This is a genomic window from Noviherbaspirillum agri (assembly GCF_054780595.1).
Map to the genome: position 1 here is coordinate 1 of NZ_BAAGWA010000021.1, position 55,307 is coordinate 55,307.

The 55,307-nt window shown below is 61.4% G+C and carries 57 protein-coding genes and 1 pseudogene (1 of these 58 running past the window's edge); 30 read left to right on the plus strand and 28 right to left on the minus strand.

The features are described 5' to 3' along the window. Positions 1-122: 122 nt before the first annotated feature. The 6 genes from ACYVIA_RS21115 to ACYVIA_RS21140 form a co-directional block, all read right to left on the minus strand. Complete coding sequence (locus tag ACYVIA_RS21115; protein ID WP_460844159.1) at positions 123-419, minus strand: 3'-5' exonuclease; 297 nt, start codon at positions 417-419, stop codon at positions 123-125. Between the two features lie 72 nt (positions 420-491). Beyond that, positions 492-710: an RNA-binding S4 domain-containing protein gene (locus ACYVIA_RS21120; RefSeq protein WP_460844160.1), complete on the minus strand. Its 219-nt coding sequence runs from the start codon at positions 708-710 to the stop codon at positions 492-494. A 5-nt stretch (positions 711-715) separates the two neighbouring features. After that, complete coding sequence (locus ACYVIA_RS21125; protein ID WP_460844161.1) at positions 716-997, minus strand: hypothetical protein; 282 nt, start codon at positions 995-997, stop codon at positions 716-718. A 33-nt stretch (positions 998-1,030) separates the two neighbouring features. Further along, entirely contained in the window at positions 1,031-1,891 is an 861-nt protein-coding gene (ypfJ, locus tag ACYVIA_RS21130) for a KPN_02809 family neutral zinc metallopeptidase (protein WP_460844162.1), read from the minus strand. Between the two features lie 88 nt (positions 1,892-1,979). Beyond that, the gene (trhP, locus tag ACYVIA_RS21135) at positions 1,980-3,344 is read right to left on the minus strand and encodes a prephenate-dependent tRNA uridine(34) hydroxylase TrhP (protein ID WP_460844163.1); all 1,365 of its coding nucleotides are present in this window, start codon (positions 3,342-3,344) and stop codon (positions 1,980-1,982) included. Between the two features lie 248 nt (positions 3,345-3,592). After that, positions 3,593-3,964 (minus strand): SirB2 family protein, encoded by a 372-nt coding sequence (locus ACYVIA_RS21140; RefSeq protein ID WP_460844164.1) that lies wholly within the window; start codon positions 3,962-3,964, stop codon positions 3,593-3,595. Between the two features lie 597 nt (positions 3,965-4,561). Between ACYVIA_RS21140 and ACYVIA_RS21145 the strand changes: the two genes are divergently transcribed. Next, positions 4,562-4,837 carry a hypothetical protein gene (locus ACYVIA_RS21145; protein WP_460844165.1) on the plus strand — a complete coding sequence of 92 codons (276 nt, stop codon included), beginning with the start codon at positions 4,562-4,564 and terminating at the stop codon, positions 4,835-4,837. Positions 4,838-4,955: 118 nt separating this feature from the next. On the opposite strand, the gene ACYVIA_RS21150 is transcribed toward ACYVIA_RS21145, so the two are convergent. Beyond that, positions 4,956-5,597: an alpha-ketoglutarate-dependent dioxygenase AlkB family protein gene (locus ACYVIA_RS21150; protein WP_460844166.1), complete on the minus strand. Its 642-nt coding sequence runs from the start codon at positions 5,595-5,597 to the stop codon at positions 4,956-4,958. Then, complete coding sequence (locus ACYVIA_RS21155) at positions 5,594-6,013, minus strand: PaaI family thioesterase (RefSeq protein ID WP_460844167.1); 420 nt, start codon at positions 6,011-6,013, stop codon at positions 5,594-5,596. The genes ACYVIA_RS21150 and ACYVIA_RS21155 overlap by 4 nt, the downstream gene beginning before the upstream one ends. Positions 6,014-6,453: 440 nt before the next feature. On the opposite strand from ACYVIA_RS21155, the gene ACYVIA_RS21160 reads away from it, so the two are divergent. Continuing rightward, on the plus strand, positions 6,454-7,548 hold the full coding sequence (locus tag ACYVIA_RS21160) for an alpha/beta fold hydrolase (RefSeq protein ID WP_460844168.1): 1,095 nt from the start codon (positions 6,454-6,456) through the stop codon (positions 7,546-7,548). Here the strand turns inward: ACYVIA_RS21160 and ACYVIA_RS21165 are convergent. Beyond that, positions 7,538-8,461, minus strand: a complete 924-nt coding sequence (locus ACYVIA_RS21165) for a helix-turn-helix domain-containing protein (protein WP_460844169.1) — start codon at positions 8,459-8,461, stop codon at positions 7,538-7,540. The two genes, ACYVIA_RS21160 and ACYVIA_RS21165, sit on opposite strands and share 11 nt — an antisense overlap. 209 nt (positions 8,462-8,670) lie before the next feature. Here ACYVIA_RS21165 and ACYVIA_RS21170 point away from each other — a divergent pair, with 209 nt between their 5' ends. After that, positions 8,671-9,564, plus strand: a complete 894-nt coding sequence (locus ACYVIA_RS21170) for a DMT family transporter (RefSeq protein WP_460844170.1) — start codon at positions 8,671-8,673, stop codon at positions 9,562-9,564. 36 nt (positions 9,565-9,600) lie between these two features. Here ACYVIA_RS21170 and ACYVIA_RS21175 read toward each other — a convergent pair whose 3' ends face one another. Both ACYVIA_RS21175 and ACYVIA_RS21180 read right to left on the minus strand, forming a co-directional pair. After that, positions 9,601-10,320 carry a general secretion pathway protein GspB gene (locus ACYVIA_RS21175; protein ID WP_460844171.1) on the minus strand — a complete coding sequence of 240 codons (720 nt, stop codon included), beginning with the start codon at positions 10,318-10,320 and terminating at the stop codon, positions 9,601-9,603. Positions 10,321-10,322: 2 nt separating this feature from the next. Beyond that, on the minus strand, positions 10,323-12,050 hold the full coding sequence (locus ACYVIA_RS21180) for an AAA family ATPase (protein ID WP_460844172.1): 1,728 nt from the start codon (positions 12,048-12,050) through the stop codon (positions 10,323-10,325). Positions 12,051-12,241: 191 nt separating this feature from the next. Between ACYVIA_RS21180 and ACYVIA_RS21185 the strand changes: the two genes are divergently transcribed. After that, positions 12,242-12,775: a DUF3617 domain-containing protein gene (locus tag ACYVIA_RS21185; protein WP_460844173.1), complete on the plus strand. Its 534-nt coding sequence runs from the start codon at positions 12,242-12,244 to the stop codon at positions 12,773-12,775. A 58-nt stretch (positions 12,776-12,833) separates the two neighbouring features. Here the strand turns inward: ACYVIA_RS21185 and ACYVIA_RS21190 are convergent, their stop codons facing one another. Continuing rightward, complete coding sequence (locus ACYVIA_RS21190; protein WP_460844174.1) at positions 12,834-14,054, minus strand: CHRD domain-containing protein; 1,221 nt, start codon at positions 14,052-14,054, stop codon at positions 12,834-12,836. 141 nt (positions 14,055-14,195) lie between these two features. After that, positions 14,196-15,209, minus strand: a complete 1,014-nt coding sequence (locus tag ACYVIA_RS21195) for a LysR family transcriptional regulator (RefSeq protein WP_460844175.1) — start codon at positions 15,207-15,209, stop codon at positions 14,196-14,198. An 85-nt stretch (positions 15,210-15,294) separates the two neighbouring features. On the opposite strand from ACYVIA_RS21195, the gene ACYVIA_RS21200 reads away from it, so the two are divergent. The 3 genes and pseudogenes from ACYVIA_RS21200 to ACYVIA_RS21210 all read left to right on the plus strand — a co-directional run. Next, positions 15,295-16,467 (plus strand): YbfB/YjiJ family MFS transporter, encoded by a 1,173-nt coding sequence (locus tag ACYVIA_RS21200; RefSeq protein ID WP_460844176.1) that lies wholly within the window; start codon positions 15,295-15,297, stop codon positions 16,465-16,467. A gap of 31 nt (positions 16,468-16,498) precedes the next feature. After that, positions 16,499-17,107 carry a carboxymuconolactone decarboxylase family protein gene (locus ACYVIA_RS21205; protein WP_460844177.1) on the plus strand — a complete coding sequence of 203 codons (609 nt, stop codon included), beginning with the start codon at positions 16,499-16,501 and terminating at the stop codon, positions 17,105-17,107. 618 nt (positions 17,108-17,725) lie between these two features. Then, positions 17,726-18,934 (plus strand): annotated as a pseudogene (locus ACYVIA_RS21210) (malic enzyme-like NAD(P)-binding protein); the annotation flags it as partial. 125 nt (positions 18,935-19,059) lie between these two features. Here ACYVIA_RS21210 and ACYVIA_RS21215 read toward each other — a convergent pair. From ACYVIA_RS21215 to ACYVIA_RS21235, 5 genes are all read right to left on the minus strand, one after another. Then, positions 19,060-20,247 (minus strand): GGDEF domain-containing protein, encoded by a 1,188-nt coding sequence (locus tag ACYVIA_RS21215; RefSeq protein ID WP_460844178.1) that lies wholly within the window; start codon positions 20,245-20,247, stop codon positions 19,060-19,062. A gap of 142 nt (positions 20,248-20,389) precedes the next feature. After that, the gene (gene fghA, locus ACYVIA_RS21220) at positions 20,390-21,235 is read right to left on the minus strand and encodes an S-formylglutathione hydrolase (RefSeq protein ID WP_460844179.1); all 846 of its coding nucleotides are present in this window, start codon (positions 21,233-21,235) and stop codon (positions 20,390-20,392) included. A 45-nt stretch (positions 21,236-21,280) separates the two neighbouring features. Beyond that, a complete protein-coding gene (locus ACYVIA_RS21225) occupies positions 21,281-22,387 on the minus strand; it encodes an S-(hydroxymethyl)glutathione dehydrogenase/class III alcohol dehydrogenase (RefSeq protein ID WP_460844180.1) in 1,107 nt (368 codons plus the stop codon). A gap of 75 nt (positions 22,388-22,462) precedes the next feature. Then, positions 22,463-23,086, minus strand: coding sequence for a class I SAM-dependent methyltransferase (locus ACYVIA_RS21230; RefSeq protein WP_460844181.1), 624 nt, complete (start codon positions 23,084-23,086; stop codon positions 22,463-22,465). Between the two features lie 391 nt (positions 23,087-23,477). Further along, positions 23,478-24,125, minus strand: a complete 648-nt coding sequence (locus ACYVIA_RS21235) for a LysE family transporter (RefSeq protein ID WP_460844182.1) — start codon at positions 24,123-24,125, stop codon at positions 23,478-23,480. Between the two features lie 250 nt (positions 24,126-24,375). On the opposite strand from ACYVIA_RS21235, the gene ACYVIA_RS21240 reads away from it, so the two are divergent. After that, positions 24,376-25,191 carry a DUF2189 domain-containing protein gene (locus tag ACYVIA_RS21240; protein ID WP_460844183.1) on the plus strand — a complete coding sequence of 272 codons (816 nt, stop codon included), beginning with the start codon at positions 24,376-24,378 and terminating at the stop codon, positions 25,189-25,191. A 155-nt stretch (positions 25,192-25,346) separates the two neighbouring features. Here ACYVIA_RS21240 and ACYVIA_RS21245 read toward each other — a convergent pair whose 3' ends face one another. The 3 genes from ACYVIA_RS21245 to ACYVIA_RS21255 form a co-directional block, all read right to left on the minus strand. Further along, on the minus strand, positions 25,347-25,733 hold the full coding sequence (locus ACYVIA_RS21245; RefSeq protein WP_460844184.1) for a hypothetical protein: 387 nt from the start codon (positions 25,731-25,733) through the stop codon (positions 25,347-25,349). A 314-nt stretch (positions 25,734-26,047) separates the two neighbouring features. Beyond that, entirely contained in the window at positions 26,048-27,055 is a 1,008-nt protein-coding gene (locus tag ACYVIA_RS21250; RefSeq protein ID WP_460844185.1) for a fasciclin domain-containing protein, read from the minus strand. Between the two features lie 244 nt (positions 27,056-27,299). Next, the gene (locus tag ACYVIA_RS21255; protein ID WP_460844186.1) at positions 27,300-27,584 is read right to left on the minus strand and encodes a DUF378 domain-containing protein; all 285 of its coding nucleotides are present in this window, start codon (positions 27,582-27,584) and stop codon (positions 27,300-27,302) included. Positions 27,585-28,409: 825 nt separating this feature from the next. Between ACYVIA_RS21255 and katG the strand changes: the two genes are divergently transcribed. The 9 genes from katG (at position 28,410) to ACYVIA_RS21300 (ending at position 38,904) form a co-directional block, all read left to right on the plus strand. After that, positions 28,410-30,662: a catalase/peroxidase HPI gene (katG, locus tag ACYVIA_RS21260; RefSeq protein ID WP_460844187.1), complete on the plus strand. Its 2,253-nt coding sequence runs from the start codon at positions 28,410-28,412 to the stop codon at positions 30,660-30,662. Positions 30,663-31,423: 761 nt separating this feature from the next. Then, positions 31,424-31,570: a hypothetical protein gene (locus ACYVIA_RS21265; protein ID WP_460844188.1), complete on the plus strand. Its 147-nt coding sequence runs from the start codon at positions 31,424-31,426 to the stop codon at positions 31,568-31,570. A 54-nt stretch (positions 31,571-31,624) separates the two neighbouring features. Next, entirely contained in the window at positions 31,625-32,461 is an 837-nt protein-coding gene (locus tag ACYVIA_RS21270) for a c-type cytochrome (protein WP_460844189.1), read from the plus strand. A gap of 10 nt (positions 32,462-32,471) precedes the next feature. Then, positions 32,472-33,854 carry a cbb3-type cytochrome c oxidase subunit I gene (locus tag ACYVIA_RS21275; protein WP_460844190.1) on the plus strand — a complete coding sequence of 461 codons (1,383 nt, stop codon included), beginning with the start codon at positions 32,472-32,474 and terminating at the stop codon, positions 33,852-33,854. 9 nt (positions 33,855-33,863) lie between these two features. Beyond that, entirely contained in the window at positions 33,864-34,676 is an 813-nt protein-coding gene (locus tag ACYVIA_RS21280; RefSeq protein ID WP_460844191.1) for an AAA family ATPase, read from the plus strand. A gap of 19 nt (positions 34,677-34,695) precedes the next feature. After that, the gene (locus ACYVIA_RS21285) at positions 34,696-36,720 is read left to right on the plus strand and encodes a nitric oxide reductase activation protein NorD (RefSeq protein ID WP_460844192.1); all 2,025 of its coding nucleotides are present in this window, start codon (positions 34,696-34,698) and stop codon (positions 36,718-36,720) included. A gap of 121 nt (positions 36,721-36,841) precedes the next feature. Then, the gene (locus ACYVIA_RS21290) at positions 36,842-37,228 is read left to right on the plus strand and encodes a group III truncated hemoglobin (protein WP_460844193.1); all 387 of its coding nucleotides are present in this window, start codon (positions 36,842-36,844) and stop codon (positions 37,226-37,228) included. Positions 37,229-37,377: 149 nt separating this feature from the next. After that, positions 37,378-38,592: an ATP-grasp domain-containing protein gene (locus ACYVIA_RS21295; RefSeq protein ID WP_460844194.1), complete on the plus strand. Its 1,215-nt coding sequence runs from the start codon at positions 37,378-37,380 to the stop codon at positions 38,590-38,592. A 141-nt stretch (positions 38,593-38,733) separates the two neighbouring features. Beyond that, positions 38,734-38,904, plus strand: coding sequence for a hypothetical protein (locus ACYVIA_RS21300; RefSeq protein ID WP_460844195.1), 171 nt, complete (start codon positions 38,734-38,736; stop codon positions 38,902-38,904). Between the two features lie 143 nt (positions 38,905-39,047). Here the strand turns inward: ACYVIA_RS21300 and ACYVIA_RS21305 are convergent, their stop codons facing one another. Both ACYVIA_RS21305 and ACYVIA_RS21310 read right to left on the minus strand, forming a co-directional pair. Then, the gene (locus ACYVIA_RS21305; RefSeq protein ID WP_460844196.1) at positions 39,048-39,299 is read right to left on the minus strand and encodes a hypothetical protein; all 252 of its coding nucleotides are present in this window, start codon (positions 39,297-39,299) and stop codon (positions 39,048-39,050) included. A gap of 111 nt (positions 39,300-39,410) precedes the next feature. Next, complete coding sequence (locus tag ACYVIA_RS21310) at positions 39,411-40,169, minus strand: YdcF family protein (protein WP_460844197.1); 759 nt, start codon at positions 40,167-40,169, stop codon at positions 39,411-39,413. 431 nt (positions 40,170-40,600) lie between these two features. On the opposite strand from ACYVIA_RS21310, the gene ACYVIA_RS21315 reads away from it, so the two are divergent. Beyond that, the gene (locus ACYVIA_RS21315) at positions 40,601-41,059 is read left to right on the plus strand and encodes a cache domain-containing protein (RefSeq protein ID WP_460844198.1); all 459 of its coding nucleotides are present in this window, start codon (positions 40,601-40,603) and stop codon (positions 41,057-41,059) included. Between the two features lie 57 nt (positions 41,060-41,116). On the opposite strand, the gene ACYVIA_RS21320 is transcribed toward ACYVIA_RS21315, so the two are convergent. Next, the gene (locus tag ACYVIA_RS21320; protein WP_460844199.1) at positions 41,117-41,326 is read right to left on the minus strand and encodes a hypothetical protein; all 210 of its coding nucleotides are present in this window, start codon (positions 41,324-41,326) and stop codon (positions 41,117-41,119) included. 307 nt (positions 41,327-41,633) lie between these two features. On the opposite strand from ACYVIA_RS21320, the gene ACYVIA_RS21325 reads away from it, so the two are divergent. From ACYVIA_RS21325 to ACYVIA_RS21355, 7 genes are all read left to right on the plus strand, one after another. After that, on the plus strand, positions 41,634-42,326 hold the full coding sequence (locus tag ACYVIA_RS21325) for a hypothetical protein (RefSeq protein ID WP_460844200.1): 693 nt from the start codon (positions 41,634-41,636) through the stop codon (positions 42,324-42,326). Positions 42,327-42,388: 62 nt separating this feature from the next. Continuing rightward, positions 42,389-42,910, plus strand: a complete 522-nt coding sequence (locus ACYVIA_RS21330; RefSeq protein WP_460844201.1) for a hypothetical protein — start codon at positions 42,389-42,391, stop codon at positions 42,908-42,910. A 139-nt stretch (positions 42,911-43,049) separates the two neighbouring features. Continuing rightward, positions 43,050-43,310 (plus strand): hypothetical protein, encoded by a 261-nt coding sequence (locus ACYVIA_RS21335; protein WP_460844202.1) that lies wholly within the window; start codon positions 43,050-43,052, stop codon positions 43,308-43,310. Between the two features lie 251 nt (positions 43,311-43,561). Next, complete coding sequence (locus ACYVIA_RS21340) at positions 43,562-44,113, plus strand: M15 family metallopeptidase (protein ID WP_460844203.1); 552 nt, start codon at positions 43,562-43,564, stop codon at positions 44,111-44,113. Next, positions 44,110-44,691, plus strand: coding sequence for a restriction endonuclease (locus tag ACYVIA_RS21345; RefSeq protein WP_460844204.1), 582 nt, complete (start codon positions 44,110-44,112; stop codon positions 44,689-44,691). The genes ACYVIA_RS21340 and ACYVIA_RS21345 overlap by 4 nt, the downstream gene beginning before the upstream one ends. Positions 44,692-44,854: 163 nt before the next feature. Then, positions 44,855-45,160: a hypothetical protein gene (locus ACYVIA_RS21350; RefSeq protein ID WP_460844205.1), complete on the plus strand. Its 306-nt coding sequence runs from the start codon at positions 44,855-44,857 to the stop codon at positions 45,158-45,160. 20 nt (positions 45,161-45,180) lie between these two features. Then, positions 45,181-45,843, plus strand: coding sequence for a DsbA family oxidoreductase (locus tag ACYVIA_RS21355; RefSeq protein WP_460844206.1), 663 nt, complete (start codon positions 45,181-45,183; stop codon positions 45,841-45,843). 79 nt (positions 45,844-45,922) lie between these two features. Here the strand turns inward: ACYVIA_RS21355 and ACYVIA_RS21360 are convergent, their stop codons facing one another. Then, entirely contained in the window at positions 45,923-46,684 is a 762-nt protein-coding gene (locus ACYVIA_RS21360) for an ABC transporter permease (protein ID WP_460844207.1), read from the minus strand. Then, entirely contained in the window at positions 46,681-47,655 is a 975-nt protein-coding gene (locus ACYVIA_RS21365; RefSeq protein ID WP_460844208.1) for an ABC transporter ATP-binding protein, read from the minus strand. The genes ACYVIA_RS21360 and ACYVIA_RS21365 overlap by 4 nt, the downstream gene beginning before the upstream one ends. 330 nt (positions 47,656-47,985) lie before the next feature. Between ACYVIA_RS21365 and ACYVIA_RS21370 the strand changes: the two genes are divergently transcribed. Beyond that, complete coding sequence (locus ACYVIA_RS21370) at positions 47,986-49,095, plus strand: HDOD domain-containing protein (protein WP_460844209.1); 1,110 nt, start codon at positions 47,986-47,988, stop codon at positions 49,093-49,095. A gap of 24 nt (positions 49,096-49,119) precedes the next feature. Here ACYVIA_RS21370 and ACYVIA_RS21375 read toward each other — a convergent pair whose 3' ends face one another. Further along, on the minus strand, positions 49,120-49,686 hold the full coding sequence (locus ACYVIA_RS21375) for a DUF4124 domain-containing protein (protein ID WP_460844210.1): 567 nt from the start codon (positions 49,684-49,686) through the stop codon (positions 49,120-49,122). 307 nt (positions 49,687-49,993) lie between these two features. After that, the gene (locus ACYVIA_RS21380; protein ID WP_460844211.1) at positions 49,994-50,335 is read right to left on the minus strand and encodes a zinc ribbon domain-containing protein YjdM; all 342 of its coding nucleotides are present in this window, start codon (positions 50,333-50,335) and stop codon (positions 49,994-49,996) included. A gap of 294 nt (positions 50,336-50,629) precedes the next feature. Between ACYVIA_RS21380 and ACYVIA_RS21385 the strand changes: the two genes are divergently transcribed. The 4 genes from ACYVIA_RS21385 to ACYVIA_RS21400 form a co-directional block, all read left to right on the plus strand. After that, entirely contained in the window at positions 50,630-51,643 is a 1,014-nt protein-coding gene (locus tag ACYVIA_RS21385; protein ID WP_460844212.1) for an HDOD domain-containing protein, read from the plus strand. Positions 51,644-51,842: 199 nt separating this feature from the next. Continuing rightward, a complete protein-coding gene (gene glgP / locus ACYVIA_RS21390; RefSeq protein WP_460844214.1) occupies positions 51,843-53,552 on the plus strand; it encodes an alpha-glucan family phosphorylase in 1,710 nt (569 codons plus the stop codon). A 307-nt stretch (positions 53,553-53,859) separates the two neighbouring features. Further along, positions 53,860-55,098: a cardiolipin synthase ClsB gene (gene clsB / locus ACYVIA_RS21395; RefSeq protein ID WP_460844216.1), complete on the plus strand. Its 1,239-nt coding sequence runs from the start codon at positions 53,860-53,862 to the stop codon at positions 55,096-55,098. After that, on the plus strand, positions 55,095-55,307 hold the start of the coding sequence (locus tag ACYVIA_RS21400; RefSeq protein ID WP_460844218.1) for a lysylphosphatidylglycerol synthase domain-containing protein. The gene runs 783 nt beyond the window's last position; the window shows 213 of its 996 coding nt (coding positions 1-213); the start codon lies at positions 55,095-55,097; its stop codon lies beyond the right edge, outside the window. Before clsB ends, ACYVIA_RS21400 begins: the two co-directional genes overlap by 4 nt.

Consider the following 55,307-nt stretch of genomic DNA (forward strand, 5'->3'; position numbering starts at 1 on the left):
AGCTTTGCGATATCCAAACCGACTCGTACGATTGCCATATTCGCTCTCCCGATCAGATGCGGTGCGCTTGCCCGCTCGATCCTCAGTCTACCGAGCTTCTGAGGTGGAGGGAGTCCATGGCATTAGCCGTAGTCGAAGCGCGCATTGTGCGCAATGAATAAGCCGCCTTCCAGCCGATGCAGCAGCTCGTCCTTGATCAGGTCGAAGGTCGGCGCTGTGCTGACCATTTCATCAGTGATGCCGGTCAGGTTCTGGATGTAAGGTGGAATCGTTCGTTCTGGATTGACCAGTGTCGACCATCGTTGCACGCCAGCGGGCGTGACCTCGACGATGCCGATCTCGGTCACCCGGTCCACTGCAGGGTTCGGGCCGGTCGCTTCCAGGTCGATGAAGATCAGCTTGCTGTAATGGTTCAGCATGGCAGGAATAATTTGAAACACTCCGGCCCAGTGGACTGCAGGTACAGCGAGAGGTTCGAAGGGTTTGCAGGCTCAGGCAGCGCTGACCTTGATCCGTACGTCGCCGAGCGTGACGACCTGGCCTGCGCGGATCTTTGCCGTCTTGCGCAATTCCTGATGGCCGTCGACCGATACTTCGCCGCTGGCAACGATGGCCTTGCCCGCGCCGCCGCTGTCGCAGATGCCGGCGACCTTCAGCAACTGGTTCAGTTCGATGTATTCGCCTTGCAGCGGGAATTCTATGGATTGCATGTGATTTATCCTTGTGCGGCGAGCGTCTGCGCCGCCTTGTCCAGCCATACGCCAAGATTTGCCTGCAAATCTTCCTGGCTGAATGAACAGCTTTCTTCGGTAAACAGGCTGCCGGCTTCCATCCGTCCCAGCAGGTCTTCCATCACGTGTGCATAGCGCGGCGGCAATGCGGCCAGCAAGGCCGTCTGCGCGCGCCATGTCTGGCAGAACGTGTTCAGTGCGATGCGCTTGTGCCGCAGGTCGTCGAGCGCCTGGCGCAACGACTGTAGGGCGTGATCGTGTGACATGAGGGAGGGGGAGAAGGTCAACGGTCCCGCATTTTACAGCTGCCGCGCTTCGAAAGTGTTGCAGGCGTTGACGTCGCCGCTTTCGATGCCGCGCGTAAACCAGCGCACCCGTTGTTCCGATGTGCCATGCGTAAAGGAATCCGGCACAACCTGTCCTTGCGACTGGCGCTGCAGCGCATCGTCGCCGATGGCGCTGGCCGCATTGAGCGCCGCTTCCACATCACCCGCCTCAAGAATGCTGCGCGCACGGTTCGCATGGTGCCCCCATACGCCGGCAAAACAGTCTGCCTGCAATTCCAGCCTGACTGACATGGCGTTGCCCTGTGCTTCCGACATGCGGCGCCGGGCGCGGTCGACCTGGTCGGTGATGCCCATCAGGTGCTGCACATGATGGCCAACCTCGTGTGCGATCACGTACGCCTGCGCAAACTCGCCGGAGACGCGAAAGCGTTCCTGCATCAGGCGATAGAAGCTGAGGTCGATATAGATTTTCTGGTCGCCCGGGCAATAGAAGGGGCCGGCGGCCGACTGTCCGGTGCCGCACGCGGTGGGCGTCATGCCGGAAAACAGGACGAGACGGGGCTCGACGTAATCGGCACCCTGCGCGCGGAACAACTCGTTCCAGGTGTCCTCGGTATCGGCGAGCACCGTAGATACAAAGCGCGCCATCTGGTCATCCGCAGGCGGGTGCTGCGCCGGTTGTTGAACTGCTGAAATGTCGGCCGGGCCGCCGGTCAGCAGGCTCAGTACTGTTGTCGGACTGACGCCCAGTACCCAGGATAGAAGCAGCGCAACCGCAATCGTGCCCAGTCCCACCGAACGGCCGCCGAGCCCGAAGCTGCTGCCGCGGCGGTCTTCTACATTGTCACTTTCGCGATTGCCTTCCCATCTCATGTCTTTTCTCCGTGGTATGCGATCTTTCCAGCATAGACGGTTTGCAAAAAACGAGAAGGAATCCGGCACGCATGTACCAGGGAAACAGTTACAGCAGGCGCGCCAGCAATGCCTTGTCGTAACGTGCTTCGAGCGGAATGCGCACGCGGTGCCCGCTGCCGGCAGCGACGTTGAGCGGCTCACCTTCGGCATTCAGCATGCGTTCCAGCGTCACGACGGTGTTGCCGCCGGGGTGGATGACCTCGAGGCGATCGCCGACCGAGAAGCGGTTCTTCACATCGACTTCCGCCCAGCCATCGCTGACCGATTGCACATCGCCGACATAATGGCTGCGATTGACTTCCGAGACGCCGCTCAGGTAGTTCTGGTATTCCTGCGTATGGTGGCGCTGGTAGAAGCCGTCGGTGTAGCCGCGGTTGGCCAGGCCCTGCAGCTCGCCGAGCAGGTTGATGTCGAACGGACGGCCGGCGACTGCGTCGTCGATCGCGCGGCGGTAGACCTGTGCGGTGCGCGCGACGTAATACAGCGACTTGGTGCGGCCTTCGATCTTCAGCGAATCGACACCGATCTTTACCAGGCGTTCGACATGCTCAACCGCGCGCAAGTCTTTCGAATTCATGATGTAGGTGCCGTGCTCGTCCTCGAGGATCGGCATCAGCTGGCCGGGGCGGCCCGCTTCCTCGATCAGGTAGGGCTGGTCGGCCAGCGGATGGCGCGGCACGTCGCCCAGCGCGGCGAAGGACTGGTTCGCTTCTTCCAGCGCCTGCTGGTAATTGAACTTGATGGTCTCCACCGGCACGCGTGCAATGTCGCCGCTGGCGTCTTCCGAGGCATTCATCACCTTGTAATCCCAGCGGCATGAGTTCGTACAGGTACCCTGGTTGGGATCGCGATGGTTGAAGTAGCCCGACAGCAGGCATCGGCCGGAGTATGCGATGCACAGCGCGCCGTGCACGAAGACTTCGAGTTCCATCTCCGGGCATTGCTGGCGGATTTCCTCGACCTCGTCGAGCGACAATTCGCGCGACAGGATCACGCGCGTCAGCCCCATGCGCTGCCAGAACTTCACGTCGGCCCAGTTCACTGCATTCGCCTGTACCGACAGGTGGACCGGCACTTCCGGCCATTTGTCGCGCACCATCATGATCAGGCCCGGATCGGCCATGATCAGCGCATCCGGCTTCATCGCAATCACTGGCTCCATGTCGCGCAGATAGGTCTTCAGCTTGGCATTGTGCGCAAAGATATTGCTGGCGACGAAAAACAGCTTGCCGCGTGCATGAGCCTGGCTGATGCCGGCTTCCAGCGATTCGAGCGTGGAGAATTCATTGTTGCGCGCGCGCAGGCTGTAGCGCGGCTGGCCGGCGTAGACGGCATCAGCACCGTAATCGAAGGCGGCGTGCATCTTGGCCAGCGAGCCGGCAGGAAGGAGTAATTCGGGAGCGCGAAGCATGGGATCAGTCAAACGAGAGGCGCCGTTGCGGCGAAAGGCGACATTATACGGCGCGCCCCCGTCAGGCCAATGCCTTGCCTGTTTGCTAATCGTCTGCGGCGCAATGCGTTCGTGACTGCTGTCCTGGCAGGCTGCTTAAAAACGGGGCGAGCGGGGCGAGATTATGGCCGAGAACCGCACGCGTACGCGTGGTACGCAGAGCACCGCAGGCCGCAGGATCGGTCCGCGCAGTAGTTTTTAACAGCTTGCTAGATCCACTGCCTGGTCAGTGCGATCTTTACGATATACGCAAACAGCGCGATGGCAACGATGAAGGCCGTGGTGCGGATCTGCTTTGTCTTGCCGCGCTTGAGCGCGACGGCACCGGCGAGAATGTAGGCGACAACCGCCAGTACTTTCACGGTGAGCCAATCGAGCACAAATGGATACTGCGCACTCCAGAACACCATCGTCAGCGCAGTGCCGAGCAGCACCGTATCGATGACATAGGAGCTCCTGTTGATCCAGCGTTTCTGCAACAGTGGCGACTCGCGCATCATCCAGAGGCCGCGGACGAAAAACAGCGTGCCGCTCAGTGCGGCGCAAGTGACGTGGAGGTGCTTGATTGCCAGGTAGCTCATGGGTTGGAGTGTCCGGTACTGCAGTCAGTGCAGTCTGTTTTCGGGTAGTGACATTTAACACGGCAGCTTACACGCTGCCCTCTGCCTGCGGCAAGCTGTCCTCGATCCAGCGTAGATATGCTCGCAGAGAGGCTTCTGGCGCGGCAGCACGAGCGACGTGTCCGGCGTGGCGACGGCCACCTGCAGCGATTCGGGATAGGTGGCCCAGCTCGACACGGCAGCATCGAGTCGCAGCGCCACCTTGCAAGCGGTCTTGAACGCATCCGCAACAGCCTCTGGTGTCGGCTCCTGTCACTACTGCGAGCGGCAGTGTCACTTGCAAACGCGCTCTGTTCGCTTCTGCAGCGAGATGCCTATCGATGAGTGCGACATGAGCGAGCCAAGGCATCTAATCAGCACTCATGCAGATACCGCAGCAGCCAGCGGCACGCCGCATGAAGCGATGCATTCCGTTGCACTTATTGAAGCAAAGAATTTCAACTGTCCGCTGGTATACGACGAGCGAATGTCTGTTATCCCCAATATCAATTGGATCCATAACTTTTCAGTGCCTACACTACTCTCAAGCAACCTAGCTTTACTTGAGAGGAATTAATCATGGCTACCCTGACCGTTCAAATCCCGGCCCATGCTGGCAACGGTGCTGATTATGTGCACAACATTGGCAGCGCCGTGCGCGCTCTGTTTGCAGCGATTCTTGCAGTGCCTCGCAGCGCACCGGCGACAACCGAAGTCGACGCACTGCCTGTTGCAAAGGCAGACCGCGAAGACTTGTCGCTGTATCGTCTGTATTGCCTGTCAAGCCCGTATGACTCCGTCATGCCGAACCTGGCGCAGGAACTGCGCATGATCGCGGGCCGCGATCAGGACTGATCACATCAGTCACTGTTGTAGTAACAGGCAGCGCACTGCCTGACAATTGTGTGAGTGCGGCGGGCGGATTTTTCAGGCATTCTCCTGATACCGTTTGCCGCAAGGATTTGCCCGGCAGTCAACGCTGCCTCTGCTCTGGCATCAGGATTGTCCTGAATGTCAGGTTGATTCTCCTGCTGCATGCCGACCGCTCCTTGGGCACGGCATGTTGCCAGAAACGCTGCGTCGTTCCCGCCATCAGCAGCAGGCTCCCGTCATTCAATTCGATCGACACCGGCTTCAGGTCCTTGCGCGTCCTGTGCCGCAGCCTGAACACGCGCGTGGCGCCGAGGCTCAGTGACGCGATCACTGGCATTTTGCCAAGCTCCGGTTCGGCATCGCTGTGCCAGCCGACACTGTCGTGCTCGTCGCGGTACAGGTTCAGCAACACGCTGTTGAAACGATGGCCGGTTGCGTGTTCGATATCCTCCTTGATGCGGAGCAGGGTGTCGGTCCACGGCAGTGGCGTGAGCGCCACACCGGAATAGGAATAACGGCTGTGCGCATCGCCGTACCAAGCTGACAAGCGTGGTTGCAGATGTCCCTTGCCCCACAGGACGATCTTCTCCTGCCGCCAGGCGATCTCGTCAAGCAGTTGATGCAAATACTGCTCCGATAGCGGCTTGCAATAGAACGCCGGCATCAGCCGTACATCCGCGTCCGGCATCGCGATTTCTTCAAAGGCCCCGGTCCGCTCGAACAGGGGCAGCGTCTCGTTCATTTCGGCCAGAGGATCATCTGCGTGCAGCGGAAGGTCGCCATCAGCTTCCCGGTATCGCGGTGCCGCACCAGCGCATCCCACACCTGCGTGTTGCGGCCGGTATGGACGGCTTTCGCTTCGCATTCGATGATGCCTTCGCGTGCGGTGCCTAGGAAATTGCTCTTGAGTTCGATGGTGGTGAAGCTTGCCGCGCCTTCCGGCAGGTTGGCGATGCACGCGTAGCCGCAGGCAGTATCGGCAAGGGTGACGACCGTGCCTGCGTGCAGGTAGCCGTTCGGCGCAAGGTGCGATTCCTTCACTGCCAGTTCCGCCGTCAGTGCGTTCTTGTCGACGCCGGTGACGACGATGCCGAGCAGTCCCGGCAGGTATTTCTTTCCGCGTTCAGTGAATGCTTCAGGATTGAGTGCTTGTTGCATGTTGGACCTTGTTCAGATAGTTAGGGAGGGCGCTTTATTGCGGGCAGGTTGGCTCTCTCGGTTGGCACGGCACCATCTTCGATCCGGTTGGCGTCCTGCTTGCGCTGGTCTGGGGTGCGTTGCCTTCCGCGTGGAACCGCCTTTGTCACGCAGGGGGAAGATACAGCGCGTCATGCTTGCAATGCGGATGATAGAACGGCACGCTTTTCCGTGCAGGCAGCCTGTGCATGGAGATGTTCATGCCGGTCCTGATGGGTGGCGGCACCTTGAGCAACGATTTTCCGCAAAGCCGAGTCTTCGCCCGCGTGATCTTTCGTGCACGACGCAATTATCTCGCGTCAAGAAAGTCAGCGCATTGGCGCCTGGAATAGACAAAACAACATTGAACTTCAGGAGTGGCGCTCCTTCCAACTCCTTCGCCAACACTCTGGGAGCACAAGATGAACTATTCCATCGAGCATGATGCTGTGCGGAACGTCGCGCAGAAGCCGGCGCTACGACGGGGCAAAACCGGCCGCAGCGCACTTCTCCTCGCAGCGGGCGCAGCGCTGGTCGCGTCTGCGCTGGCAGTCCGGCGAAAAACACAACAGGCCGAGCGCGACAACCCGCCGCTCGGCGAATTCATCGAGATCGACGGCATCCGCCTGCACTACGTGGAGCGTGGCACGGGCCAGCCACTGGTGTTGTTCCACGGCGACGGAAGCATGATCCAGGATTACGACACCAGCGGCCTGATCGACCTCGCATCAAAGAACCATCGCGTGATCGTGTTTGATCGGCCAGGCTACGGCTACAGTGAACGCCCACGTGACACCATCTGGACGCCGCAGGCGCAGGCACGCCTGCTGCATCGTGCTTTGCTTTTCCTCGATGTCGAGCAGCCGATCGTCGTCGGCCATTCCTGGGGAACACTGGTCGCCGTGTCAATGGGGCTGGAATTTCCCGATTATGTGAAGAGCCTGGTGCTGCTGTCGGGTTATTACTATCCGACGCCGCGCGCCGATGTGCCGCTGCTGTCACCGCCGGCGATCCCGGTGATCGGCGACCTGATGCGCTATACGATTTCGCCACTCATCGGCCGCGCGATGTGGCCGGCAATGCTGCGCCGGATATTCGGACCCGCGCCGGTGCCCGCGCGCTTCGCTTCCGGCTTCCCGGTGTGGATGGCGTTGCGACCGTCGCAACTGCGGGCGAGCGCAGCGGAAGCCGCGCTAATGATTCCCGCTGCGTTTTCCCTGCGCAAGCGGTATCACGAACTGATGATGCCGGTGATTATCATGTCCGGCGACAGGGACCGCTATGTGGACATGCATACGCAGTCGGAACAGCTGCATCATGCGCTTCCGCACAGTACCCTGCACGTGACCCATGGCGCCGGGCACATGCTGCATCATCTCGCGGTGGAAGAAGTCATGCAGGCCATTGAACAGGCCAGTCAGGCAGCGGGCGCCGTGCAGCAGGCGGCCAGCCGGCAGCATGCCGATGCCGGGCCGCCGATGAGCGGAAACACCCGGACGCTGCCGCTCAGGCCTTGACGACGAGCCGGTACCGGCTGGGTGCCGCGCCGGTGCCGGCACGAAAGCGATGGCTGAAATGACTCAGGTCGGCGTAGCCGCAGGCGTCCGCAACCTGCTGCAGCGGCAGGTTGCTTGCCTTGAGCAAGTGCCGTGCGCGGTCGAGCCGCCGTGCGGCGATCCACGCATGCGGCGGCATGCCGAACGATACGCGAAACATGCGGGCGAGATGGTATTCAGACAGGCTGGCGATATCGGCCAGCATTCCGAGCGTGATTCCCTGTTCCAGATGCGCATCGATGTACTCGGCAAGGCGGCGCCGTACGGCAGGCGCCAGTCCGCCTTTCAACTTCAAGTTGCGGCGAACGGCAGCCTGTGACTGCAACAGGTGGCTGAGCAGCGCGTGCACAGTTTCGTTGGTGCGCAGCTGCGCATCAGGCCCCTGCCAGGAAGTGCGTTCCAGCACATCGCACAGGTTTGCGATATGCGCATGCTCGAAATAGGTTCGGTCCGCCAGCGTCAGTTCGCGCGGCTCGCGGTCGAGCTCGATGACGGCGCGCCGCGTGAAATGCTGCGGCAGGAAATAGACATGCAAAAACCGCAGCTGGTCGCGCACGACCCAGCGCGACTCATGCTCATCGGGCAGCGTGCACAGCCGGCCCGGGCTGCCGAACAGGCCCGGTGCTTCATTGCGCTGGGTGCGATAACCGCCGCCGAGGTAGTACGACAGCGTATGGTGGCCGGGGCGGATATACGAAGTCTCTTCCTCGTCCGTTTCACGCCGCCAGATGGCGATCGCCAAGTCGTCCCCCAGCCATGCGAACCGTTCCAGCTCGGCATTCGTGGCGCGCAGCGTGTTGAACACGGCGTGTGAAATGCTGTCAGGAGCAGCATGCTGCGCAGCGGGCAGGTTGAACGGGGAGGGGCGGTGCATGCTGAAACGGAATCCGGAAAAGCGTGGCTGCCAATGTATCACGGCGCCCGGGGCGCTGCGCAGGCCGCAATTTTCCAGCTTAAAAAAGCGCAAGATGCGACAAGGGGCTGTGGCTGATTCGCAATCCCCGATCAAGGCAGCAATTCCAGACAAGCGACGGGCGACTGGCTGGGCCATGATCGGACAATGTCGGATTCGAATATCTTGCGATGAATGCTTCTCTTTACCTCCTGACCGTCCTGATCTGGGGATCGACCTGGATCGCCATCAAATGGCAGCTTGGCGTCGTGCCGGCGCCGGTGTCGATTGCCTATCGTTTCTGGATTGCCGCAGCGGTGCTGCTGCTCGTGCTGGTCGCGCTGCGCAAACCGGTGCGCCCGCCGCGGCAGGCATGGCGCTATCTGTTCGCGCAGGGATTTGCGCTCTTCTGCTGCAACTTCCTCTGCTTCTATTACGCCAGCCAATGGGTGCCGAGCGGGCTTGTTGCGGTCGTGTTTTCCACCGCGCCGTTATGGAATGCCATCAATGGGCGCCTCTTCCTCGGCCGCGCGCTGCAGCCGCAGGTGATTCTCGGCGCCTTGCTCGGATTGGGCGGCATTGCGATGCTGTTCCTGCCGCAAATGCAGGGGCATTGGGACGACGCCGGCATGGTGAGAGGGCTTGGACTGGCCGTGCTGGGAACGCTCTTTTTTTCAACAGGCAACCTGCTGTCGAGCCGCATGCAGTCGCTCGGCCTGACGCCATGGCTGACCAACACCTGGGCCATGTTCCTTGGCGCGGGCATATTGACTGTGATCGCGTTGTTACTCGGCATGCCGTTCGACATTGAACCCACCGCCCGCTATGTCGGCTCGCTGCTCTATCTTGCGATTCCGGGTTCGGTGATCGGCTTCACTGCCTATCTGTTGCTGGTTGGCCGCATGGGGCCGGACCGCGCCGCCTACTGCACCGTGCTGTTCCCGGTCGTGGCCCTGACGATCTCCACGATCTTCGAAGGGTATCGCTGGAGCGCGCTGGCGTTCGGCGGGCTGGCCTGCGTGCTGGCGGGGAACCTGCTTGCCTTCCTGCCGATGCGGCGGCTTCTAAAGACGGCGGCGAGTTAAGGCTGCGCGTGAACTTGTTCAGCGGAGCGTTAAGGTTCAATACGAAACGCGGAAACGATGCCCGCGATAGCTGAGCACCATGCCCTTGGCCATCATCTGTTCCAGCACCAGGCCGGGTTCGATCTCTTCGCCTTCACGCAGCAGGCGGTTGTTGACCAGGATGGATCGGTCAGCGCGGTTGCCGGAGTAGATGTAGCCGCCGAGCTTGAAGGATGGAACCTCACGCTGGATCTGTTCCGGCAACTCGCGTAGCGTGGGAACTGGTGGCTGTGGCGCCTGTGCCGGCATCGCCGCCGCTTTGGCGGTCCGGGTGTCGACGGTTTCGGGCGGTCGCTTTTTCTCGACGGGCTTTCTGACAGGCTTCGACTTCGGCTTTTCTTCGGGTTCGACGATTGTCTTTGCCGGTTCCACGACTTCGGCGTCACGCCTGGCTATCGCGACAGGCGTTGTCGCTTCAGGGGGCGCTTCCTCGGCAGTCGGGGCAGGCGCCTGGGTCTTGTCGGTCGACGGTGCGGAAGGCGCTGGCGCCACGGAAGCCGTCGCTACACGCTCGGACTCGTTATCGCGGGTGCCAATCCAGGCCGCGGCAAGCAAACCGGCTGCGGCCACCACAAGACCTGTCCATAACCAGGGTGCGCGGGATCTGCGGCCGGCCGCAGTCGACGTACTGAAACCCGGCATCATCTGCGCCGCTTGCGGCACGCCGGTATGGCGTTCGGCTTCGGCTTTCTTGAGCGCTTCCAGAATATAAGACATCCTTACTCCCTTGCCGCGGTGGCCACGATCAGGCGCGGCTCATCCACGCCCGCTACGCGATTGATCTGCATCGCGGTGGCCGGTCCGACAACGCCATCCACGAACAAGCCGTGCGCCTGTTGCAACTGGCGCACCTGCCGCAGCGTCGTCTGGCCGAACGGCTGACCGGCCGGCGGCACAGGGCTGTCGTTCATGCGCGCCATCTGCTCCGCGATCCAGTCCACCGCCGCGCCCTGGTCCCCGAGCTGTGCGGTGTCGGCAAAGGCGGGCGGTGCACGCCACAGGGTGACGAACTCGCCGCGAAAATGACGGGTCAACGCCGCGATGCTGATTGTCTGCGTGGTGCTGCCGTTGCGCAGCGTGGCTTCGGTATCGTTCAGGCCGGCCAGCACCGCGTAATGCAGCCTTCCCGTGGGGCCGTACAGCGTAATGGCCGCAGGCCGGTCGAGCCGCCGCAGCTCCGCAAGGCCGCCGGCGCTCTTGTGGCAGCGCACACCTGCGTTCATCAACGCGGCGCATGGATTATTGCCCTCGGCCTGCACATTCCACATGTCCGCGAGATGCCGTATGGCGTCGTTCTCGTCGCGCGTCCCGGTAAACGCGCCTGCATTCTGTTGCGCGTCCGAGCCGGATGCGACGGCGGCCACTGTTGCCACGACAGGGACAGCTTCCGGCGCCGATGATGCTACCGGAGCTTGCGCAACGGTCGGTGCAGGCGGCGTCGTGGCCGTTCCCTGGTTCAGTCGATCAGCCACCGCCACCCGCAGCGTCGACCAGCGCGCAGCGAGGCTATTCATCAGCGCACTGTCATTCATCGCCCACGCGACTGCACCCGCGACGATACCGCCGAGCGCAACTCCCGCTACCGCATATCGCCATCCCTTGCGTGGCGCTGCCGGAGTGGCGCGGCGCTTCACGAAGAGCTCCCCCGCGGCCTGCTCGATCATGTTGCGATCGATGTCATGCGTCCCCTTGGCGTAGGCGCCGAGCAGCGCTCGGTCGCACAGCAGGTTAATGCGGCGCGGCACGCCTTGGGTCAGGCGATGGATCGACTTCATCACTGAAGGCTGGAACGGCGATGCACTCGTCAGGCCCGCAGTCGCAAGCCGGTGCTGGATATAGCTCGCGGTTTCCTGTTCCGACAAGGCGGTCAGGTGGTAGTGTGCAATCACGCGCTGTGCCAGTTGCTCGAGTTCCGGCCGGGACAGCATGGCCCGCAATTCAGGCTGGCCGATCAGGATGATCTGCAGCAGTTTGCGATCGTTGGTCTCAAGATTGGTCAGCAGGCGCAATTGTTCCAGCACATCGGCGGACAGGTTCTGCGCCTCGTCGATCACCAGGACGTTGTTGCGTCCCTCGGCATGGGACGCGAGCAGGTAGCGGTTGAGCGCGTCGACATAGTCCTTCACGCCGGCAGCGTGCCTGTCTTGCGCAGGCAATTCGATATGGAATTCTTCGCAGATCGTCTGCAGCAGTTCGCCCACCGACAGCTTGGGATTGAAGATGTAGGCGAGGTTGCAGGTGGCCGGCAATTGTTCGAGGAAGCAGCGGCATACCGTGGTCTTGCCGGTGCCGATTTCGCCGGTCAGCAGCACCAGCCCGCCGCCGCTGTTGATGCCATACAGCAAATGCGCAAGCGCCTCGCGATGGCGTTCGCTCATGAACAGGTAGCGCGGGTCGGGCGAGATCGAAAACGGGGCCTGTGTCAGCCGAAAGAATTGGATGTACATGGCGGCGATCTGTCTGTCGGTGCGCAAGGATAGCATGTGTGCACTTATGGCAAGCTGCGCAAGGACAAGCTTCGCCGGCGTGATACGCAACCCCCTTTGCTAGAATGCGGCGAGCGGTACCGATCCGCCATCGCAAGACTGCCTTTAACGCTTTCAGAGTTGGTTCGTCCTTCACCCTTTCAGGAGATGCCATGCGCAAATTGACTGTCCCCCTGCTGCTCTGTTCAATGCTTTCCATGTCCGCCACTGCCTGGGCCGCCACCCAGATGAAGCCCGGCCTGTGGGAAATGACGATGAAGTCCGACGCGATGAAGAACATGCCGAAGATCCCCCCGGAGCAGATGGAGCAGATGCGCAAGATGGGCATGAACGTGCCGGAGATGAAGGACGGCGCCATGGTGACGAAAGTCTGCATCACCAAGCAGATGGCGGAGGCCGACCAGACACCCGGCATGGAAAAGAACGAGATGGGATGCCAGTCGAAGAACTACCAGCGCAGTGGCAACAGCTACAGCGTCGACATCGTCTGCGACGGGCCGCAAATGAAGGGCACCGGCAAGGCGAAAGGCACGATGGCGAGCGACACCAGCTTTACGTCAACCTACGACTTCAAGGGCACGATGCATGGCCAGCCGGTCAACCAGCATCATGAGAACAGCGGCAAGTGGCTGGGTGCCGACTGCGGCAGCGTGAAGCCGGTCGGCGAGATGATGCCGAGGAAATAAGACCCCGGCGGCGGAACACTCCCGCCACAAGCCTGGCCTCGCCACGCCGGCGAGGCTGTCAGATACCTATACCGAACGTCGTATCGCCGGTCGGCACCGGGGTGATCACTCCGGGATTGGTCATTGCGCCGGTTGTGGTGCCGGTCGTGGTTGCCCCCGGTACTGGCGTGAGGCTGGTGCCGGTAGTATCCGTGCCGGTGCCCCCAAGCGTGCCCGTTGGTGGCCCTGTGGTCGTGTCGGTTCCCGTACCGGCGCTGCCGCTGCCAGTTTCACTTCCTGTGCCAGTCCCAGTACTCGTTCCCGTTCCGGTCGTGTCTGTCGACGATCCGATCGAATTGGCGATGGTCTGCCGCTGAATCACGATCTGCCCGCGGATCTCGCCTGCAGGGTAGCTGGCGCTGCGGACGTTGAAATACAGGTTGCCGGCAAAGAGTGCGTTGTACTGTGCGTCGGTAAGTGTGGCGCGGCCGGTCCACACGCCGCTTCCCGGACTGACTTCGCCCAGCGGCACAAGAATGGGGCCATTTATTCCCAGTGCGCCTTGGTGAATGTGCGCGGTAGTGCCGGCGACGCCGCTGGTGGCCACGGCGGCGATTATTTCACGCGTAAAGGGGGAGGTCAGTATGGCGCCGGCACCCAGACCGGTACTCGGCGTCGCCGGGACAACCTGCGTACCGCGCAGCGCGCTGAGATAAGTTGTCAGCGGCGTGACCTGGGTATTCGTTCCGGTTCCGGTGGGTGCCGTACCGCCAGTCAGTTCCTGCGGGGTGATCTGGCCGCGGATTTCTCCGTCGGGAAAGCGCGCGCTCTGCACATTGAAGTAGAGGCCGCTGGCGCGCAGCGTCGTGAACTGCGCTTCCGTCAGCGTGGCGCGGGCGGTCCAGGTGCCGCTGCCGGTACTGGTTTCGGTCAGCGGGATGACGATGGGGCCGTTAGCTCCGGTTGCTGCCTGGTGGATATTGGCGGCGGTGCCGGTGATGCCGGTCGTGGTCAGGGTGGCGACCATTTCAAGCGTTGTCGGATTGACGACGATGACGCCGGAGCCCAAGGCACTCGTCACGCGGACCGGCACTTCCTGCGCACCGGAAAGCGTTGCCGCGAAAGCGTTCGCCAGTTGCTGTACAGATGCCGGCGTGGTCGAGGGCGTGTTGCCTTCCTGGAAGGTCACCGCGCCGCCGGCCGTGTCGCTGCCGCGGCCACCGCCGCAACTGGCCAATGCAATTGCCGCTGCAGCAATAAGCCAGCGCAGCGCAACAAAGCGTGTTCCGAGAATTCTCATGGTAGTGCCTCCTGATCGTTCCTGAATGGGCGAAACAGACGCGAGACTTTCTGGATCGGAGGCGGGCGATAAATGGAGCGACAAACATGCAGCGACAAACGACGGGCGATGCCGGCCTCGGTCTTTATTCGATGCAGTCTTTTACCGGGAGTTCATACGCAGCGCGCGGGATACCTGCACGGCCTGTTGCTGAATGACGAGATGTCCCGCGGGGATGGGGAGGAGGGTGTGGTGTCCGTCCGGCACCGCACGGTGTGATGCCGGACGAAAACGATCAGCGCGGTGTCGGCGCTTCTTTTGCAGTTCGTCGCGCAATGCGTGCAGCGCGACGGATTCATGGCCGCTGCGCCAGACGAGGCGGGTCCTTGCTTGCGCCACGCGATCCGGCAGCGGATACACCGTGACTTCACTTTCCGCACGGACTACGCGTAACACCGATCGCGGCACGATGGCAATGCCTGAGCCTGCCGCCACACAGGCGACGATCGCGTGGTAAGAACCGAGCTCCAGCACGCGGTCCGGCACGACGGACGACATGCCGAGCCAGTCTTCGAGAATGCGGCGATAGGAGCAACCGGTCGCAAACGCGATCACGGTGCGTTGCTGCAAGTCCTTTGGCTTGCGTATCTGCGGCGCATCCTTTGGCGCAATCAGCACCAGTTCCTCCTCGAAGGCTTCCAGCGATTCCAGCTCGTTGGAAGTGAAGGGCTCGGCGACAAAGGCCGCTTCCACCTCGAAACGATGCACCTTGCCGATCAGCGCGCCCGACGTGCCGGTAACAAGCTCGATCTGGACATCCGGATAATTGCGGTGAAAGCGCGCCAGCAATGCCGGCAGGCGCGCCGCTGCCGTGCTTTCCATTGTGCCGATGCGCAAGGTGCCGCGCGGCGTGCGGCTGCGGATCGCCGCCTCTGCTTCCGAGGACAGGCGCAGCAGGCGCTCGGCATAGGCCAGCAGCAGCTTGCCTTCCGACGACAGGATCAGCTTTCCGCCCTGGCGCTGGAACAGTTTTACGCCCAGCCGCTCTTCCAGGTTCTTGACGCGGGTCGTGATGTTGGACTGGACGCGGTTCAGGTGGCTGGCGGCACGGGTAATGCCGCCGTGGTCGACGACTGCCTTGAAGATATGGAGCGAGTCCAGGTCAATGTTTCTCATTTTGAGAACCTCCTTTCTTCATTATTCATTTTTATAAATGGGCTGGTCAAGCTAGACTGCGTGCATGTCCACTCAAGAGATCCTCGTGTCCCGAAGAGAAAATCCCGCCGCGCCGATGCTCAAGGCGCTTGCCGGCCTTGCCGCGCTGGCTGTTGCCATGGGCATCGGCCGTTTCGCCTTTACGCCGGTGCTGCCGATGATGCTGCAGGACGCCGGCCTGTCCATTGTGTCCGGAGGCCTGCTCGCATCGGGGAACTATCTTGGTTACCTGATCGGCGGCTTGAGTGCGATGGTGGTGCGCATCCAGCCGGAGCGCGCAATCCGTGGCAGCCTTCTGGTCATCGGCATTGTGACGCTGGCCATGGGCGCGACCCTGCCGTTTGGCGCGTGGCTGGCATTGCGGCTGGTCGCCGGCATTGCCAGCGCCTGGGTGCTGATCTCGGTTTCTGCATGGTGCCTGGGCGCGCTCGCGGTCTACCAGCGTCCCTTTCTCAATAGCCTGGTGTTTGCCGGTGTTGGCACGGGCATCGCAACAGCCGGCCTGTTGTGCATCTTGCTGATCGATATGGCGGCCAGCTCTTCGGCCGCATGGACGGCGCTCGGCGTGCTGTCGCTTGCCGTGTGCGCCGTGGTGTGGCGGATGTTCACGCCGCACGCAGCGCAGGGCGGGCCGGGGGCGCCGGCCAAAGGAGAACGCCATCGCTGGAATGTGCAGTCCGTGCGGCTTGTGTTCTGCTACGGCGTATTTGGATTCGGCTACATCATCCCGGCGACTTTCCTTCCCGTCATGGCAAAGGCCGCACTGCAAGGCTCGTCGCTGTTTGCCTGGTCTTGGCCGGTTTTCGGGCTGGCGGCAGCCCTGTCCACACTGGCTGTTGCCATGCTGGTGCAGCGCATGGGAAACCGACGGCTGTGGGTCATCTGCCACTTCATCATGGCCGCCGGCATCATCTTGCCCGTGGTCGCGCCGGGACTGCCGGCGATCTTCGCTGCTGCAGTCGGCGTGGGCGGGACCTTTATGGTGATCACGCTGGCGGCACTGCAGGAAGCAAAACGCGTCGCCGGCCGTGATGCCACCGTGATGATGGCGGCAATGACGTCGTCATTCGCCACCGGGCAGATCATCGGGCCGCTGACGGTCAGTGGCGCCGGCAGCGGTTTTTCTTCGGGGCTGATCGTTGCGGCAGTGCTTCTCGCCGCCAGCGCATTGCTGCTGATGAAGGGCGATGGGAAAGTCGATGCTCAGCAGCATTCCTGAATGTATTCGATGTTCAATAAGGAGGTGAGATATGAGCAATAACACGCCGCTCAATGCAGAGAACTGCATGCCGGGGCCGGAACGCATGCCGGCATTGCCGATGGAAGCAATGGACGAGGCACAGAAGGCGGCTGCGCAGGAACTGATCAACGGGCCGCGCGGCGCCGTGTTCGGCCCGTTCATTCCGCTCATGCGCAGCCCGGAACTGCTGAACCGCCTGCAGAAGGTGGGGGAATACCTGCGCTACCAGAGCTCGCTGGAAACCCGCATCAATGAATTCGTGATGCTGATCGTGTCGCGCCAATGGACGCAGCAGTTCGAATGGTGCATGCATTACCCGCTCGCGCTCAAGGCCGGCATGAAACAGGAAGTGCTGGATGCGCTGGCCGAGGGTCGTCGCCCGCCGGGCATGGCGCAGGATGAAGAGATCGCCTATGAGGTATGTGACGAACTGGAGCGCACCCGTGGCGTATCGGACGCGACCTACCGCCGCGCGGTCGAGTGCTATGGCGAGCGTGGCGTGCTCGACATGCTGGGCCTGGTCGGCTACTTCACGACCGTATCGATGATCATGAACGTGGCGCACACGCCGCCGTTGAAGGACGCGACTGCCACCCCGCTGGCGTCCTTTCCCCGATAAGCATCCGGTAGGCGCGGGCGCCGCTTGCTTATGTAACCGGCCCTCGTTGCCTGCGGTGTCGCAAAACCGCGCCAAACCATGCCACTTCGTCCATAGTGTGCTAGGCTTACGCCTCCCTGTAACCGGGCGCGGACACCGCCGCACCGGCCGCCGGGAGATGCTGTTTGCCTCCTCTCCTGTATCCACGGGGGAGACCGGGAGGTGCCGCGGCGAGAATCGCGGCATGTTACCTGCCCACGGAACGCCAAAGACTTAACCAGCCTTTGCGCTCACCGCCAACGATGGCGAGAACGTTTGCACGAGAGACCCCTGTGTTGCGTCCCTGATCCGTTTTTTCACGACGGCGCCGGGATGTTCTTTGCCACTGTTCCTGACGATTTGCGATGCAATCTGCATTTCGGTCCGGAGCAGGAATGATGCATCCGTAGCCCCGCTGCCGGCACGACGGCAGCCTCCAAGAGTTCGTTCGAGAGCCTTCCACACCCGCAAACCGGTTGCGGTGCGCTGCATTTTTTGCCAGCGGCTTTCGAACGGACTCTGACGACAACAAGAGAAATACATCGCCCATTGACACAATTCGACGCAATTTGACGCATAACACTTTGCCAAACAGACACCATGACTAAGCTGGAACAACAAGCCCTCGAGTACCACGCCGGCGGACAGCGCGGCAAGATCGCCATCCAGGTCACCAAGCCGGTGGCCAGCCAGAACGACCTCGCATTGGCCTATTCGCCGGGCGTCGCCGTGCCCTGCATCGAAATCAACAAGAACCCGGCGAAAGCCTACGACTACACCGCCAAGGGCAACCTGGTCGGCGTCATCACCAACGGCACGGCCGTGCTCGGCCTTGGCGACATCGGTGCGCTGGCCGGCAAGCCAGTGATGGAGGGCAAGGCGGTGCTGTTCAAGAAATTTGCCGGTATCGATGCCTTCGACATCGAGATCGACGAAACCGACCCCGACAAGCTGGTCGAGATCATCGCCGCGCTGCAGCCGACCTTTGGCGGCATCAACCTGGAAGACATCAAGGCGCCGGAATGCTTCGCCGTCGAGCGACGTCTGCGGGACCGCCTGTCGATCCCCGTATTCCATGACGACCAGCACGGCACCGCGATCGTCGTCGGCGCCGGCTTCATGAACGCGCTGCACCTGACCGGGCGCGACATCTCGCTGGCCAAGGTGGTGTGTTCCGGTGCCGGCGCGGCAGCACTGGCTTGCCTCGACATGCTGCTGGACCTGGGCGTCAAGCGCGAGAACGTCTACGTGTGCGACAGCCGTGGCCTGATCACCACTTCCCGCGAGCTGACCGAGGAAAAGCGCGTGTGGGCACAGGACACGGATGCGAAGACACTGTCCGACGTCATCGGCATGGCTGATGTGTTCCTCGGCCTGTCCGGCCCCGGCCTGCTAAAGCAGGACGACGTGAAGAAGATGGCGGCGCGTCCGATCGTGTTTGCGCTGGCGAATCCGGAACCGGAACTGCGTCCGGAACTGGTGCGCGAGGTGGCGCCGGACGCGATCGTCGCGACCGGCCGCTCGGACTACCCGAACCAGATTAACAACGCATTGTGCTTCCCGTATCTGTTCCGCGCAGCGCTCGACTCCGCCGCCACCACCATCAACCAGGCCATGAAGCGTGCCTGCGTGCTGGCATTGGCGGAAATGGCGCGCAGCGATGCACAGTTCGGCCGCGAGTACATCGTGCCGACGCTGCTCGACAAGCGCCTGCTGACCGGCGTGACGACGAAGATTGCCGCGGCTGCGTGCGAAAGCGGTGTTGCGCGCAAGGAGCTTGACCCGGCTGCGTATCGCGCACGCCTCGAAGCGCTGGCGCAGGAACTGCTGTAAGACTGGTTGCAGAAAGCAAAACGCCCGTCCATTGCCGGACGGGTGTTTTTTATGGTGCAGCGGTTTGGAGCCTTGATCTGCTACCGTCAGCGAGATGCGCTTTAGCGGATCGCCCGGATGACGCCCGGCTCCGGGATGTCGGTGCTGACGACGCGGTTGCGTCCCCCTTGTTTGGCGCGATACATGCGCTGGTCGGCCATGTCGACCAGCATCTTCCAGTCCACCGCATGGTCTGCGGTCCGCTCGGCGATGCCGATGCTTGCGGTGATCGGCGTGTTGTCCGGCCGTACGCCAAAGCCGATGCTGCGCAGGCGTGCCATCGCGGCCTCGGCCTGCTCCAGTTCGGTGTTGGGCATGATCAGCACGAATTCCTCGCCGCCCCAGCGCGCCAGGGTATCGCCGCGGCGCAGATTGTCCGCCAGCATCTCTGTGACTTCTTTCAGCACCTTGTCGCCCGCCTCATGGCCGAACTTGTCGTTGACGCTCTTGAAGTGGTCGATGTCGAAAAACGCGATGGAAAGCGCGGTGCTGTTGCGGGTCGCGATCGTGAACTGCAGCTCGACGACCTCCTCGCCGCTGCTGCGGGAAAACACGCCGGTCAGTGGGTCGCGGATCGCCTGGCGCACCAGCGCGATCATGAATGCCAGCTGGCTCATGCCGGCCATGGTGGCGACACTGGTGATCAGCACCAGCAACCAGAACGCACCGGCGAACGACGGCCAGTCCAGCACCGGCCAGCGCAGATAGCCGGAGATGCCTTGCGCGAGCAGGATGGGGCTGGCAATCAGCACGCTTTCGATCAAGGTCAGCGGGAAGATTGCCAGGCCAGCAAGAAGTACGAACGGCAGGAAAGCGTAGCCGGCGCCGATTGCCGCCGACAGCCCGCTCAGTTCATGGCTCGCCAGCAGCGTGTGGGACGACACGTAGAACACCGTCGGAATCAGGAACAGCAGGGCCATTGCGCGATACGCATCGAACAGGTCGCCGTTGGGACGGTAGTAGACCAGCAACGAGGCAAAGGCAGCCGCAGCGGCGAAGCGCATCAATGCCAGGGTCAGCCACAAGGGGTAGGGGAACACGACCAGGTCGACCACGCTCCACAATGGCGTGAGGACGGCGAACAGGAATGAAAACAAGCGTACCCGGTTGACGATCAGCGTGGCGCGCCTGCGGGTCGCCAGTGCCATGTGTCGGCTCGGTCCCAGCAGCATGCTGATTTCGGATTCGGTCAATTCTCCCGGCATCAGGCCGGTCAGGCGCTGCCATACAACATCGCTAATGCGGTTCATGTGTGCGTTTTTGTGCGGTTCAGGACGCAAGAAAGTTGTTGCGGATTATCCCACACGGACCGTGAGGATGTATGCCCCATTTTGGTGAGGCAATGCCTGAACAACGGCTTGGTTGGAGAATCGTTGCCCCAGGATAAGCAATCTAGGCGCCGAGGATCCGGTAGTGAAAATCGAGGTGGTCTTCGATGAAGCTGGAGATGAAATAATAGCCGTGGTCGTAGCCCTCATGCAGGCGCAACGTCAGCGGTTGTTTCGCGTCGATGCAGGCTTGCTGGAAGGCGAGCGGGAAGAGCTGGTCCTTCAGGAATTTGTCGTCCAGACCCTGGTCGATCAGGATGCCCTGCGGGAAAGGCGTGGTGCGGCGTGCCATCAGCGCGCTGGCATCGTACTCCTGCCATGCATTCCGGTCATCGCCGAGATAATGGCTGAATGCTTTCTGGCCCCACGGGCAGTGTGACGGAGCGGCGATCGGCGCAAAGGCCGACACGGACTGGAAGCGGTCGGGGTGGCGCAATGCCAGCACCAGCGCACCATGTCCGCCCATCGAATGACCGAATATACCGACGCGCTGGTCGTCCGTATTGAACTCGTTCAGGATCAGGCTGTACAGCTCTTGCACGATGTAGGACTCCATCCGGAAGTGCCTGCTCCACGGCGCCTGTGTCGCATCCACATAAAATCCCGCACCGCTGCCCAGGTCCCAGTCCACGTCCGCGCCTTCGATGCCGGTGTTGCGCGGACTGGTGTCGGGGGTGACGAGCATGATGCCGTACTCGGCGGCGAGGCGTTGTGCGCCGGCCTTGATCATGAACGTCTCTTCGGTGCAGGTCAGGCCCGCCAGATAGAACAACACCGGAACCAGCTGCTGCTCCTCCACCGGTGGATGGAAAACGGAAAATCCCATCGGCAGGCCGATCTGTTCCGAGTCATGCCGGTAGAACGCCTGGATGCCGCCGAAGCAGCGGTGTTCGGAAATGATTTCGAGCATGTTTCGCTTCTCCCTGCCGCGTACTCGTTAGCGTTTGGCACCGCATCAGTACAGCACCACCGACCGGATCGACTCCCCGCGCTTCATCAGGTCAAAGCCGTCGTTGATCTGGTCCAGCGACAGCCGGTGCGTGATCAGGTCGTCGATATTGAGCCGGCCTTCCATGTACCAGTCGACGATCTTCGGCACATCGGTGCGGCCACGCGCGCCGCCGAAGGCCGAGCCCTTCCAGACGCGTCCCGTCACCAGCTGGAAGGGGCGGGTGCAGATTTCCTGCCCCGCTGCCGCGACGCCGATGATCACCGACTGGCCCCAGCCCTTGTGGCAGCACTCCAGCGCCTGGCGCATCGTCGTCGTGTTGCCGATGCATTCGAAGCTGTAGTCCGCACCGCCGTCGGTCAGCTGCACGATGGCGTCAACTACGTTCTCCACTTGCGGTGCATTGATGAAGTCGGTCATGCCGAACTTGCGGGCGATGCCTTCGCGAGCCGGGTTGAGGTCGATGCCGATAATCCGGCGTGCGCCCACCATGCGCGCGGCCTGGATGACGTTCAGGCCAATGCCGCCCAACCCGAATATCACGACATTGCTCCCGGCTTCGACCTTGGCGGTGAACAGCACGGCGCCAACGCCGGTGGTCACGCCGCAGCCGATGTAGCACACCTTGTCGAACGGCGCGTCGGGCCGGATCTTCGCGGCGGCGATTTCGGGGATGACGATATGGTTGGCGAAGGTCGAGGTGCCCATGTAATGGAACAGGGGTTTGCCTTCAAAGGAAAAGCGGCTGGTGCCGTCCGGCATCAGTCCCTTCCCCTGCGTCGCGCGGATCGCCTGGCACAGGTTGGTCTTTTGCGACAGGCAGAACTTGCACTGCCGGCATTCCGGGGTGTAGAGCGGGATTACGTGGTCGCCCGGTTTCAGCGAGCGCACGTCGGGGCCGACATCCACCACGACACCTGCACCTTCATGGCCGAGGATCGCGGGAAAGATGCCTTCCGGATCGGCGCCGGATAGCGTGTAGTAATCGGTATGGCAGATGCCGGTTGCCTTCACTTCGACCAGCACCTCGCCGGCGCGCGGTCCGTCGAGGTCCACCTCGGCAACAGTCAGTGGTGCACCGGCTTGCCAGGCAATCGCAGCTTGGGTTTTCATCAGGCGGCTCCTTGCGGTGGAAGCGCCGGGCTTGATGGACTACCGGCGCCGGATTGCGGGCATCGCTGGCGGAGATCAGGTATTGCGGATGGTGACCAGACGGGACAGACCGAACAGATTCACTTTCTTTACCGACAGGATTTCCCAGTCGTACTTCAGGATCTGCTCGTCAAAGCAGAAGTCGGACCGGAACCCGATGCGGTCGGCCAGCGCGCGCACCGCCCGTTCGAGGAACCACCAGAAGCGGCTGCCGCTGAAGTGGTTGAGGATCAGGATCGTGCCGCCCGGGCGGCATACCCGGCGGATCTCGGCGACCAGTCGCTCGGGGTGCGGCGTCACCGACAGCACATACGGAATCGCCACGCAGTCGAAGCTGGCATCGGGAAAATCCATTGCTTCCGCGTTCATGGCCGCGAGATGGATGTTGCGGCCGCCGAGCTGCTTCTCCACGCGCTCGCGGGCGATATTAAGCATCTCGTTGGAGATGTCGATGCCGACCACAGAGGATGACGCCGGATAGCGGGCCAGCGTCAGGCCGGTGCCGACGCCCACTTCGAGGATGGATGCTGGCCGCATCGCGCAGACAGCGTCGGTCAATGCTCGCCGACCGGGTTCAAGGACCGCACCGAAAATACTGTCGTAAAGCGGTGCGTAAAAACGGTAGGTGTTGACGACGTTGTCGACGGAAATCGGGCGCATACGGTTCCTGTGATGTGAGATTGTCAACACGTAATAAGACATTGAGAAAGCAGAAAGTTCATCGCTCCCGGCAAGCCTTTGATGGGCGGCACGGACGACTTGGACAACGGGTCCATGCCTGTCGGCATGGCAAGAGAAGAGGCGGGGAAAGGAGGTAACACTGCTGCGGCCCGGGATGCAGACCTCAGCAGTGTTGAAAGAGGAGAGGGTTCAGGTACGCGCCGGGTGCCCGGTCAGTCGGACGTTTGGGTGCCGAATACTGATCCGGCATGAATTTTCTGCACTTTGGCTCTCCTCTCCCGCCCGTGGGAGAGGGGCCGGGAGAGGGAGCAGTTCGACAAACCACGGCCGGATCACTCAATGTTCGATGAAGCGGTCGATCATGGTTCGATCAAGCGCTCGGGCTGCGCTTGACGAAGAACAAGGTGGCGCCGACTGCCATCAACACGCCGCCAAAAAACATGTTCTGCTTTTTGATGGCACTTGCGTCGCGGAAAAAACGCTGCATCGACGACGCAGCGAAGGCATAGCCATGCATGACCACGAGATCCACTGCACACATCGTTGCCGCAAGAATCAGCAGTTGCGGCAGCAGCGGCGCGTCACCGGAAATGAACTGCGGCAGGACAGCCACCATGAAAATGATGCCTTTCGGATTCGTCGCATTGGTGAGAAAACCAATCATGAAGCGTTTGCGCGTGCTCGGAATCACCGTCTGCGCCGGGTCGCGCGTCGGCTTGCCCGGATTGGCCTCGATCTTTGCGCGCCACTGGCTGAAGCCAAGGTAGATCAGGTACAGCGCGCCGACCGTCTTCACCACATTGAACGCAACTTCGGATGCGATCAGCAGCGAACCGACGCCGGCGCCGGCGATGAACAGCACCAGCAGCAGGCCCGCCTGCAGGCCGAGGATGGTGCCGGTGGTTTTCTTTACGCCATAGGCAAGTCCATGCGACATCGACAATACGGCGCCCGACCCGGGAGAAATGGCAATGATGCAGGCAGCAATGAAAAAGGCGAGCCAGGTGGCGAAACTCATAGTCGGTCCTTCAAACACAATCCTTGATGAAGGCGACATTATCCGACTTTGGCGGCACCATTGCATGCGTCTGCACGATTCTTCGCAGGTCGGCAGCGCAATTGCGCGTGGCGCCCCAGCACAAAGTTCTGCGCCGCACATTGACATTTTTCAGGGTGGGACACAGAGTTTGCTTTACGCTCAGGAACGAGCGTAACAAGAGCCTGACCCCACCAGGCCAAACCAGTCCAATCCAACCAGGAGACATCCCATGCCAAACACCGTCGATCTGCCACCCACTTCACCTCCGGCCGCCGCCAGCGACGGCGAGGGCGGCATACCGGAAATACATACCATCGGTTATGACGCGCCTTTCCGCTGGCTTGCGCGCGGCGCCGAAGATCTGTTCGCCACGCGCTTCAAGGGTTCGTTTTACGGGTTCTTGTTTGCAGTAATGGGCCTGCTCATTGCGACGGTATACGAGACGCAATGGCAACTGACGATGGGCATGGCCGCCGGTTTCTTCCTCGTCGGGCCGTTTGTCTGTTGCGGCCTTTACTGGTTGTCCCGCCAACGTGCACGCGGCGAGACAACCAGCCTCACCGAGTCGCTGACGTGCTGGAAAGCCAGCCCGGCATCGATCGCGTTCTTCGCAGCGATCCTCACTTTCCTGATGGTGATCTGGGCCCGGGTATCGGTCGTGATCTTCGCGCTGTTTTCCACGGCGAGTTTCCCGACATTGCAGGGCATGCTGCAGCAAAGTTTTTCCTTCGATAACCTGCCGTTTGTCATTGCATGGTTCGGCGCCGGCTTCGTGTTTGCCTCGCTGGCCTTCGCCATCTCCGTCGTGTCGGTGCCGCTGATGCTGGACCGCAAGACGGACACCATGATGGCGCTGTTCGGCAGCGCGCGCGCCTTGTGGATGAATGCCGGCCCGCTGTATGTCTGGGCTGCACTGATCGTCGTGCTGATCGGCAGCAGTTTGGCGTTGTGGTTCGTGCCGCTGGTCGTGACCGCACCGCTGGTCGGACATGCGACATGGCATGCGTATCGAGAGCTGGTCAAGGACGCGGCCGTAGAGCGTTAAAAATGCCGCCTGCGGCAAGCCGGGTGATACGCACCTGTTGATGAGTGACCGGTGTCGGATTGACACCGGTCGTGCTTCTTATTCTGGGTGAGCGCGCCTTTCGCGTATGAGCGCTCACCCACCATTCCATCAAATGTTCAGTAAAGCTTCACAGCTTATTTCGAAGACTTCCCCGCAATGGTGCGGCGGTACTCCTTCATCTTTTGCTCGTCCTGCAATCTGTTGAACTCCTTCTTCCCCTGGTACATCAGCCATGCAACAAAGATGATGGGGCCAACAAGAAATGCGAGAACTGCTCCCCACAAGACGCCTGCTTTTAGCGCGAGAAACTCGCTTCCCGGAGCAATGAATGCGCTTGGCCCGCCAGTAAGGAACGCATCGCCGAGTGCGACCGCCAGCGCACTGCGTGGAGCGCTTTGCACCATCAAGCCCAGTAAAAGCCCGATCAGCAGCATTGGCACGGCGATGAACACTGCAGCACGTAGCATCCGTTGCCTCGATGGCATCAACGTCGAGTAATCAATTTGATCTTCAGTTTTCATGGCGGTCTGGTCGACGCTCCCAAGAAGGGAGGGAAATTTGCAGGAAGAATTTTCTGCGCGTCGCCTTAGCTTACGTAAGGGCCGAGACCTTGTCTATTGAAAAGAGAGACAAGGAACGGCAATGAAGAGGACTGCCCGCTGCAACGGCATGAAGAATTGCGGCGCCGGGTTTGAACGCGCCCAAGCTGAGCCTCGCTATCCGGGATTTGTCGGGATCACCCTTTGCGGCTGACGCATCACGCTGTGCGTATCAGCCGCAAACATACCGGTCGGCATGCTGTCTCGCTCGTTCAGCATGACGCCGCGTGCTTTGTTTACAAGGCGGGGATGAGAACCTTGTCGATCACATGAATGACGCCGTTGCTTGCTCTTACATCGGTGGCGATGATTCGCGCGGGAGCTGCACTTGTATCGCTGATCGTCGGCGGCGTTCCGGCGTTGATCGAAATTGTTTGCGACGCAAGCGTGTCGATCGGCGTGCCGAACGGTATCTGTGATGCAAGCACTTGCGTGCCAAGCGCATGATAGGTCAATACCGTCGCCAACTGCTGGCTCGTGAGGCCGGTAGGCGCTGCGGAGAATGCGTCGTTGGTGGGAGCAAACACCGTGAACGGGCCGGGGCCGGCCAAGGTCCCTTGCAGGTTTGCCCCAACGACTGCGCTCACCAGTGACGACAGTTGTGGATTGACCTGCGCCATCTGCACGATATTCAGCACGCCCGGCGGAATCAGCACTTTATCGATTGCGTGGATGACGCCGTTGCTCGCCGCAACATCCGGCGCGGTGACGTCTGCCGTAGTCAGTGCTGCATCAGTGATTGTCAAGGATGACTGACCACTATTGAGCGTCAATGCGGCGGGCTCTCCTTCGAAGGCATACAGCGTGGTCTGGGCAGACTCGGGGGCTGTCAGCAGCTCGGACGCTTGCTTGGTGGTCGGCAGGACGTGGTAGGTCAGGATGCTCTTCAAGGTTGCAGACGGCAAAGCCTCGACCATGGCGGTCGCGTTTGCAAAACCCAGGTTTGTCGCGAGCGCGTTGAACGCAGCGTCAGTCGGTGCGAACACCGTCAAACGGGCATTGGTATCCGCCAGTGCAGCACCCAGCTCCGCTTTGGTGGCAGCGGCCAGCAAGGCACTGAATCCGCTCGTGCCGGCGACTTTGTCGATTGTGGACGGCGTGCCGGTGGGAGGCGTAGATGTGTCTGACGCTGTCGGCGCCGCGCCAGACGAGGCAGCTGGATCGGAATCGTCATTGTCGCTGCCGCCGCAGGCGGAAAGCAGAACTGCGGATAACAGCGGGATGGCAAATTTCATCAATTTCATGGCGGTCTCCGGCTAAGTCGTGATGAGTAACAGGTCAGGGTTGAGAGCGTCGAATGCGCTCACCCGGCATCGAAAGCATAGGAGTCCGCACCAAAGGCGGTTTGAGATTTGTCAAGCTCTCCGGTGAAATGTCTAGGACAAAAAAGGATTGCATCCCTGCCGCCAGCTTGATGAGAAAAATAAAAAAGGAAACGCCCGGTGCGGAAGACACCAGGCGCTTACTGTTGCCTGATCGTTGCGCCGATCAGGAGCGCGACATCTTGCTGCTGGTGTAGATCGTGTAAAGAGCGGACAGCCCGACAACTGCATACACGATCCGTGAGAGAAGGCTCATTTCACCGAACAATGTCGCCACCAGGTCGACGTTGAACAATCCGACGAGCCCCCAGTTGATGCCGCCGACAATGAGCAGAGTCATCGAAAGCCAGTCGACAGCGTTGAGCCGGTTTGCCCGGGCGCCGTGCGCTCCGGTGCGTCGTTCGGGAATATGGCGCCTTTCATGGATGTGACCTTCAACAGTAGTTGCCATGACTTATCTCCTTGTGTCTTTACGAAAGCTGCGTACGCGTGACTTGCTGTTCAGCCGAAAAGCCGATTGACGGCACTCGTGCAGGTAACTCAAATGGACTGTGATGCCTTGGGAAAGTTCGATGGAAACACCTATTTGTCCACGACAAAGAGAGGATTGCAATCCCCAAGCAAGGGATGCAAATCTTCAAAGCCGTTGATTCATCAAGGAAACGTTTCGCAGCCACGGTCTATGCATTCTTGCGCTCGATTGAGAGGGCATCGCCGGGCTTCTTGCGTTTGGGAGCGCGGGTTGACCTCCGCTCTACAGGAATGGGCACAGAGCCTCTTAGAGCCTGTTTGAAAACTTACTGCGCAGCCCGATTTTGGCTCTGCGATGCTCGTCGTACCTCACGTACGACTGCGCTTCTCAAGCCAAACTCGGACCGCTCGCTACAGTTTTCAAACAGGCTCTTAAGGAACGGAGCAATCATCTTGTGATTACATTGCTGCGCCGCGCGGCACAACGATGGTGCATTGGGTGAACCGCCATCCGCTTCGGAAAGTCGTAATGCCGTAATGCCGTAATGCCGGTGGACGCATGGGGCCACCAACCGTAGGTCGCTGCGGGCAACAGGAACGTCATGCAGTGTCAGATATGGCATCCACTACACCCGATCCCTTGTCCCGGTCCTATCGAATCAATCAACACAATTTCATTGCGGGCCTATCCGCAATAGCCTACGTTGAACGAGAGGAAGCCAGCCTTTGGCCTTCTGCCTTTTCTTCGTTTCTTTCCTTCAGCAGTTACTTCAAAGAAGCACCACTTAACCGATGGAGGCGCGACATGAGCGACAAACCGGATACACAGAGTGTCAGCGAAAGCGAGAACCCGGCGATCCCTGCCCCAAAGCCGAAGGTCAGGCGACCGCGGACGAACAAGGACTGGTGGCCGAACCAGCTCGACCTGTCGGTGCTGCACACGCACTCGCATCTGTCCTGTCCGCTGGAAGAGGAATTCGACTATGCCGGGCAGTTCAAAAGCCTGGATGTCGAAGCGCTGAAGCAGGACATCATCGAGGTCATGACCACCTCGCAGGATTGGTGGCCGGCTGACTACGGTCACTACGGGCCCCTGTTCATTCGCATGTCGTGGCATGCCGCCGGAACGTATCGCGTCAGCGATGGCCGCGGCGGCGGCGGTGAGGGCCAGCAGCGCTTTGCGCCGCTCAACAGCTGGCCGGACAACGCCAATCTCGACAAGGCGCGCCGGCTGCTGTGGCCGATCAAGAAGAAGTACGGCCAGAAGATTTCATGGGCGGACCTGGTGGTATTTGCCGGCAACGTTGCGTACGAGTCGATGGGCTTCAAGACCTTCGGCTTCGGTTTCGGCCGTCCGGACGTCTGGGAGCCGGAAGACATCTTCTGGGGCCCCGAGGACAGCTGGCTGGGAGACGAGCGCTACAGCGGCGACCGGGCACTGGCCAAACCGCTTGCCAATGTGCAGATGGGACTGATCTACGTGAATCCCGAGGGCCCCGGCGGCAACCCCGACCCGCTGGCCGCCGCGCGCGATATCCGCGAAACCTTCAGCCGCATGGCCATGGACGACGAGGAGACCGTGGCGCTCATCGTCGGCGGCCACACGATCGGCAAGACCCACGGCGCGGCGCCGGCGGGCGGCAACATCGGCCCGGAGCCGGAAGGCGCCCCGATCGAGGAGCAGGGCCTGGGCTGGAAGAACCGGCACGGCAGCGGCAAGGGACCGGACACGATCACCAGCGGCCTCGAAGGCGCATGGACCAATAACCCGACGCGGTGGGACAACGGGTTCCTGGAAAACCTGTTCAGGTACGAGTGGGAACTGACGGAGAGCCCCGCCGGCGCAAAGCAGTGGAAGCCCAAAAATCCGGAGGCGCGGGATACCGTGCCGGATGCGCACGACCCCGGCAAGCGGCATGCGCCAACGATGCTGACGACGGACCTGTCGATGCGCATGGATCCGATCTACGGGCCGATTGCCAAGCGCTTCCACGACCACCCGGATCAGCTCGACGAGGCGTTCGCGAGAGCCTGGTTCAAGCTGCTTCATCGCGACATGGGGCCGCTGTCACGCTATCTCGGCCCCTGGGTTCCGCAAGCACAGGTCTGGCAGGACCCGGTGCCGCCTGTCGACCATGAACTGGTCAACGCGCAGGACATCGCTGCGCTCAAGCGCACCATCCTCGGCTCGGGCCTGACCATTCCCGAGCTGGTGTCCACGGCCTGGGGCGCCGCGTCCTGCTTCCGGCGCACCGACAAGCGCGGCGGCGCCAACGGTGCGCGGATCCGCCTCGCACCGCAAAAGGACTGGGAATCCAACGAGCCGGTGCGGCTGGCAAAGGTGCTGGCCGGCCTCGAACAGATCCAGAAGGAATTCAACGATGCGCAGTCCGGCGGCAACAAAATCTCGCTTGCCGACCTGATCGTGCTTGGCGGCAGCGCTGCCGTCGAGGAAGCGGCAAGAAAGGCGGGACACGACATGACCGTCCCGTTCGCGCCCGGCCGCACCGATGCGTCGCAGGAGCAGACGGACGCGAATATCTTCGATGTGCTCGAACCCCTCGGCGATGGGTTCCGCAACTATTTCAGGGAGGACGACCCGCTGTCGCCGGAAACGCGCCTGCTGGACCGCGCCAATCTCCTGAAGTTGACCGCACCGCAGATGACGGTGCTCGTGGCCGGCATGCGCATGCTCGATGCGAACCATGGGCAATCGAAGCACGGCGTGTTCACCGACCGGCCGGGGACGCTGAGCAACGACTTCTTCGTGAACCTGCTCGACATCGGCACCGCATGGCGGCCATCCGCCTCTGAGAAAAACGTGTACGAGGGCCGCGACCGTGCCACGGGCAAGCCGAAGTGGACCGCGACTGCTGCCGATCTCGTCTTTGGCGCGCATTCCCAGTTGCGCGCGCTGGCCGAGGTTTATGCGAGCGACGACGGACAGGAGCGGTTCGTGCGCGACTTTGTGACCGCATGGAACAAGGTCATGAACCTGGATCGCTTTGACTTGCTCGCCAACGGCAGCAATCGACACGTGATGGCAACCGCGCTTTAAGCGCGTACGACGCTACCTTTGCGGCAAGTGCAGGCAATCCTCGCAAGGACTGTCTGCTCCGTGTTGCTTGGGCACGTCAGCCAACATCACAGACGTACGCCCATGGTTCAAGACATTGCGGAGCTGCTTGCCAGGACTTAGGCACTGATTTTTTGTACGACTTGATTCTCCCGAGCAAAGAAGCCTGAACCTTAGAACCTGATCGGTATCTTTTTGACAGGTGCGTTCCAACGGGAAGGGATGCAGTGCAAGGCGCGGCACGCCGCTCAGGCTGGGCGCCTGCGCAAGCGCCGCAATGCCGCAATGCGCCCTTCCCGCTGGAACCCGGAGGGCAGCCGCGAGAACCGACCGCCTGCGGTGTTGCGGCTCCTTGCCGTGGTACCACCACGGCGCGTCGCCACGCCTGGCATTCAGCCGGTTCTCGCGGCTGCGCGCCTGTCAAAAAGATGCCGATCAGGTTCTTACACCTGAAGTGCTTCCTCTTCACGCAACACACCTCGGGAACAGTCAGACTGAGACAGCGCCAGATTCAACACGCGCTGTCTTCATCGTTTCAAACGCATGCGGCGGCATGGCATGTTGCATATGCCCAGCCACAGGCCCGGTTTTCATCCGCGCCGCTTCAATCCGCTCCCTCATCAACTTCACAGTCGCGCTGGCAGGTCAGGGCGACCCACGCACCTTTTTTGAATTTCCTTCTGGAAGATGGAGCGCTTCTTGCTCTCAATCCGGTATCAACAAGAAGATTGAAAGGGTTAGTCATGCCGAATTCTGCTCAACCGCCCGCCGCCAATGCCGTCTATCTTGCGCTGAAGGGCCTTGCCTATATCGCCGAACTGGGGATGGTCGGCGGCATCCTGTATGCCGCGTGGACCGCAACGCGCTACTGGTCAAGCATCGGCGTTTGATGCGCCAGCCTGCTTCTCCGCCCGTATTCCCAACTCCATCAGGGAGGAACCGCCATGAACCGACGGCAAGCACGGCTGTTTGCAATTATTTCAACCGCATTGGTAACTCTTGCCTTCATTGGCATGACGATAGACAGCCATCGCCAGTTTCCGAAGCTGACCAATGAAGACCAGATGACGCCGCAGGTCTTGGCGGGCAAGGACGTCTGGCACAAGTTCAACTGCACCAACTGCCATACCCTGCTCGGCGAAGGCGCCTACTATGCGCCGGACCTGACCAAGATCGCGGTGCAGCGCGGGCCGGACTACCTGAAGGCATTCATACGCGACCCGTCCCAGTTCTATGACGAGCAGAAGGTGCGCCGCGTGATGCCCAAGCAGAACCTCACCGACAAGGAGATCGAGGATGTGATCGCCTTCCTGGGCTGGATCGCGAAAATCGATACGCAGGGCTGGCCACCGCGTCCCATCCTGGTATCGGGCGCGGCGATCCCGGGGACCAACATGGCCAGTACCGCGCAACCTTCGCAAGCCGTGCAGACCGGCGCACCGTCGTCGGAGCCGGTGGCGCTAGGGCAAAACCTATTCAACGCCACGCCGCCGGCCTGCTTCGCCTGCCACTCGATCGCTCCGGGCGTCAACCTCGCCGGGCCGACATTGGCCGGCATCGGCGCCAAGGCGGAGAAGGCAGTGTCCGATCCGAACTACAAGGGCAAGGCCAAGGATGCGGCCGGGTATATCCGTGAAGCGATCGTCGAGCCGAGCGCGCACCTGGTCGAAGGGCCGACGTATTCCGCCGGCGGCCGCTCGTTCATGCCCGACACCTTCGGCAAGGACCTGAAGCAGGAGCAGATCGACCAGTTGGTCGCCTATTTGATGACACTCAAGTAAGGAGCCGAGCATGAGATACCGTTCCCAATCCGTGGCCTACTGGTACTTCGCGGTGGCGATGGCGCTGTTCGGCCTGCAGGTTGCCTTCGGCCTGCTTGCGGCGTCCAAGTACCTCGGGCCTGACCCGCTGATCAATATCCTGCCGTTCGACGTGGTGAAGATGATCCACACCAACCTGCTGGTGGTGTGGGTACTGACCGGCTTCATGGGCGGCACCTACTGGATTGTGGCGGAAGAGTCGCGCACCGAGCTGTACAGCGTGAAGCTCGCCTATGTGCAGCTGGGATTGTGGGTGGTGATGGGCGTGACGGCGGTGATCGGCTACCTGTTTCGCTACGGCACCGGCACCAAGCTGCTGGAGCAGCCGCTGCCGCACAAGATCGTCATCGTCATCGTGATGCTCATGTTCCTCTACAACATCCTGATGACGATACGGCAGACGCACCGCACGACGACCACCGAGCTGGTACTGCTGATCGGGCTGGTGATGACCGCGCTGCTGTACCTGCCCGCGCTGATCCCGTTCGATAACTACACCATCGCCACGTTCTACCGCTGGTGGACGATCCACCTGTGGGTGGAGGGCGTGTGGGAAATGATCCAGGGCAGCATGCTGGCCTACCTGCTGATCCGGCTGTCCGGTGCCGACCGCGAGGTGATGGAGAAGTGGCTGTATGTGATCGTGGGGCTGGTGTTCATCGCCGGCATCCTCGGCACCGCTCACCATTACTACTGGATCGGCGTGCCGCAATACTGGCTGCCGATCGGCGGCCTGTTCAGTGCGCTGGAGCCGGTGGCACTGGTCGGCATGGCGATCTACGCCTACACCGCGATGCGCCGTTCCGGAATGGCGCATCCGAACACGCTGGCCATTCACTGGACCGTCGGCAGCGCGGTGTACACGATGTTCGGCGCCGGTCTGCTCGGCCTGGCGCATACCTGGCCGTCGGTGAACAAGTGGACGCACGGTACGCTGGTCACGCCGATGCACGGGCACGCGGCGTTCTATGGCGCCTATGCGATGATCGTGATGGCCGTGATTTCCTACGCGCGGCCCTACCTGCTGGCCGGAAGGCGGGGCGAGAGCCAAGAAGCGGGCAGCTCGGTCGGCTACTGGGCTTTCTGGCTGCAGCTGGCCGGCATGTTCGGCATGACGCTCTCCTTTGCGACAGCGGGCATCGCACAGGTCTACCTTGAGCGCATCCTCGGCCTGGGCTTCCTCGAAACACAGCTCAAGATCCAGGTGCACTTCCTGATGCTGCTTGCAGCGGGTTCGATGTTTGCGGTCGGTGCGTTGCTGTTCATCTGGGACTTCTTCCGCTACCGGCCGAGCTTCGACGTCGTGACCGGCAAGATGGATGACGAGTCGATGCTGGCCGCGCGTCCGACGTAGGAACTCACAATGCAGGCATTGCAGGCGGAACCACTGCTCCATCCTGAAAAGGAACCGTTCTATCTGCCGCAGGGTGAGGAGATCGAACTGTTCACGCAATGCCACCTTCGTGGCCAGCCGGTGATGCTGAAGGGGCCGACGGGCTGCGGCAAGACGCGCTTTGTCGAGCACATGGCATGGCGGCTGAAGCGGCCGCTGGTGACGGTCGCCTGCCATGACGACCTGACGGCCAACGACCTGCTCGGTCGCTACCTGATCCGTGGCGACGAGACGGTCTGGCAGGACGGGCCGATGACGCGTGCGGTGCGCAGCGGCGCGATCCTTTACCTCGACGAGTTTGTGGAAGCACGGTCCGATACCACCGTCGTGATCCATCCGCTCACCGACCACCGGCGCATGCTGTCGCTTGATAAAACGGGTGAAGTGATCAAGGCGGCGCCCGGCTTCCAGCTCGTCATCTCCTATAACCCGGCCTACCAGCATGCATTGAAGGACCTGAAGCCGAGCACCCGCCAGCGCTTTGTCGCGATGGAGTTCGACTTCCCCGAACCGGAGCGCGAAATTGCCATCGTGATGGAGGAGAGTGGCGTGCGCCGCGACTGTGCCGCCGGACTGGTCACGCTGGTACAGCGCATCCGCCCGCTGCGCGACCGCGGACTGGCCGAAGCGCCGAGCACCCGCATCCTGGTCGCCGCGGCACAACTGATTGCCGCAGGCATCCCCGAGCGGCGTGCCTGCGAAGTGGCGATTGCAATGCCGCTGACGGACGACCCTACGCTGCTCGCAACCTTGCGCGACCTTATCGCAGGGAACTTTGCCTGATGCCGCCTGATGCCGCCTGATGCCTGAAGCAGAAGAACTCATCACCGATGCCGCCCGCCATGCCACCGTCGCAGCGCAATCCTTATGGCGGCGCTGGCGCGGCGAGCGCGAACAGGCGCCGTGCTGGCTGCTTGCTGATTACCGGGCGCGGCTGGAATACCTGATCGAAGCCGTGCTCGGCCGACAGATGCCGGTGCGCGTGGCGCAACCGGCCGCGCATGTTCCATGGCTGGCGCGGCTGGTGCGGCGCACCGCTGCCGTGCCGGCGGCCACGCTTGCCTTGCCGGCGAACGACGGCGTGGCCATCTACCTGCCGCCTAGCATTCCAGTCCTGTCAGACAGCATGGGCGGGAACCAGCAGGATTACCCGGTGCTGGCCTTGCTGCAGGGCGTGCGTGTGCTGCGCGGCAGCGTTGAGCTTGCCGGCCAATGTGACACGCCGTTGGCGTCAGAACTCTATTTGCTGGCGGAGGCCGTTGCGGCGGACCGCACCATTCGCCTACTGATGCCCGGTTGGTCCGCGCTGCTGCGCCAGCTTTATGCGCGTGCAGGCATCGGTAGCCTCACACAACGAGACAGGGCACGAGATCCCTTGCAGTCGGAAGTAGACAGGCTGTACCGTTCGCTGCTTGAAGAAAGGCCGGAGCCGCCCGTCACCGCGACGCCCCGCGATTCCGTGGCGTGGGCTGCTACTACTGCAAGCACGCTGGCAACAGAGCGTGATGCCCGGCGCTACCAGCCCGTGCTGGGCGACGCGGTGATCGGCCGCCTGCTGCCGCCGGAACACGGGCCGAGCAGGCTGGCACACCCGGGGGCGCCAATGGCGGCAACTGAGCATGAGCAGCGCCGCGCCACGCTGGCGCGGCGACCGCGCGTGCGCAAGAGTGACGAAGGCGAAGATGGTGATGAACCGGGCGTATGGATGATTCAGACGTCAGAGCCGCAGGAGCATGCCGAGGATCCGCTCGGGCTGAGCCGTCCGCAGGACATGGAGCACGAAAGCGATGCGCAGGGGCTGTCCGAATCGCTGTCCGAACTGGAAACGGCGCGCCTCGTTTCGTCGCCGGGACGTGCCGCCGAAACCCTGCACAGCGACGATGCGCCGCCAAGAATGGAAGCCGAAGCGATGACAGCGCAGGATGGCGCCGCGTTCGCCTATCCGGAGTGGGACCACCGCCTTTCCGCCTACCATGCACAGGCGGTACAGGTGCGCGTGGCACCGGCTTTGTCTGGTGCACAGGCGTGGGCGGACGGCGCACTGGCGCGCCATGCCGCAACGCTGCGAGAGGTGCGCCGCCGGCTCGGCGCGATTCGACCTTATCGGCAGGTGCTCAAGCGGCAGGCGGATGGTGACGAGATCGATTGCGATGCATTGGTGGATGCACGCAGTGCGCGCCGCGCCGGCGCCTCGCCCGAAACCGGCCTGTACCAGCAGGTGCGGCCTTCCGCGCGGCGCCTCGGCCTGTTGTTGCTGATCGATGCCAGTGGTTCCACGGACGCATGGGTCGCAGGAGCGCAGCGCGTGATCGATGTCGAGAAGGAGGCGGCGCTGGTGGCGGCCTGCGCGCTCGACATGGCGCGTGCCGATTTCGCGATCATGACGTTTTCCGGCGAGGGGCCGCATGGCGTCCAAATGCGCCGCGTGAAGGACTTCGGTGAACCCTGGAGCAATACCATCATGCAGCGCATCGCCGCCATCGAGCCGGACCGCTATACGCGGCTGGGCGGCGCGGTGCGCCACGCGACGGCATTGCTCGCACGCCGCGCGGCGGACTCGCGGCTGCTGCTGTTATTTTCGGATGGCAAGCCGAACGACTGCGACCGCTATGCCAGCCCCTATGGGCTGGAAGATGCGCGCCAGGCGCTGATCGAGGCGCGCGTGCAGCGCATCGACCCCTACTGCCTGACGGTCGACCGGGAAGCCGGCAGCTATCTGCCGCATCTGTTCGGCCCAGGGCACTACACCATCGTGCGGCATGCGCAGCAACTGCCGGTAGCGTTCATCGAATGGCTGCGTGGCGTTGCGCGGCGTGCGACCCAATGAGAAAGGAGAAACAGCGATATTGGCTTCATCCTTGTTAAAATCACGGCTTCCCCTGTTTCCCGCTGCATGCGCCAAAGTCATCCGGCGTTCCGGACCGCGCCATCCTCGCAGACTCGTTCCCATGAAAGTTGCCGAAACCATTACCGAAGACGCGATCCGATTGCTGGTCGACACGTTCTACGACGGTGTGCGCCGCGACGAGGTGCTCGGACCGGTATTCGACCAGGCCTTGCATGGCGACTGGGCGGGGCATTTGCCGCGCATGGTGGACTTCTGGACGACGGTGCTGCTCGGCACCAGCCGCTTCCAGGGAAATGTGTACGGCAAGCACATGGCCTTGTCGGGCATCGAGCCCGAGCATTTCGTCCGCTGGCTTTCCTTGTTCAAGCAGACCGTGACACGCCTCTTTGCCGAACCGGCAGCTGCAGAAATCCTGCTGGTGGCGGACAGGATTTCCGGCAGCCTGCAGCTTGGCTATTTTGGCGAACGTCAGGTTGCCATGCCGTAATCCGGCCTGCCTCTCCACTTCTCCTTTCTGTTTTCCGGCCGCTTCGTTCCATTGCTCGGCTTGTTTGCCGTCAATGAGGCCGTACGTTACCGACGTACATTAATTACGACGGGCAGCACATGCTCCAGAGAAGGGCGACAGGGGGAGGGATGATCAACTTTATCGTGGTGGGCAAGTGCAAGCGCGTCACATCGGCCGTGCTGCAAGCCATACGAAGCTTTACCGACGCCAAGTGCGTGGTGATCGGCGGGCCGGAAACCAGGCTCTTTCGCTGGTCGTGGCTGTGCAAACGCCAGATGACGATCGAACTCGACGGACGTGACGACTCGCTTTTCATTGAAGCGGTGCAGGCGATCCGCTCGCGCACCCCGCACGTGATTCTGGTTCCGGTGGATTGCGACGGCATCCGTCTGGTGAACCGCGTGCGAGGACAACTGCCAGTGGCGGTCACGCCCGTTCCCGATACCATTACGCTCGACATGTTCGACAACAAGTGGCGCTTCCACCAGTTCTGCACCGTGCACGGTCTGGCAGTGCCTGCGACGCGCCATGTGGCATCGAAGTCGGCGATCGATTTCGACGCGATTGCTGCCGAGATCGGACTTCCCTTTGTCGTGAAACCGCTCAACCTTGCCGGATCGGCGGGCGTGCAGGTCGTCCATCACCGGCACGCCTTCGAGCAGGGCATCTTGCACAACGCGCGCTACGACTATGGGCCGCTGATCGTGCAACGCTATATCGACGGCGAAGATATCGACATCAGTTTTCTCGCGATCGGCGGCCGCATCACCGCATTCGCGATCCAGCAGACGGAGGAGGCGTACATCCGGTTCCGGCCGCATGCCGAACTCGAATCGCTGGCGGCGCAGCTGTGCGCCGCGGGTGGTTTCCATGGCGTCATGCATGTCGATGCCCGCATCGAGGCGGCAACCGGAAAGGTCTACCTCATTGAGTCGAATCCGCGCTTCTGGGCTTCGCTCACGGCCTGTGTCTGGGGCGGGTTGAATTTTGTGGCCGAGAGCATCGTGCCCGCCGCCAGGACGGAGGGCATGCGCCGTCTGGTTGCAGGTGCCGTCAACATGCGCAATCCGCTGATACGTCCGTCAGCGTGGCGCCAGCTCGCACGGGACACGAGTGCACGCGGGCGCCTGTTGCGGACAGTGGCTTTCGATCCGCCGTCACTTGGGGCATTTGTCAGCGAGTTGCCGCTCGCCTGCTGGCGCTTTGTGGTGAAACGGGCGACCGGCTTGCCGAAACGGCGTGCGAATGATGCCCAGGGTTCTGTGGCCGCGACAAGAACCAGCCTGGCCGATCATGCCGACGTTGCTGCTGCAGACAGCGACCTGATGAAAGAACCTGCTTGAAGACCGCTTGCTTAAGGCTTACCCGTTCCGGTTGAGTAATTCTGCGCGGCTGATACAGAGCCGTTTCACATGAATACGGGAATTTTCCGCGATGCCTCATTGTCTACGGTACCCCACTGCAGACATCAATCGAGGCAAGTCATGGACAACAGCAAAACTCCGGAAAAGAAGATGGCGACTGAGGCAGACGCCAAATCGGTGGACGGCCGCTCGGGCAAAAGCAACAAGAGCAGCCAGGATGCCAAGAGCCATACCAAGGCCGGTTCCACGCAGGGCGCCGGTGGCGGCAAGAAGCAGGAACGCCATCACTGAGGCGTTCCCCGAAGCAGAGTGGGGACGGCGACCTCATTCTGCTTTCCTTGCATAGGCGATCGGCAAACAAAAAGGCCACCCGTTGGCGGCCATGCGGTCGTTGTGGCGACTCGAATTTCGCTCAGAGTCGACTCAGAGTGCGCTCAGATGCCGAGCAGTTTCTTTGCTTCCTGCAGGGATTGCATCGATTGGTCGTGCTTGCCTTCCTTGTGAAACTTTTCGCCTTCCGCCCGGAGTTCCTTGACCTTCTTCATGTCTGCCTCGCTGAGGCTGGGCGATGACTTGAGCTTGGCATCGATCGCCTTCATTTCATTGGGACAGTTGTTGGCGCCGGCAAACGGCGAGAACACCAGTGCCGACACGGCAAGCAAAGAGAATGCGATGCGCGTTTTCATGACAGCCTCCTCGTTGAATGGCAAGGCTCAAGCTTGCAGCAAATGAGGGCGCTTGTGTCATGCCATGGTGCTGCCGCCTTGTGCCGCATCAAGCCGTATTACGCACGGCCATCACTTCAGGCGGTACCACGCCATGCCGACCCACTCGTGAAGCGCGTATTCGCTGCGGCGCAGGCCTTCGCCGCTGGGCATGAAGTCGGTCGGGGTAAATTCGCCCCGGCTGAAGTACAGCGTCGGGGCGGGCACCACGTCCAGGCCGGCTTTCTCGAACACGGCGCGGGAGCGCGGCATATGGATCGCATCCGTCACCAGCAGGATGCGACGTATGCCCGCCTGTTTCAGCATCTCGGCAGAGAACGCTGCGTTCTGGGCCGTATCGTTCGACTTTCCTTCCATCCATTTCACCGGCACGGCGAAGCTCTGCTGCAATATGCGCGCCATGAGGGCGGCTTCGGACTCGTCCCTGCCGTCCGGCGTGCCACCGCTGGTCAATAGCGGAAGTTGGGTTTCCCGATGCAGGTGTGCCGCATAGCGGATGCGGGCAAGCGCGGTGATCATGGGAATGTCGCGCCCGTCGTACTCCGCGGCATTCATGATGCGCCCGCCGCCCAGCACCACGATCGCTTGGGCTCCCGTATTGCGTGTGGCGGTCAGGGGCGGATTCTGTGCTTCGAGCGGAGCGACAAAGAGCAAGGCACCCGCGGGCGTACTGATGACGACCAGTGCCAGCAGCGCGCTGACGCTGAGCGTCGCGCCGAAGCGCGGCCAGCGGCGGCGCATCATCACGCCGGCCAGACACAGCAGGATCAGGTTGAGCGGCGGCAGGATCATGGCGCTGATGGCCTTGGTCAGGATGATGCTTGTGTTCATGTCTTGTTCTTGAATTGTTGAAAGATTGACACTGCTCCGAGTGACGCCTAATTGACAGGTGAGCGGGCGGTGTGAAAGCAGAGAAGGCCTGCCTTGCATGGGCGTGGCGTGAAAGTGTGTCAGCGGCAACCGATGCAATCGTAAATTCTTGGCAATATTCTACCGGCGTGATCCTTCGATGGTGTTGCAGGCTTCCGTTACGCCTGTTGCAGGGCAGGCATCATCCAAAAATATTTGATGCAAACCCTTGCCTAACGGCAATAACACTTCTAGATTGTGTGCTGGGGAATGACTATTCGCCTGTGTGCATTGTGCATGCTAGAGCCATATCAGCCTTGTTGTCCCTAGATAATTGTGCAACGCCCAGCAATGACGGCACAGCCCGGCTGATATGGCTCTAGTCCTATATAGAACCAAATGGAGATAGAGAAATGATGAAGACCTGGAAGTTTATTGTTGGCGCCTGCCTCAGCCTCGGCTTGGTGGCTGCTTCGAGTGCTGCAGACAAGGGGACAAAAGAGGAGGCGGTAGCGCTTGCGCACAAGGCGATCGCGTTCTACAAGGCGAACGGCAAGGACAAGGCCTTCGCTGAAATCAGCAATAAAACCGGGCAGTTCGTGGACCGCGACATGTATGTCTATGTCCTCGATACCAAGGGCATGATGATGGCCCACGGCGCCAACGAAAAGCTGATCGGCAAGGACCTGACCAACCTGAAGGATGCCGACGGCAAGCTTTTCGCGCAAGAACTCATCGGCTTGGCGAAAGCGAAGAAGACCGGTTGGGTAGACTACAAGTGGCCGCATCCGGTCACGAAGCAGATCGAATCCAAGACGACCTATCTGGAGCCGCATGACGGTTATGGTTTTGCCGTCGGTGTTTACAAATAAATTCGCTTGACGCAGCTGCCGCCCTGGCGGCAGCTGCACCTTATCTGGCGCCGGACACTACACCCACTGCCGGTTCAGCCTGGATTTCTCCACTTCGATACGCAGGACTTCAAAACCGCCGTCGTAATAGCCTCGCGACTGTGCCAGCTCGCGCGCTTCCTCGGCACTCAGGAAATGCCCTGCCTGCGATGCATCATCCGTCAGGGACACATCCCCGGCAAACGGATATAGATAACCGTCATTCGTTTTTACGATGTAGGCGTGCATTCGTTTCTCCTTGATCGTCGCTTGTCGTCACCCGGTGTCCGGGTTTTTCTGGCGTGCTGGTGTGCGTATTGGAGGGTTTTTCGCGGCAAAGGCTCCCGTGCCGCCCCGGATCCGTTGCAAATTTGCCCGGTGCACATTCCTTCTGCTGGCAGCACCTTTCCCTGTATGGCGCATTCCGGCTGCGGCCGGAATATTGGCGCAAGCTTGTTACGTTTCTTTACAGAAATTTTCATTGAACTACGTTAACTTGAAATTCCGCAGGCCGTTCGCCTGCCTTCCCGCACTGCAAGAACCGTTGTGACCGGCCATGTTACGCATCAGTCAGTATTTCGCAGTCCTTACAGTCTTCGGTGTGGCCGGCATGCTGCTGGCTGCACCGGCATGGGCGGCCGATCTGACGATCCCTCCCGGGCCGCGCGCCATGGGGCAGCGGGCAGTGCAGCAAACACCCGATAAGCCACGCAAGGACATGCAGGCATCACGGACCCCGCGTCCCATCGTACGCGCGGAGCAGAACCGGCAGCTGATCGTCCCGGCGGTGAAATCAAAACGGATAAAAAACGGCAAGCGCAAGATCCGCACCTATAACCTGTACCGCGATCCGGTATTCAAGCTGGCCGGTGCGGTCACCAGCCATACGCCACTGACGGCGCGCCCCGGCGAGGCAAGGCCGGCTGTAGGCATGCTGGGCAGCGGCTATAACTACAGTGTTCCGTCAAGCATGCCGCCCGGGATGGCGATGGCGCGTGCCGCCAAACCGGCAGAGCCGGGTACCGCCGCGCTGAAGATGGAAGACGCAGAAAGGAATGCCGATGCCGGCGGCCTGGAGTTCGCCTGCCGCGAGAAAGCGTTTACTCCGAATTACATCCGGCGCGACATGAGCGCCTGTTATCAAAGCAATCTCGACAAGTCCTGGCGCACGCGCACTTTTGTATCGCAGGGGCTTACCGATGGCGGCCGGGAATGGGGCGGCGGCCTCTCCCTGATCTACGCACATTGAGTTGTGCGCACGGAGTTGGACCGCAGCATGGATTCCATTCAATATCTTGACAGGCACAGTACATGAAACGATTCGCTCCCTTGTTCTTCATCGCCATCGCTGCACCTGCGCTGGCACAACAGATGCCGCAGGCGCAGCACTCGCTGCCGATCACCCCGGCGCCGGGCCAGCAAATCCAGCCGGCACGGCAGACGCCACCCATGGAGGGCTTGCCGCCACCGATCGACCCGGTCCTGTGGGAAGCGCGCGTGCGCTTCGAAGAACGGGTCAAGCTGGCGAAGAGTGCGGAGACGGACGACAAGCTCAGGAACTACCCGCATGCGATGTTCAAGCGCGCCGGACGTCATATCTCGCGCTCGATGCGCTCCTGCATCGCACGTTCGCCCAAGCCGGAAGAGAAAACCTTCGTCCTCGTCGCCGACATCACTCCAAAGGGAAAGGCCGATGCGGTCGAAGTCAGTCCGGACAACGCCGTATCGCGTTGCTTTGCAGAGAGATTTTCCTCCGCCACTTTTCTGAAACCGCCGGCATATGAAGGCCGGGGCGGCTTTCCGGTCACGCTCGGGGTGCGCGTCAGCCCCTGACGCCCGCTCGCTGTCCAGCAAGCATAAGGAAAGCGTCGCCTGATGCCCTGATCAATGCAACTCCGCACGGCGCCTTGCGGTCTGATTGTCTGGATGCCTGATTCAGGTGTCATCCAAACAATAAGCGAAGGAGTCCGCAATGCGTACCTCCAGCATGCTTTGTGCCGTGGCGGTAACACTTAGCCTCGTTGCTTGCGGCACGCCGCAGGAACGTGCCGCATACAGGGAAGATCCTGTATTGGCCATGGCCCCGGAGTACGGCCCCCTGTGCGAGAAGGCCGGTCTTGAACGAGGTTCCGATGCCTGGCGCAGTTGCATCGCCCGCTCGAGCACGCGCAATGACCTGCAGCAGCAGGGCCTTTTCTACGACCGTTACATGCAGTGGTACTGGATGCGCTGAACGTGTCCGGCCTGTTGCCGAACAGGTAAACGGTTTCATTCCACACGGCGCGAATTGCGGCGAGTTGGGCTAAATCGTGCTGAATCGTGCTGAATTGCGCCTGCATTACGTGCCTGCTCCCCGCATGGCGCAAGGCATGCGTCGTTATAATCTCCCGCAACCTTGATTGCACGTTCAACGTGCTCCGCCATCGTGCCGCCACCTTGCCGCCATCGCGCGGCAATCCCGGCCACCCTTTCAAGAAATAATCCATGCTGTTCAGACATGACGACAATTTGAGCCTGCTGCTTGCTTCGCTCGGTATTTCCGACGACATCCTCGCAAGAAAGAACCTGCCGTATTACGCCGACGCACAGGAGGTGGTGGTTGCCGAAACCGATGCCGCCGGACGCGACTATCTGCTGATTCCGACCGCCGCCGCCGCGTGGCGCGCGATGAAGCATGCAGCGCATCAGGATGGCGTCGTCATCGAGCTTGTATCCGCTTTCCGCAACATTGAGCGCCAGGCCGACATCATCCGCGCCAAACTGGCGAAGGGGATGGAGATTGATCGAATCCTCACGCTCAGCGCACCGCCCGGCTACAGCGAGCACCATACCGGGCGCGCAGTTGACATCAACACGCCGGGCTGCGAAGCCACCGAAGAGCCCTTCGAACACACGGATGCCTTCCGCTGGCTGGGCGAGCATGCGACACGTTTCAGTTTTACCTTGTCCTACCCGCGTGGCAACAGCCTCGGCTTTATCTATGAACCCTGGCACTGGTGCTACCAGCCTGCCGCAAATACACAGGACTTCGCATGAAACTGAAGATGGCCGAGAACTCGCTGTTCGCAATCCTGTTGCGCAAGCCATGGTGGATCAGCATGGTCATCGCCGGTGTCTGCGGACTCGCCTTCAGCGCGCTGATGCCGGCACGCTTTGCCGTTGCCGGCATGGCGGCTGGCATGCCTTTTTTCATCATCGGCATCATTGCGTTCATCCGGCATCTCGGCAAGCCGAGCGCGGCGCGCATTGCGCATACCCGCGAAACCGTGCGCACGATGTCATGGCCCGGCTTTGCGAGCGCGATCGAGGCTGCGTACCGCCGTGACGGCTACGAGGTCGCCCGTCATGCGGGAGCGGCAGCGGATTTCAGAATCACGCGCGGCGGACGCTGCGCGCTGGTCAGCTGCAAGCGCTGGAAGGCAGCCAGCATCGGCGTCGAGCCGCTGCGCGAACTGCATGCGGCCGCAACAGCGCAGGACGCACAGGAAAGCATATTCATCGGCATCGGCCAGTTGAGCGACGCGGCGCGCCGCTTTGCACAGGAAAAGCAGATTCGCCTTGTCCAGGAAGCGGAACTGGCCCAGTTGCTGCAGGGGATGGTGGCGCAGTCGTAGCCTTCCGGCGTTGGTTCCATATCCTGATTTGACAACAAGCAAAGTAAATTCGCGTTGGCACTTTCCGGGAAATTACCTGTGTGAACCACTTGCGGGGATTGGCGACTAAGGGAGATAGCAAATCGCGCTGTCGCTGATTCGACAAGGAAAGGTCCACACCGACATGCATCAATCCACTCCCATATCGTTCTTTCCCGGCAGCCCTAGTGATGGGCCTGCCGGGGCTTCGCAGCCTATCGACGACCTGCAGTCCTCCGCTGCCGATCCGAATCCGGCAAAAAGCGGCAACCTGCTGTCCGAGCACAAGGGCAAGCTGGCCGTCGGTGCCGCCGCGATGCTCGGCATTGCGATTTTCTACAAGTGGCGCGAGCACCGCCTGGCCAAGGAAGACCCGGACCAATATGCACAGCTGAAACGGATAAAATCGGCAGTCCGGGAAAACGGGACGAAGCCCGGGCCGGACGATTGAACAAGAAAGGGCAGCGCACTGTGGACAAGCAAGCAACACAACTGAAAATCGATTTTGTTTCCGACATCTCCTGTCCCTGGTGCGTGATTGGCCTGAAGGCGCTTGAGCAGGCACTGGAACGCGTGCGTGACGACATCGTTGCCGACATCCATTTCCAGCCTTTCGAGCTGAACCCGCAGATGGGGCCGCAGGGACAGGGCATCACCGAGCATCTGATCGAGAAATACGGCATCACGCCGGAGCAGGTCGAGCAGAACCGTGAGGCGATCCGTGCACGCGGCGCCGCGCTCGGGTTCAACTTCAACATGGACAAGCGCAGCCGCATTTACAACACCTTCGACGCGCACCGCCTGCTGCATTGGGCGCATGAAGAGGGGCGGCAGCTGGCATTGAAGCATGCGCTCTTCAGTGCCTATTTCACCGATGGTGAAGATCCGTCGTCAACGGATGTGCTGGTGCGCGTTGCCGGTGAAGCAGGACTTGACCCGGTTCGCGCGAAGGAAATCCTGTCGTCGGGTGCCTATACGGAAGAAACGCGCCAGCAGCAGCGCTTCTACCTCGACCAGGGCATCCATTCGGTGCCGGCCGTGATTATCAATGACCGCTACCTCGTGCAAGGCGGGCAGCCTGTCGAGGTATTCGAGCAGGCGCTGCGGCAGATTGCGGTAGGCGTAGCTGAGTAGACAGCAGCGTCGCCGGCGTGGCCGCCCGCTGGGGGCGGCTGTCACGCAACTATTTTCCCCGGATATTTACGCCAGATATTCACGCCTTCAGCCGATAGCCGGTCCGGAAAATCCACCAGATCCCGGCCAGGCACAGCAGCATGAACACCAGCGTCATGCCGAGACTGATGCCGACACCGACATCCGACACGCCATAAAAGCTCCAGCGGAAACCGCTTACCAGATAGACCACCGGATTGAACAGCGTCACCTTCTGCCAGAACGGTGGCAGCATGCTGATCGAATAAAAGCTGCCGCCGAGGAAGGTGAGCGGCGTGATGATCATCACCGGCACGACCTGCAGTTTTTCCCAGCCGTCGGCCCAGATGCCGATGATGAAGCCGAACAGGCTGAAGGTGATTGATGTGAGCAGCAGGAAGCCGAGCATCCAGAACGGATGCACGATGGAGTAATCGACGAACAGCCGCGCGGTGACAAGAATGATCAGTCCGAGAATCACCGACTTGCTCGCCGCCGCACCGACATAACCGATCACGATCTCCAAGGCGGACACCGGCGCCGACAGCACCTCGTAGATCGTGCCCGCCCATTTCGGCATGTAGATGCCAAACGAGGCATTGGAGATGCTTTCGGTCAGCACCGACAGCATCACCAGCCCCGGTACGATGAAGGCGCCATAACTGATGCCGTCGATCTGCGCCATGCGCGAGCCGATGGCCGAGCCGAACACGATGAAATACAGCGAGGTGGAGATGACCGGCGATGCAATACTTTGCAGCAGCGTGCGCCAGGTGCGCGACATCTCGAATATGTAAATAGCCCTGATTGCGTGGAAATTCATGCATTGCCTCCGATTTGTTTGCCGCCGTCGCGCCTGACCAGGCTCACGAAAATTTCTTCGAGAGAGCTTTCCCGCGTCTGCAGGTCCTTGAAGTGGATGCCATGCTCATCCAGTCGCTTGAGCAGTTCGGGAATGCCGAGGCGCTCGCCCTGCGCATCGAAGGTATAGACCAGCTGCGTGCCGTCGGCCGACAGCTCCATATGGTATCCGGCAAGGTCGGCCGGCACGGCGTCGAGCGGCTGCTGCAGGTGCAGCGTCAGCTGCTTCTTGCCCAGCTTCTGCATCAACGCCGCCTTGTCCTCGACGAGCAGGATTTCCCCCTTGTTGATGACGCCGATGCGGTCGGCCATCTCTTCCGCTTCCTCGATGTAATGCGTGGTCAGGATGATGGTCACGCCGCTCTCGCGCAAGCGCCGCACCATCTCCCACATGTCGCGTCGTAATTCCACATCGACGCCTGCAGTCGGCTCATCCAGGAACAGGATCTTCGGCTCATGGCTGAGTGCCTTGGCGATCATCACGCGCCGCTTCATGCCGCCGGACAGCGCGAGAATCTTTGAATCGCGCTTCTCCCACAGCGACAGGTCCTTCAGCACCTTCTCCAGGTGGGCCTTGTTCGGCGCCTTGCCGAACAGCCCGCGGCTGAAGGACACCGTGTCCCACACGCTCTCGAAGGCATCGGTCGCCAGCTCCTGCGGAACGAGGCCGATCTTCGCGCGCGCCGCGCGATAGTCGCGCGCAATATCGTGGCCGTCTGCAGTGACAGTGCCCGAGCTCGCATTGACGATGCCGCAGATGATGCTGATCAGCGTGGTCTTGCCCGCGCCGTTGGGGCCGAGCAGCGCGAAGATTTCTCCACGGCGGATATCGAGATTGACGCTTTTCAGTGCCTGGAAGCCGGAGGCGTAGGTTTTGGTGACGGCATTGACGGAAATGACGGATGCATTGACAGGTGAATTGACGGGCGGCACGCGTGCTCCTTGTGTTTTTATGTGCGTGGAACGAAAGCGGATGTTCGGAAACAGGTAGGGGCTGGTTGATGCAGCATGTTGTTCTCCTTTTCGCAGATCGACAGGCACCATGTTAAGACATCGACATGATTCTCGTCTGGACAACGGACAGCATGCGCCCGGTTGCTGGCCGGTTCAGCGGGTTGCAATGAAGGGCAAACGACGGCGCAATCGACGGCACAGTAATGGCATGCTTTAATCACGGAAATATTTGCGTTGCGCTTCATGATCTCGCTTCATGCGCTCTCTGGAATCAACGCTTGCCATTCAAGCAACTCTCCGCCGACTGCCATGTTCGACTGGTTACGCAGACTACTCTCCGATGCACCCGCGCTCACCGCAAAACCGGCGTCCACACGCGCGGCCGAAGGCGTGACACAAGCGCCAACGACATCGCCAACGACAACACAATCGAAGTCGCGCCACTTCGCCAGCGACAGCGTGACCGACCTGCAGCGTTACCAGGTCGATTTCATGTTCGCCAGCTGGCTGTTCGAGGCCGAGAACCATCCGGACATTTTTACCAACCCGACCGAGGATGCGATCCTCGCCGCGCTCGACGAGGTCGTGCAGTCGAAGGAAGCCGGTGCACACCTCGTGCGGCGCATGCCGGGCGTGATTCCGCAGTTGCTGCAAAGCCTGCGCCATCCCGACTTCTCCGGTGCCGAAATTGCGCGAAAGATCGAGCATGACCACGTGCTGGTCGCTGAAGTGCTGCGCCTCGCTAACAGCATCGCCTACAGCCCAGGCAAACCGATCACCAGCATCGACCATGCCGTCCTCGTGCTGGGGCAGAACGGCTTGCGACAGCTGATCACCAGCGTCGCATTCAAGCCGATCATCAACCTCAATTCCGGCAGCTTTACGCGCAAGCTTGCGCCGCGCCTGTGGTCGCAATCGGAGCGCTGTGCACTCGTCAGCCGGATGCTCGCCCGCGACGAAACCGTGGACCAGCTCGACGCCTTCCTCGCCGGCCTGATCCAGAACATCGGGCTGACGGTGTCGCTGCGCGTGATCGACAAGATGTCCGAAGGCCGGCATCCGGTCGGTTCCGCCACGTTCTGTAATGCGCTCGCCAGCAATGGCCGCGCGCTGGCCGTCAATATCGCCAGCGAGTGGCACTTTCCCGATGGCGTGACCGAGGCGATCCGCGAGCAGGAGACGACTGCCAAGGCGCCCGGTCTGTCCTCAGTCGGCAGGATTTTGCTGATGGGAGATTACCTGAGCAAGATCGACATCCTGGCGCGCAACGGCCGGCTGGATATCGAAGATCCGCAGGTGCTGGATGGCTTGTCGGAGAAGGAGCGCGCCTGCTTGCGCGAGCTTTCAGCGGTGGAGGAACGCGACTGGGTCACACTGGCGGCTCCCGCTGCACGCGCCGGTGCGGCACGTGCAAGCTGAGGCCGAAGTAATCTCAAAATTACGTCAGCGCTGCGACGGCGACACCCGGATCGACTCGCGCTCGTTGCGCGCTTTTCTTACCATCGATTCCGCTTCTGCCGTCTCCTGCGCCAGTGCGCGCTGGCGTTCCCAGTAAGCTTCGTTCAGCCGCGATTTGCCGGTCACCAGTCCGCTGCGCTCGCCAGGCAGCGGCTCGACACCTTCTTCCTGACGCTTTTTCGCGTCTTCTAGCATCATCTCCGCCCTGATCACATCGGCATCTGCATCGCCCAGGGTTCTGACCTTGCCCGGTGCGGGGATGGACGGCACCTTGCTCACCGACGTGCGCTCTGCGCGGGGAGGAACGACCGGCGGCTTGCCGGTTTCCGGCGTCCATACGTTCGTCTCCGGATCGGGCACGATCGTCTCGTCGATCTTCGCACCCGGAATCGGCTTGTCGGAATAGACGATTCGCCCGTCGGAGGTCACTTGACGGTAGACCTTGGTCGCGGGATCGCCAAGCGGCTCCGGTTTCGGGAGTTGCTGGGAAAGCGCAAAGGTGGGGAAAACGGCGGCAACGAGCACGAGCGCCCGGCGGTTGAAGCATGTCATGGCATACCTCCTTCTTTGGGTACATTACCAGAGGGCCGGCTCTGGAAGGTGACATACAGCAAAGTCAAGCCTCGGAGCAGCTCGTCCGACGCTGCAAGTTACCGCTGCTGTGGCGGGGGATCACCGCGTCCTTGGCCGGCATCAGCCAAATTTCGATTCTCTGGGGCAAGTTCACGCCGCAATTTTAAGACGATTTCATCTTGTGCAACAGTGTGACGAAAACGCTGCCGACTTTGGATTTCACCCGTGCTCGGCGAAACGGTTCGGCGGGATCACAAGCGTTCTCGTCGTGGCTGGGAGAACCGCCTCATGCCTTGCGCAGGTAGCAGGCCTTTAGCATGAAGTTGCCCGCATCCATCTTGCAGTCGACTTCATGGTCGCCGCCGACCAGCCGGATGCTCTTGACCTTGGTGCCCATCTTGAGCGTGATGGAGGAGCCTTTCACTTTCAGGTCCTTGATCAGCACTACCGAATCGCCGTCGCTTAACACATTGCCGTTGGCATCCTTTACCACGGCGTCGGCTGCCTCCTCGGGCTTGGCCGCCTGTGCCACCGGCCATTCATGGCCGCAGTCGGCACAGACATAGTTGGCGCCATCCGGATAGGTGTTCTCCATGGCGCATTGCGGGCAGGGTGGAATCTGGGACACGATTTCTCTTTGCATGAAAGTTGTAAAAAACGGTCCGCAGTATAACCGACCACCAGGCGCAATCCCGGCCATTGGCAGCGTCGGTGGATGCGCTCCGCGCCCTCCGGCATGGCCACGTGCCGGTTTTATGCGCTGCTTTGCATGTCAGTTTTTCAACATGACCTCACGCCTCGGGTCTTCACGGAATGCGTGCCACAGGCAGCGCTCACGCAGTACACTGTTCGCCGTTTTACGTGGTGCCCCTGATAACGCGCTCTGCACCGACAACGTCAATTTCTTCCGGTACTGATCCCTATGCTCAAGAAGTTCTTGCACCGTTTTATCGGGCCTCAGGCACAGACTGCCGAGCCGGACGAGCTCCCGCTCAGTCCGCTGACCGTGCTTGCCGTCGAACCGCAGCGCCTGGTCGAGATGATCGACGTCGACAACCTGTACTTTCCCTGGCTGCTTGGCATGGGCGAAGCCGTTGTGCAGGAGGTGAGCGAAGTCGAAAGCCGCATCCTGCGCGCGCTGAAGCGCGAGGCCGATGCCGCCAACCCCGCTGCATCGGAGCTGGTGCCGCGGATTCCGTCCGTGATTCCGTTGCTGTTGCGCAGCCTGCGCGACCGCAATGTATCGAACAGCCAGCTCGCAGCGCTGGTCGAGCAGGATGCCGTTCTGGTGGCGGCCGTTCTCAAGCAGGTCAACAGCTCCTATTTCCGCCGCTCATCGCAGGTGAAGACGATTGAAGATGCGATTGCCGTCATCGGCCAGAACGGCTTGCGCATTCTTGTCGCCAGCGTCGCATTCAAGCCGCTGTTCCATGCCGGCCTCGGGCAGTTCACGACGCTTGGCGCGCCGCGTATATGGGAGCTGGCCGAACCTTTTGGCGTCGCTTGCCGCCATTTTTCCAAGCATCGGCCTGTCGACGGATTCGAGGTATATCTTGCAGGCCTGTTGCAGAACGTCGGCGTCATCGTCGCCCTGCGCGTAATGGATCAGGCGGGTGGCGCGGCGCCCGGCGAGCTGCGCTCCCTGGCGTTCTACACCTCATTCATCCATTACACACGACGCCTGGCACGCCTGGTCGGACGGCAATGGGAGTTCCCGGAGCAGGCCATCGCTGCCATCGACAGGGAGGCGACACCAACCGACTCCGCGCTGGCGGACGTACTCCACCTGGCGGACAGAACCACCAAGATCCGCCGGCTCGTTGTTCATCGCGCCCTGAGCGAGGAGTACGCTGACGCATGCCTGGAGAGCGAGGCTGCGGTCGCCTGTTATCGTGACATCGTGGGAGCGGAAGCGGCGCAGGAAACTGCCCAATAGCAGCAGGCTTGAGAACCGCAAACGATACCCCTGTTCCGGTTCATGACAGTCTAGTATTGGTCGCACGGAAAGATCACCTTGCGCTAGCGCAGGCAACGCGTTCTCGACCGCAGCGCAGGAGTGTCGTGGCAGGCAAAATGTTTGGCATCGCATCCGGTTTCCCGAACAGCGCATTCGCCAGCAGCCCGTCCACGACAAGATGAATCCCTTCCTCCTCGATGATTTCACTCGCGTCCCGCGCATCGCCTATTTTTCGATGGAAATTGCGCTGGAGTCTGCCATTCCGACCTACAGTGGCGGCCTCGGTGTGCTGGCGGGCGACTCGATGCGATCTGCGGCCGACCTGGCATTGCCGCTAGTCGGTGTCACGCTCGCGAGCCGTGCCGGCTATTTCCGGCAAGTGATTGACGAGGAGGGGCGCCAGCATGAACACGATGACTGCTGGAAGCCCGCGGAGCACGCGGCCCTGCTTCCGGCAAAGATCGCCATCCAGATCGCCGGGCGCGATGTGTGGGTGGCGAGCTGGCTCTATGTCATCGGCTCCCAGACCGGGGGCAGCGTCCCGGTGCTCCTGCTGGATACGGATCTGGCCGAGAACGCGGAGGAGGATCGCCGCATTACCGACAAGCTGTATGGTGGCGACAGCGAATACCGCTTGCGTCAGGAGATTGTGCTTGGCATCGGCGGCGTGCGTGTGCTGCATGCACTCGGATTCCGCATCCAGCGTTACCACCTGAACGAGGGGCATGCAGCATTGCTTTGCCTGGCGCTGTTGCGGCGCACGCGATGGAGTGAACGGCCCGGGCGGCAGATGCAGGCGCCGCTGTACAACATTGAGGAGGTGCGCTCCCTGTGCGCGTTCACCACGCACACACCGGTCGATGCAGGCCACGACAAGTTTTCCTACGACCTGGTTGCACGCCTGCTCGGGCCCTGGGCCGATCTTGCGCTGTTGCGGGAAATCGCCGGCGAACAGCACCTGAACATGACGCTTCTGGCGCTCAACCTGTCCGAATACGTAAACGGCGTCGCCCGCAGCCACGCAGAGCAGTCGCAGCTGATGTTTCCCGGTTACCGGGTGCATGCGATCAGCAACGGTGCGCACCTGGCGACCTGGACCTGCCCAAGCCTTCGCGACCTGTACAACCGCCATTTCCCGCGCTGGTGTCATGAGCCTGAAGTGCTGGCCGGGATCGACGCCGTGGATGACGCAGAGCTATGGCAGGCGCACGTTGACGCGCGGCGAGCACTGCGCGACTTTGTGCAGCACTCCTGCAAGGTCTCCCTGCACGAGGACGTGTTCACCTTGTGCTTTGCACGGAGGATGACCGGCTACAAGCGTCCCGAACTACTGTTTGGCGACCTCGACCGCCTGCGACAGATTGCCCGTACCTATCCGTTGCAGATACTCATTGCCGGCAAGGCGCATCCGCGCGACGGGGACGGCAAGCACCTGATCGAGATGCTGCATCGGCACATCGCCGCACTGCGCGCAGACGTACAGGTCGCCTATATTCCGGACTACTCGATAGATATTGCACGGTTGATGGTGGCCGGCGCCGACGTCTGGCTCAACACGCCCTTGCCCCCGCTCGAAGCCTCCGGCACCAGCGGGATGAAAGCCGCATTCAACGGCGTACCCAGCCTGTCGGTGATGGACGGCTGGTGGAACGAGGGCTGCATCGAAGGCGTGACCGGATGGGCGATCGGGGCCGGGCAGAACGACACGCAGTCACACGGGACGATCCTTTACGAAAAACTGGAAGGCAAGGTTCTCCCGCTGTATTACAGCAGTCGAGCGGGCTGGCTGAGGGTCATGAAGGGTGCGATCGGCCGCAACGCCTTGCTGTTCAACTCGCACCGCATGATGCGGCGTTACGCGACGGAAGCGTATTTGCGCCGCGGGTAGCGAAGCGCGCCCTGTCTTCTTGCCTCGCAATGGTGGATGCGACTGCGGAAGGAGGTCGGGGCGCATGCCCCAAGTGAACTTTTCAATTTCCGGAAACTCCACTTGGAAGGCGGAAGCACACGTTGTTGGCTTTGGCCATCCGGTCATGCCCGTCGTTAATTTAAACCACATCATCAACGGAAAATGATGAGGCCAAGAAGGGCGTACCGCCGATTGCCGGAACTCCGCGCCGCAGCGCTTGATTGCCGCGGCCGCTTCTTCACACGGTGGATGCCGTCAACAAAAAAGGAACAAGGGACATTAAGCCGTGAGCCAGCCATGGATTAGTGGCAATAGATTTACGCTTCTCGAAAACGGCGAGGCGTTTTATCCGCGCGTCTTCGAGATGATTGCCGCCGCACGTTTTGAAGTGCTGATCGAAACCTTCATCCTCTATGAAGACAAGGTCGGCAAGTCGCTGCATGCGGCATTGCTGGCGGCTGCTAAGCGCGGCGTGCAGATCGACGTCACCGTCGATGCCTTCGGTTCGCCGGAGCTGTCGGAAGAATTCGTCGGCTCGCTCACATCGGCCGGGGTGCGTCTGCATGTGTTCGACCCGGCGTCACGGCTGTTCAAGCGCATCAATTATTTCCGCCGCATGCATCGCAAGCTGGTGGTCGTGGACGGTGTGCTCGGCTTCGTCGGCGGCATCAACTATTCCGCCGACCATCTCGCCGACTATGGCCCGGAAGCCAAGCAGGACTATGCGGTCGAGGTGCAAGGGCCGATCGTCGCGCATATCCATCACTTCATGCGCAGTGCCCTTGCCGAAGCAAAGGCCAGGTCGCAGCGACGCTGGTTCCGATTCCGTTCCGAAAAACCGGTGATCGGAACGCTGCCCCCGGCGGGCGATGCCGATGCACAGTTTGTCTGGCGCGACAACGGCGAACACCGCAATGACATCGAACGCCAATACCGGCTCGGCATCCGCCTCGCGCAAAAGCGGGTGATGATCGCCAATGCTTATTTTTTCCCGGGATTTACCTTCTTGCGCGAGCTGCGCAAAGCGGCACAGCGCGGCGTCGAGGTGTCGCTGATCCTGCAAGGCAACCCCGACATGCCGATTGTGCAGACCGCCGCGGCGATGCTGTACCACCACTTGCTGCGTGGCGGCGTGCGCATCTATGAATATTGCGAGCGTCCGTTGCACGGAAAGATCGCGGTCGTCGACGATGAGTGGGCAACGGTGGGGTCCAGCAACCTCGACCCGCTCAGCCTGTCGCTGAATCTTGAAGCGAATGTGATGATTCGCGACCGCGAGTTCAACCGTGTGCTGAGCGAGCGCATTGAACACCTGATGTGCAGCTGCCGTCGCATTGAGGCAAAGGATCTTGCGGAGTCGCCAACGTGGCGCCAGCTGCGCGGGTTTTTCCTGTTCCATTTCCTGCGCAAGTATCCGTCGTGGGCGGGCCGCCTGCCGGCACATGCGCCTCGCCTCGCGCCATGGCCCTACAGCGGAAAGCCGCGCGGCGCAACGGACCGGATCGAGGAAACGGCGAGCCCATGACGCGCGACTCCACCATGGACAGCAGGCGGGCACCCGGGGCAGCGCGGCGCGGCATTACCTCCCGTCCTTGGTGGCCGACGTTCAAGCGCATCTTGACAGTGGTGTTCTTTGCGCTGGTGGCATACCTGCTGTACACGCAGGCACGCACGGTGGAATGGGGCGAGGTGCTGGAAACGCTGAAACGCCGCCCCCTGCAAGGCTTGCTCCTG

Bases quoted from the DNA above. Each gene is read 5' to 3' on its own strand.
- ACYVIA_RS21115 (WP_460844159.1), bottom strand. From the start codon at position 419: ATGCTGAACCATTACAGCAAGCTGATCTTCATCGACCTGGAAGCGACC.
- ACYVIA_RS21120 (WP_460844160.1), bottom strand. From the start codon at position 710: ATGCAATCCATAGAATTCCCGCTGCAAGGCGAATACATCGAACTGAAC.
- ACYVIA_RS21125 (WP_460844161.1), bottom strand. From the start codon at position 997: ATGTCACACGATCACGCCCTACAGTCGTTGCGCCAGGCGCTCGACGAC.
- ypfJ (WP_460844162.1), bottom strand. From the start codon at position 1,891: ATGAGATGGGAAGGCAATCGCGAAAGTGACAATGTAGAAGACCGCCGC.
- trhP (WP_460844163.1), bottom strand. From the start codon at position 3,344: ATGCTTCGCGCTCCCGAATTACTCCTTCCTGCCGGCTCGCTGGCCAAG.
- ACYVIA_RS21140 (WP_460844164.1), bottom strand. From the start codon at position 3,964: ATGAGCTACCTGGCAATCAAGCACCTCCACGTCACTTGCGCCGCACTG.
- ACYVIA_RS21145 (WP_460844165.1), top strand. From the start codon at position 4,562: ATGGCTACCCTGACCGTTCAAATCCCGGCCCATGCTGGCAACGGTGCT.
- ACYVIA_RS21150 (WP_460844166.1), bottom strand. From the start codon at position 5,597: ATGAACGAGACGCTGCCCCTGTTCGAGCGGACCGGGGCCTTTGAAGAA.
- ACYVIA_RS21155 (WP_460844167.1), bottom strand. From the start codon at position 6,013: ATGCAACAAGCACTCAATCCTGAAGCATTCACTGAACGCGGAAAGAAA.
- ACYVIA_RS21160 (WP_460844168.1), top strand. From the start codon at position 6,454: ATGAACTATTCCATCGAGCATGATGCTGTGCGGAACGTCGCGCAGAAG.
- ACYVIA_RS21165 (WP_460844169.1), bottom strand. From the start codon at position 8,461: ATGCACCGCCCCTCCCCGTTCAACCTGCCCGCTGCGCAGCATGCTGCT.
- ACYVIA_RS21170 (WP_460844170.1), top strand. From the start codon at position 8,671: ATGAATGCTTCTCTTTACCTCCTGACCGTCCTGATCTGGGGATCGACC.
- ACYVIA_RS21175 (WP_460844171.1), bottom strand. From the start codon at position 10,320: ATGTCTTATATTCTGGAAGCGCTCAAGAAAGCCGAAGCCGAACGCCAT.
- ACYVIA_RS21180 (WP_460844172.1), bottom strand. From the start codon at position 12,050: ATGTACATCCAATTCTTTCGGCTGACACAGGCCCCGTTTTCGATCTCG.
- ACYVIA_RS21185 (WP_460844173.1), top strand. From the start codon at position 12,242: ATGCGCAAATTGACTGTCCCCCTGCTGCTCTGTTCAATGCTTTCCATG.
- ACYVIA_RS21190 (WP_460844174.1), bottom strand. From the start codon at position 14,054: ATGAGAATTCTCGGAACACGCTTTGTTGCGCTGCGCTGGCTTATTGCT.
- ACYVIA_RS21195 (WP_460844175.1), bottom strand. From the start codon at position 15,209: ATGAGAAACATTGACCTGGACTCGCTCCATATCTTCAAGGCAGTCGTC.
- ACYVIA_RS21205 (WP_460844177.1), top strand. From the start codon at position 16,499: ATGAGCAATAACACGCCGCTCAATGCAGAGAACTGCATGCCGGGGCCG.
- ACYVIA_RS21215 (WP_460844178.1), bottom strand. From the start codon at position 20,247: ATGAACCGCATTAGCGATGTTGTATGGCAGCGCCTGACCGGCCTGATG.
- fghA (WP_460844179.1), bottom strand. From the start codon at position 21,235: ATGCTCGAAATCATTTCCGAACACCGCTGCTTCGGCGGCATCCAGGCG.
- ACYVIA_RS21225 (WP_460844180.1), bottom strand. From the start codon at position 22,387: ATGAAAACCCAAGCTGCGATTGCCTGGCAAGCCGGTGCACCACTGACT.
- ACYVIA_RS21230 (WP_460844181.1), bottom strand. From the start codon at position 23,086: ATGCGCCCGATTTCCGTCGACAACGTCGTCAACACCTACCGTTTTTAC.
- ACYVIA_RS21235 (WP_460844182.1), bottom strand. From the start codon at position 24,125: ATGAGTTTCGCCACCTGGCTCGCCTTTTTCATTGCTGCCTGCATCATT.
- ACYVIA_RS21240 (WP_460844183.1), top strand. From the start codon at position 24,376: ATGCCAAACACCGTCGATCTGCCACCCACTTCACCTCCGGCCGCCGCC.
- ACYVIA_RS21245 (WP_460844184.1), bottom strand. From the start codon at position 25,733: ATGAAAACTGAAGATCAAATTGATTACTCGACGTTGATGCCATCGAGG.
- ACYVIA_RS21250 (WP_460844185.1), bottom strand. From the start codon at position 27,055: ATGAAATTGATGAAATTTGCCATCCCGCTGTTATCCGCAGTTCTGCTT.
- ACYVIA_RS21255 (WP_460844186.1), bottom strand. From the start codon at position 27,584: ATGGCAACTACTGTTGAAGGTCACATCCATGAAAGGCGCCATATTCCC.
- katG (WP_460844187.1), top strand. From the start codon at position 28,410: ATGAGCGACAAACCGGATACACAGAGTGTCAGCGAAAGCGAGAACCCG.
- ACYVIA_RS21265 (WP_460844188.1), top strand. From the start codon at position 31,424: ATGCCGAATTCTGCTCAACCGCCCGCCGCCAATGCCGTCTATCTTGCG.
- ACYVIA_RS21270 (WP_460844189.1), top strand. From the start codon at position 31,625: ATGAACCGACGGCAAGCACGGCTGTTTGCAATTATTTCAACCGCATTG.
- ACYVIA_RS21275 (WP_460844190.1), top strand. From the start codon at position 32,472: ATGAGATACCGTTCCCAATCCGTGGCCTACTGGTACTTCGCGGTGGCG.
- ACYVIA_RS21280 (WP_460844191.1), top strand. From the start codon at position 33,864: ATGCAGGCATTGCAGGCGGAACCACTGCTCCATCCTGAAAAGGAACCG.
- ACYVIA_RS21285 (WP_460844192.1), top strand. From the start codon at position 34,696: ATGCCTGAAGCAGAAGAACTCATCACCGATGCCGCCCGCCATGCCACC.
- ACYVIA_RS21290 (WP_460844193.1), top strand. From the start codon at position 36,842: ATGAAAGTTGCCGAAACCATTACCGAAGACGCGATCCGATTGCTGGTC.
- ACYVIA_RS21295 (WP_460844194.1), top strand. From the start codon at position 37,378: ATGATCAACTTTATCGTGGTGGGCAAGTGCAAGCGCGTCACATCGGCC.
- ACYVIA_RS21300 (WP_460844195.1), top strand. From the start codon at position 38,734: ATGGACAACAGCAAAACTCCGGAAAAGAAGATGGCGACTGAGGCAGAC.
- ACYVIA_RS21305 (WP_460844196.1), bottom strand. From the start codon at position 39,299: ATGAAAACGCGCATCGCATTCTCTTTGCTTGCCGTGTCGGCACTGGTG.
- ACYVIA_RS21310 (WP_460844197.1), bottom strand. From the start codon at position 40,169: ATGAACACAAGCATCATCCTGACCAAGGCCATCAGCGCCATGATCCTG.
- ACYVIA_RS21315 (WP_460844198.1), top strand. From the start codon at position 40,601: ATGATGAAGACCTGGAAGTTTATTGTTGGCGCCTGCCTCAGCCTCGGC.
- ACYVIA_RS21320 (WP_460844199.1), bottom strand. From the start codon at position 41,326: ATGCACGCCTACATCGTAAAAACGAATGACGGTTATCTATATCCGTTT.
- ACYVIA_RS21325 (WP_460844200.1), top strand. From the start codon at position 41,634: ATGTTACGCATCAGTCAGTATTTCGCAGTCCTTACAGTCTTCGGTGTG.
- ACYVIA_RS21330 (WP_460844201.1), top strand. From the start codon at position 42,389: ATGAAACGATTCGCTCCCTTGTTCTTCATCGCCATCGCTGCACCTGCG.
- ACYVIA_RS21335 (WP_460844202.1), top strand. From the start codon at position 43,050: ATGCGTACCTCCAGCATGCTTTGTGCCGTGGCGGTAACACTTAGCCTC.
- ACYVIA_RS21340 (WP_460844203.1), top strand. From the start codon at position 43,562: ATGCTGTTCAGACATGACGACAATTTGAGCCTGCTGCTTGCTTCGCTC.
- ACYVIA_RS21345 (WP_460844204.1), top strand. From the start codon at position 44,110: ATGAAACTGAAGATGGCCGAGAACTCGCTGTTCGCAATCCTGTTGCGC.
- ACYVIA_RS21350 (WP_460844205.1), top strand. From the start codon at position 44,855: ATGCATCAATCCACTCCCATATCGTTCTTTCCCGGCAGCCCTAGTGAT.
- ACYVIA_RS21360 (WP_460844207.1), bottom strand. From the start codon at position 46,684: ATGAATTTCCACGCAATCAGGGCTATTTACATATTCGAGATGTCGCGC.
- ACYVIA_RS21370 (WP_460844209.1), top strand. From the start codon at position 47,986: ATGTTCGACTGGTTACGCAGACTACTCTCCGATGCACCCGCGCTCACC.
- ACYVIA_RS21375 (WP_460844210.1), bottom strand. From the start codon at position 49,686: ATGACATGCTTCAACCGCCGGGCGCTCGTGCTCGTTGCCGCCGTTTTC.
- ACYVIA_RS21385 (WP_460844212.1), top strand. From the start codon at position 50,630: ATGCTCAAGAAGTTCTTGCACCGTTTTATCGGGCCTCAGGCACAGACT.
- glgP (WP_460844214.1), top strand. From the start codon at position 51,843: ATGAATCCCTTCCTCCTCGATGATTTCACTCGCGTCCCGCGCATCGCC.